At 68.4% G+C, this 54,920-nt stretch carries 55 protein-coding genes (1 of these 55 running past the window's edge); 27 read left to right on the forward strand and 28 right to left on the reverse strand.

Annotation, left to right across the window (positions count from 1 at the left end):
- The 4 genes from OCL97_RS15370 to OCL97_RS15385 form a co-directional block, all read left to right on the forward strand.
- The coding region (locus tag OCL97_RS15370) for an intermembrane phospholipid transport protein YdbH family protein (protein WP_377370776.1) at positions 1-1,687 on the forward strand (1,687 nt) is incomplete at its 5' end.
- Positions 1,688-1,697: 10 nt separating this feature from the next.
- On the forward strand, positions 1,698-1,877 hold the full coding sequence (locus tag OCL97_RS15375; protein WP_304782746.1) for a YnbE family lipoprotein: 180 nt from the start codon (positions 1,698-1,700) through the stop codon (positions 1,875-1,877).
- A 12-nt stretch (positions 1,878-1,889) separates the two neighbouring features.
- On the forward strand, positions 1,890-2,246 hold the full coding sequence (locus tag OCL97_RS15380) for a YdbL family protein (RefSeq protein WP_305338833.1): 357 nt from the start codon (positions 1,890-1,892) through the stop codon (positions 2,244-2,246).
- Positions 2,247-2,384: 138 nt separating this feature from the next.
- A complete protein-coding gene (locus tag OCL97_RS15385; RefSeq protein ID WP_377370777.1) occupies positions 2,385-3,614 on the forward strand; it encodes a TetR/AcrR family transcriptional regulator in 1,230 nt (409 codons plus the stop codon).
- Positions 3,615-3,676: 62 nt separating this feature from the next.
- On the opposite strand, the gene OCL97_RS15390 is transcribed toward OCL97_RS15385, so the two are convergent.
- From OCL97_RS15390 to OCL97_RS15400, 3 genes are all read right to left on the reverse strand, one after another.
- Positions 3,677-5,119 carry an MFS transporter gene (locus OCL97_RS15390; RefSeq protein ID WP_305338834.1) on the reverse strand — a complete coding sequence of 481 codons (1,443 nt, stop codon included), beginning with the start codon at positions 5,117-5,119 and terminating at the stop codon, positions 3,677-3,679.
- 107 nt (positions 5,120-5,226) lie between these two features.
- Positions 5,227-6,720 (reverse strand): MFS transporter, encoded by a 1,494-nt coding sequence (locus tag OCL97_RS15395; protein WP_377370778.1) that lies wholly within the window; start codon positions 6,718-6,720, stop codon positions 5,227-5,229.
- A 73-nt stretch (positions 6,721-6,793) separates the two neighbouring features.
- Positions 6,794-8,278: an MFS transporter gene (locus OCL97_RS15400; RefSeq protein WP_304782757.1), complete on the reverse strand. Its 1,485-nt coding sequence runs from the start codon at positions 8,276-8,278 to the stop codon at positions 6,794-6,796.
- A gap of 658 nt (positions 8,279-8,936) precedes the next feature.
- Between OCL97_RS15400 and OCL97_RS15405 the strand changes: the two genes are divergently transcribed.
- The 5 genes from OCL97_RS15405 (at position 8,937) to OCL97_RS15425 (ending at position 14,586) form a co-directional block, all read left to right on the forward strand.
- Positions 8,937-9,815: an SDR family NAD(P)-dependent oxidoreductase gene (locus OCL97_RS15405; RefSeq protein ID WP_377370779.1), complete on the forward strand. Its 879-nt coding sequence runs from the start codon at positions 8,937-8,939 to the stop codon at positions 9,813-9,815.
- 425 nt (positions 9,816-10,240) lie between these two features.
- A complete protein-coding gene (locus OCL97_RS15410; protein ID WP_377370780.1) occupies positions 10,241-11,608 on the forward strand; it encodes an alginate export family protein in 1,368 nt (455 codons plus the stop codon).
- Positions 11,609-11,615: 7 nt separating this feature from the next.
- Complete coding sequence (locus tag OCL97_RS15415) at positions 11,616-12,902, forward strand: CmpA/NrtA family ABC transporter substrate-binding protein (protein WP_377370819.1); 1,287 nt, start codon at positions 11,616-11,618, stop codon at positions 12,900-12,902.
- A gap of 11 nt (positions 12,903-12,913) precedes the next feature.
- Positions 12,914-13,789, forward strand: a complete 876-nt coding sequence (gene ntrB, locus OCL97_RS15420) for a nitrate ABC transporter permease (RefSeq protein ID WP_304782766.1) — start codon at positions 12,914-12,916, stop codon at positions 13,787-13,789.
- 11 nt (positions 13,790-13,800) lie between these two features.
- On the forward strand, positions 13,801-14,586 hold the full coding sequence (locus OCL97_RS15425; RefSeq protein WP_377370781.1) for an ABC transporter ATP-binding protein: 786 nt from the start codon (positions 13,801-13,803) through the stop codon (positions 14,584-14,586).
- Here the strand turns inward: OCL97_RS15425 and OCL97_RS15430 are convergent.
- Positions 14,583-15,560, reverse strand: a complete 978-nt coding sequence (locus OCL97_RS15430) for an NAD(P)H-quinone oxidoreductase (protein WP_377370782.1) — start codon at positions 15,558-15,560, stop codon at positions 14,583-14,585. The two genes, OCL97_RS15425 and OCL97_RS15430, sit on opposite strands and share 4 nt — an antisense overlap.
- 83 nt (positions 15,561-15,643) lie before the next feature.
- Between OCL97_RS15430 and OCL97_RS15435 the strand changes: the two genes are divergently transcribed.
- Both OCL97_RS15435 and rcdA read left to right on the forward strand, forming a co-directional pair.
- Entirely contained in the window at positions 15,644-15,850 is a 207-nt protein-coding gene (locus OCL97_RS15435) for a DUF1192 domain-containing protein (protein WP_304782774.1), read from the forward strand.
- A gap of 137 nt (positions 15,851-15,987) precedes the next feature.
- Positions 15,988-16,500, forward strand: a complete 513-nt coding sequence (gene rcdA, locus OCL97_RS15440) for a protease adaptor protein RcdA (RefSeq protein WP_304782777.1) — start codon at positions 15,988-15,990, stop codon at positions 16,498-16,500.
- A 108-nt stretch (positions 16,501-16,608) separates the two neighbouring features.
- Here the strand turns inward: rcdA and rpmE are convergent, their stop codons facing one another.
- Entirely contained in the window at positions 16,609-16,833 is a 225-nt protein-coding gene (gene rpmE, locus OCL97_RS15445) for a 50S ribosomal protein L31 (RefSeq protein ID WP_215343053.1), read from the reverse strand.
- 119 nt (positions 16,834-16,952) lie between these two features.
- On the opposite strand from rpmE, the gene OCL97_RS15450 reads away from it, so the two are divergent.
- On the forward strand, positions 16,953-18,803 hold the full coding sequence (locus OCL97_RS15450; protein ID WP_377370783.1) for an ABC transporter transmembrane domain-containing protein: 1,851 nt from the start codon (positions 16,953-16,955) through the stop codon (positions 18,801-18,803).
- A 20-nt stretch (positions 18,804-18,823) separates the two neighbouring features.
- Here the strand turns inward: OCL97_RS15450 and OCL97_RS15455 are convergent, their stop codons facing one another.
- The 3 genes from OCL97_RS15455 to OCL97_RS15465 form a co-directional block, all read right to left on the reverse strand.
- On the reverse strand, positions 18,824-20,476 hold the full coding sequence (locus tag OCL97_RS15455) for an MFS transporter (RefSeq protein WP_377370784.1): 1,653 nt from the start codon (positions 20,474-20,476) through the stop codon (positions 18,824-18,826).
- 81 nt (positions 20,477-20,557) lie between these two features.
- The gene (gene bfr, locus OCL97_RS15460; protein WP_377370785.1) at positions 20,558-21,049 is read right to left on the reverse strand and encodes a bacterioferritin; all 492 of its coding nucleotides are present in this window, start codon (positions 21,047-21,049) and stop codon (positions 20,558-20,560) included.
- 111 nt (positions 21,050-21,160) lie between these two features.
- A complete protein-coding gene (locus tag OCL97_RS15465; protein WP_304782791.1) occupies positions 21,161-21,346 on the reverse strand; it encodes a (2Fe-2S)-binding protein in 186 nt (61 codons plus the stop codon).
- Positions 21,347-21,554: 208 nt separating this feature from the next.
- On the opposite strand from OCL97_RS15465, the gene OCL97_RS15470 reads away from it, so the two are divergent.
- From OCL97_RS15470 to OCL97_RS15500, 7 genes are all read left to right on the forward strand, one after another.
- The gene (locus tag OCL97_RS15470; RefSeq protein ID WP_377370786.1) at positions 21,555-22,940 is read left to right on the forward strand and encodes a cytochrome ubiquinol oxidase subunit I; all 1,386 of its coding nucleotides are present in this window, start codon (positions 21,555-21,557) and stop codon (positions 22,938-22,940) included.
- On the forward strand, positions 22,937-23,959 hold the full coding sequence (gene cydB / locus OCL97_RS15475) for a cytochrome d ubiquinol oxidase subunit II (protein ID WP_377370787.1): 1,023 nt from the start codon (positions 22,937-22,939) through the stop codon (positions 23,957-23,959). Before OCL97_RS15470 ends, cydB begins: the two co-directional genes overlap by 4 nt.
- Positions 23,943-24,095 carry a DUF2474 domain-containing protein gene (locus OCL97_RS15480; protein ID WP_377370788.1) on the forward strand — a complete coding sequence of 51 codons (153 nt, stop codon included), beginning with the start codon at positions 23,943-23,945 and terminating at the stop codon, positions 24,093-24,095. The genes cydB and OCL97_RS15480 overlap by 17 nt, the downstream gene beginning before the upstream one ends.
- Positions 24,096-24,138: 43 nt before the next feature.
- Positions 24,139-24,786: a thiamine phosphate synthase gene (thiE, locus tag OCL97_RS15485; protein WP_377370789.1), complete on the forward strand. Its 648-nt coding sequence runs from the start codon at positions 24,139-24,141 to the stop codon at positions 24,784-24,786.
- 66 nt (positions 24,787-24,852) lie between these two features.
- A complete protein-coding gene (gene efp, locus OCL97_RS15490; RefSeq protein WP_377370791.1) occupies positions 24,853-25,422 on the forward strand; it encodes an elongation factor P in 570 nt (189 codons plus the stop codon).
- Entirely contained in the window at positions 25,422-26,216 is a 795-nt protein-coding gene (locus OCL97_RS15495) for an inositol monophosphatase family protein (RefSeq protein ID WP_305338845.1), read from the forward strand. The genes efp and OCL97_RS15495 overlap by 1 nt, the downstream gene beginning before the upstream one ends.
- A 34-nt stretch (positions 26,217-26,250) precedes the next feature.
- Positions 26,251-27,270, forward strand: a complete 1,020-nt coding sequence (locus OCL97_RS15500; protein WP_377370793.1) for a glycerophosphodiester phosphodiesterase — start codon at positions 26,251-26,253, stop codon at positions 27,268-27,270.
- A 16-nt stretch (positions 27,271-27,286) separates the two neighbouring features.
- On the opposite strand, the gene fba is transcribed toward OCL97_RS15500, so the two are convergent.
- From fba to tkt, 5 genes are all read right to left on the reverse strand, one after another.
- A complete protein-coding gene (fba, locus tag OCL97_RS15505) occupies positions 27,287-28,372 on the reverse strand; it encodes a class II fructose-bisphosphate aldolase (RefSeq protein ID WP_304782814.1) in 1,086 nt (361 codons plus the stop codon).
- A 31-nt stretch (positions 28,373-28,403) separates the two neighbouring features.
- Positions 28,404-29,594 (reverse strand): phosphoglycerate kinase, encoded by a 1,191-nt coding sequence (locus OCL97_RS15510; protein ID WP_377370795.1) that lies wholly within the window; start codon positions 29,592-29,594, stop codon positions 28,404-28,406.
- 10 nt (positions 29,595-29,604) lie between these two features.
- The gene (gene gap, locus OCL97_RS15515) at positions 29,605-30,612 is read right to left on the reverse strand and encodes a type I glyceraldehyde-3-phosphate dehydrogenase (protein ID WP_377370797.1); all 1,008 of its coding nucleotides are present in this window, start codon (positions 30,610-30,612) and stop codon (positions 29,605-29,607) included.
- A gap of 194 nt (positions 30,613-30,806) precedes the next feature.
- Positions 30,807-32,006 carry a formate-dependent phosphoribosylglycinamide formyltransferase gene (gene purT / locus OCL97_RS15520; protein WP_377370798.1) on the reverse strand — a complete coding sequence of 400 codons (1,200 nt, stop codon included), beginning with the start codon at positions 32,004-32,006 and terminating at the stop codon, positions 30,807-30,809.
- 11 nt (positions 32,007-32,017) lie between these two features.
- Positions 32,018-33,988: a transketolase gene (gene tkt / locus OCL97_RS15525; protein ID WP_377370799.1), complete on the reverse strand. Its 1,971-nt coding sequence runs from the start codon at positions 33,986-33,988 to the stop codon at positions 32,018-32,020.
- Between the two features lie 134 nt (positions 33,989-34,122).
- Between tkt and OCL97_RS15530 the strand changes: the two genes are divergently transcribed.
- Both OCL97_RS15530 and OCL97_RS15535 read left to right on the forward strand, forming a co-directional pair.
- Positions 34,123-34,437, forward strand: coding sequence for a DUF4164 family protein (locus tag OCL97_RS15530; protein ID WP_305704678.1), 315 nt, complete (start codon positions 34,123-34,125; stop codon positions 34,435-34,437).
- A gap of 3 nt (positions 34,438-34,440) precedes the next feature.
- The gene (locus OCL97_RS15535; RefSeq protein WP_293495474.1) at positions 34,441-34,767 is read left to right on the forward strand and encodes a cell division protein ZapA; all 327 of its coding nucleotides are present in this window, start codon (positions 34,441-34,443) and stop codon (positions 34,765-34,767) included.
- Positions 34,768-34,982: 215 nt separating this feature from the next.
- Here OCL97_RS15535 and mutL read toward each other — a convergent pair whose 3' ends face one another.
- Positions 34,983-36,827: a DNA mismatch repair endonuclease MutL gene (gene mutL / locus OCL97_RS15540; protein ID WP_377370800.1), complete on the reverse strand. Its 1,845-nt coding sequence runs from the start codon at positions 36,825-36,827 to the stop codon at positions 34,983-34,985.
- 57 nt (positions 36,828-36,884) lie between these two features.
- On the opposite strand from mutL, the gene OCL97_RS15545 reads away from it, so the two are divergent.
- Entirely contained in the window at positions 36,885-37,826 is a 942-nt protein-coding gene (locus OCL97_RS15545; protein ID WP_377370802.1) for a TraB/GumN family protein, read from the forward strand.
- Positions 37,827-37,905: 79 nt separating this feature from the next.
- On the forward strand, positions 37,906-38,277 hold the full coding sequence (locus OCL97_RS15550) for a hypothetical protein (protein WP_377370803.1): 372 nt from the start codon (positions 37,906-37,908) through the stop codon (positions 38,275-38,277).
- Here OCL97_RS15550 and OCL97_RS15555 read toward each other — a convergent pair.
- The 6 genes from OCL97_RS15555 to OCL97_RS15580 all read right to left on the reverse strand — a co-directional run bounded on the left by OCL97_RS15555 (position 38,258) and on the right by OCL97_RS15580 (position 44,995).
- Positions 38,258-38,815: a DUF3035 domain-containing protein gene (locus OCL97_RS15555; RefSeq protein WP_377370804.1), complete on the reverse strand. Its 558-nt coding sequence runs from the start codon at positions 38,813-38,815 to the stop codon at positions 38,258-38,260. The genes OCL97_RS15550 and OCL97_RS15555 overlap by 20 nt on opposite strands.
- Positions 38,816-38,895: 80 nt before the next feature.
- On the reverse strand, positions 38,896-39,381 hold the full coding sequence (gene lspA / locus OCL97_RS15560) for a signal peptidase II (RefSeq protein WP_304782845.1): 486 nt from the start codon (positions 39,379-39,381) through the stop codon (positions 38,896-38,898).
- Positions 39,382-39,383: 2 nt separating this feature from the next.
- A complete protein-coding gene (gene ileS, locus OCL97_RS15565) occupies positions 39,384-42,296 on the reverse strand; it encodes an isoleucine--tRNA ligase (RefSeq protein ID WP_377370805.1) in 2,913 nt (970 codons plus the stop codon).
- A gap of 164 nt (positions 42,297-42,460) precedes the next feature.
- Entirely contained in the window at positions 42,461-43,552 is a 1,092-nt protein-coding gene (locus OCL97_RS15570; RefSeq protein ID WP_377370806.1) for a S1C family serine protease, read from the reverse strand.
- Between the two features lie 79 nt (positions 43,553-43,631).
- Positions 43,632-44,567 (reverse strand): bifunctional riboflavin kinase/FAD synthetase, encoded by a 936-nt coding sequence (locus OCL97_RS15575; protein ID WP_377370807.1) that lies wholly within the window; start codon positions 44,565-44,567, stop codon positions 43,632-43,634.
- A gap of 5 nt (positions 44,568-44,572) precedes the next feature.
- Positions 44,573-44,995: a MaoC family dehydratase gene (locus OCL97_RS15580; protein WP_377370808.1), complete on the reverse strand. Its 423-nt coding sequence runs from the start codon at positions 44,993-44,995 to the stop codon at positions 44,573-44,575.
- Between the two features lie 111 nt (positions 44,996-45,106).
- On the opposite strand from OCL97_RS15580, the gene OCL97_RS15585 reads away from it, so the two are divergent.
- Positions 45,107-45,568 carry a copper resistance protein NlpE N-terminal domain-containing protein gene (locus tag OCL97_RS15585; protein ID WP_377370809.1) on the forward strand — a complete coding sequence of 154 codons (462 nt, stop codon included), beginning with the start codon at positions 45,107-45,109 and terminating at the stop codon, positions 45,566-45,568.
- A 9-nt stretch (positions 45,569-45,577) separates the two neighbouring features.
- Here the strand turns inward: OCL97_RS15585 and OCL97_RS15590 are convergent, their stop codons facing one another.
- From OCL97_RS15590 to OCL97_RS15615, 6 genes are all read right to left on the reverse strand, one after another.
- Positions 45,578-46,432: a TIGR01459 family HAD-type hydrolase gene (locus OCL97_RS15590; protein ID WP_377370810.1), complete on the reverse strand. Its 855-nt coding sequence runs from the start codon at positions 46,430-46,432 to the stop codon at positions 45,578-45,580.
- Between the two features lie 47 nt (positions 46,433-46,479).
- On the reverse strand, positions 46,480-47,742 hold the full coding sequence (tipF, locus tag OCL97_RS15595) for a flagella assembly cyclic-di-GMP phosphodiesterase TipF (RefSeq protein ID WP_305704671.1): 1,263 nt from the start codon (positions 47,740-47,742) through the stop codon (positions 46,480-46,482).
- 85 nt (positions 47,743-47,827) lie between these two features.
- Positions 47,828-49,486, reverse strand: a complete 1,659-nt coding sequence (locus OCL97_RS15600) for a GMC family oxidoreductase (RefSeq protein WP_377370811.1) — start codon at positions 49,484-49,486, stop codon at positions 47,828-47,830.
- A gap of 91 nt (positions 49,487-49,577) precedes the next feature.
- Complete coding sequence (locus OCL97_RS15605; RefSeq protein WP_377370812.1) at positions 49,578-50,456, reverse strand: 3-hydroxybutyryl-CoA dehydrogenase; 879 nt, start codon at positions 50,454-50,456, stop codon at positions 49,578-49,580.
- Positions 50,457-50,683: 227 nt separating this feature from the next.
- The gene (locus tag OCL97_RS15610) at positions 50,684-51,628 is read right to left on the reverse strand and encodes an electron transfer flavoprotein subunit alpha/FixB family protein (protein ID WP_304782869.1); all 945 of its coding nucleotides are present in this window, start codon (positions 51,626-51,628) and stop codon (positions 50,684-50,686) included.
- The gene (locus OCL97_RS15615) at positions 51,628-52,374 is read right to left on the reverse strand and encodes an electron transfer flavoprotein subunit beta/FixA family protein (RefSeq protein ID WP_377370814.1); all 747 of its coding nucleotides are present in this window, start codon (positions 52,372-52,374) and stop codon (positions 51,628-51,630) included. The genes OCL97_RS15610 and OCL97_RS15615 overlap by 1 nt, the downstream gene beginning before the upstream one ends.
- A 149-nt stretch (positions 52,375-52,523) precedes the next feature.
- Between OCL97_RS15615 and OCL97_RS15620 the strand changes: the two genes are divergently transcribed.
- Complete coding sequence (locus OCL97_RS15620; protein ID WP_304782875.1) at positions 52,524-52,787, forward strand: hypothetical protein; 264 nt, start codon at positions 52,524-52,526, stop codon at positions 52,785-52,787.
- Between the two features lie 8 nt (positions 52,788-52,795).
- On the opposite strand, the gene OCL97_RS15625 is transcribed toward OCL97_RS15620, so the two are convergent.
- Together OCL97_RS15625 and OCL97_RS15630 are read right to left on the reverse strand one after the other, a co-directional pair.
- Positions 52,796-53,365 carry a cob(I)yrinic acid a,c-diamide adenosyltransferase gene (locus tag OCL97_RS15625; RefSeq protein ID WP_377370815.1) on the reverse strand — a complete coding sequence of 190 codons (570 nt, stop codon included), beginning with the start codon at positions 53,363-53,365 and terminating at the stop codon, positions 52,796-52,798.
- Positions 53,366-53,367: 2 nt separating this feature from the next.
- Entirely contained in the window at positions 53,368-53,568 is a 201-nt protein-coding gene (locus OCL97_RS15630) for a twin transmembrane helix small protein (protein ID WP_304782883.1), read from the reverse strand.
- Positions 53,569-54,075: 507 nt separating this feature from the next.
- Here OCL97_RS15630 and OCL97_RS15635 point away from each other — a divergent pair.
- Both OCL97_RS15635 and OCL97_RS15640 read left to right on the forward strand, forming a co-directional pair.
- Entirely contained in the window at positions 54,076-54,729 is a 654-nt protein-coding gene (locus tag OCL97_RS15635; protein ID WP_304782889.1) for a TetR/AcrR family transcriptional regulator, read from the forward strand.
- A 117-nt stretch (positions 54,730-54,846) separates the two neighbouring features.
- A protein-coding gene (locus tag OCL97_RS15640; RefSeq protein WP_377370816.1) for a TetR/AcrR family transcriptional regulator crosses the window boundary here: on the forward strand, positions 54,847-54,920 show its 5' portion. The gene runs 532 nt beyond the window's last position; 74 of the gene's 606 nt are visible here — the first part of the coding sequence; the start codon lies at positions 54,847-54,849; its stop codon lies beyond the right edge, outside the window.

Consider the following 54,920-nt stretch of genomic DNA (forward strand, 5'->3'; position numbering starts at 1 on the left):
GGGCTCTGGTCCCATCTATGCGGGCGGCGGCGGCGCCCTGCACCTGGCCGTGGTCGGCGGCGGTCTGCCCCAGGCTGACCTGGCCGTGGATCGCTATCGCCTCGCGCCCGGCGGCCTGACCGCCCAGACCCGGATCAAGGCGAAGACCGGCATCGGGCCGGTTCGTGACGGTATGATCCAGGCTGAGGGCGAGCTGCGGGTCGCCCATGGCGCCATCGCCTTCGCCGCCGACCGTTGCGCCGCGGTCTCCGGCCGCCTGGACCTGGGCGCCAACGACGTGGAGGCGATCGCGGCCCAACTCTGCCCGACCGGCGCGCCCCTGTTCACCCTGGCCAAGGGCGACTGGCGGATCCGCGCCGGGGCCCAGGCCCTGTCGGCGACGGTTCCCTTCCTGCAGGCGGCGGTCAGCCAGGGCGCGGGCGGCCTCGACCTGGGCGCCGTCAATGGCCGCCTCACCGGCGCCCTGGCGCTCAGCGCGGGGACGGTGGCCGACACCAGTTCAGATCTCCGCTTCAATCCGGTCCGCGCCACCGCCCAGGCCCGCGTCAACGGCGAGGTCTGGACCGCTGACATCGGTGTCACCGACCCAGCCGGGCGCCCGCTCGGCCGGGGCGTCCTGCGCCACGACGGGGCGGTCGGCGGCGGGGCCCTGACCTTCGACACCGGAACCCTCACCTTCGCCGAGGACGGACTGCAGCCCGCCGCCCTCTCGCCCCGCGCCGCCCTGGCGGCCTCGCCGGCCATGGGTCAGGCCCGCTTCCAGGGCCAGGTCGCCTGGACCAAGGCCGGCGCCACCAGCGGCGGGGTGCTCGACATCCCGGGCCTCGATTTCCGCAGTCCGGCGGGCCAGGTCAGCGGCCTGGCGGGCCAGATCACCTTCACCAGTCTCGCGCCGCTCACCGCCGCGCCGGGCCAGACCCTGAAGGCGCAGCGGATCGAAGCCCTGTCCGGGCTCACCGACGCCGAGGTCACTTTCGGCATCGCCGGCGAGGCCGTGAATGTGGCCGGTCTCGACCTGGCCGTGGGCGGCGGCACGGTGCGTCTGCAGCCCTTCAGCCTGCCCTTCGCCGGCGGCCAGTCGTGGAAGGGCGTCGTGGATTTCACCAACGTCCAACTGTCGGACTTCGTGGAGGCCTCGCCCTTCGCCGATCGGGTGGACCTCACCGCCAGGGCCAGCGGGACCATCCCCTTCACGGTCACCCCCGAGGGGGTCCGCGTCGCGGGCGGGCAGCTGCACGCCACCAGTCCCGGCCGCCTGTCCATCCGCCGCGAGGCGCTTACCGGGGTCGCGGCCGAGGGCGCGGTGGTCGCCGGGCCGCTGGGGGAAAAGACCCCGCCGCCCACCACCGACACCTTCACCGACTTCGCCTATCAGGCCATGGAGAACCTGGCCTTCCAGAGCCTGGACGCCTCCATCAACAGCCTGCCCCAGGGGCGGCTCGGCATCCTGTTCCACATCAAGGGCGAGAACGCCCCGCCGACCCACCAGGAGATCCGGCTGACCCCGCAGGAGATCATCACCCGCAGCTTCCTCACCCGGAAGCTGCCCCTGCCGTCGGGGACCAAGGTCGACCTGACCCTGGACTCCTCCCTCAACCTCGATCAACTGCTGGGCGACTTCGCCGAGTATCAGAAGCTTCGCGGTTCAGACGCCATTCAGCCCAGCCCTGCGAAACCCATCCCATGAGGTGCGCCCAATGATCCCCGCCCGATCCCTCGCCGCTCTCGCGGTCGCCGCCGTCGGCTTCGGCGCCTGCGCCACCGTCCATGTGGATGTGAAGCCGATCACCATCTACGCCAAGCTCGACGCCGACGTCCGCCTGCGGCTGGACGACGACGTCAAGGCGCTGATCAAGCAGAATCCGGACCTGTTCTAAGGGGCCATGACCATGACCTTCCAAACCTATCTCATTCCTGTCGCCGCCGTCGTCGGGACCCTCGTGGCTGGACCGGCCCTCGCCGCCACCGCCAAGGCCACGGTGGACGCCGCCAAGGCCGCCGGGATCGTGGGCGAGCAGAACGACGGCTATCTGGGCTTCGTGAAGGGCGCCGGTGGCGAACCCGCCGTCGAGGCCGCCGTGGGCGAGATCAACGCCGGTCGCGCCCAGCTCTATCGCGGCGCCGCCGCCAAGAACGGCGTCACGCCTGAAGCCGCCGGCGCCGCCGCCTACCAGGGCGTGGTCCAGCTCAAGCTGCGCCCGGGAGACTACTACCAGACGCCAGCCGGCGAGTGGGTTCAGAAGTAAGGTCCCGCCGCCCTTCCACGCCTGCGTTTCGCCGGGTGACGTGCAGGGAAACTTGCCGCTTGGCGCAGCGATCGCCCGTCCGATACAGAGGGATGGTCGCGGACCGGCCAGGATCTGCCGCGCGGGGGTGGAGGGGAGATGGCGGAACGCAACGTCGCCCGGTCGACGGACCGCTTCGAGAAGAAGCGCGACGCCATCCTCGACGCCTCCACGGTCATCCTCAACACCCAAGGGGTGAAGGGCCTGACCCTGGGCGTGGCCGCCGCCGCCGTCGGCCTGTCCACCACCAGCGTCACCTACTACTTCAAGCGCAAGGACGACCTCGCCGCCGCCTGCCTGATGCGCGGCATCGACTGGCTGACCCATGCCGCCGACACCGCGCTGGAGGAGAAGACCCCCACCGAGCGCCTGCGCCGGCTGCTGGAGCTCTATCTGGAGCGGGTGCGCCAGGGCGCCATCGGCGCCGCCCCGCCGCTGCCGGAGCTGTCGGACATCCGGGCCCTGAACAACCCGCGCCGCACCGAGGTGTTCGACGCCTTCATGAAGCTGTTCCGCAAGGTGCGGAGCCTGTTCGACACGCCAGACCTGGCCTGGCTGGGCCGCGGCCGCCGGACGGCGCGGACCCATATGCTGCTGGAGCAGCTGTTCTGGGCCGGCGCCTGGCTGCCGAAATACGACCCCGAGGACTACGACCGCATCTGCGACCGGATGTTCGACATCCTCACCGGCGGCCTGGCCGTGGAGGGCGCGGAATGGGCCCCGGCCCCGGCGCCCCTCGCCGAGCTGGCGGCTTCCGACGGCGCAGAGCTGGGCCGCGAGGTCTTCCTGCTGGCCGCAACCCGCCTGATCAACAGCCGGGGCTACAAGGGCGCCTCGGTGGACAAGATTTCCGCCGAGCTGAACGTCACCAAGGGCAGCTTCTACCATCACCACGAGGCCAAGGACGACCTGGTGGTGGCCTGTTTCGACCGCACCTTCGAAGTGATGCGTCGGGTCCAGCGCCTGGCCATGAGCCTGCCGGGGGACCAGTGGAGCAAGCTTTCCAGCGCGGCGGCGGCGCTGGCCGAGTACCAGCTCTCCGAATACGGACCGCTGCTGCGCACCTCGGCGCTCTCGGCCCTGCCCGAGGCCATGCGCGATGAGCAGGTGGCCCACTCCAACCGGGTCTCCGACCGCTTCGCCTCGATGATCTCCGACGGCATCGCCGAAGGCTCGATCCGGCCGGTGGATCCCTTCATCGCCGCCCAGATGCTGAACGCCACCCTGAACGCCGGCGCCGAGCTCGGCTTCTGGGTGCCGGGCGTGACCCAGAAGGCCGCCCCCTCGGTCTTCGCCCGGCCCATGCTGATGGGAATCTTCGCCCGGTAGCTGCGCGTGACAGCCGGAAGTGGCCGCCGGTCCGGCGCCCGTCACGCGACCAGCAAAGGCCCCTAGCTGAGCTTGTCGGTCCCGCCAGCCGGTTCGCCCTCATTCACCAGGTCCGCCGCCGCCGCCAGCTTGCGCAGCGACTCCGCATGGCTCTCGCGGGTGATGCGGTAGCCGGCCATGAAGATCACGCACAGGCCGTAGAGCACCACCAGCACCGGCACATAGATCATCCCCAGGCGGGCGATGACGGCGGGGTCCACCTCGCCCGGTCTGGCGCCCTGCGGGAAGGCCGCGGCCTTCAGCAGCATGGCCGAGGTGAAGATGCCGATCCCGGTGACGGCCTTGGCCACGAAGGCCGAGGCCGCGAAGAACAGTCCCTCCGACCGGCGGCCGGTCTGCAGTTCTGAGTCCTCCACCACGTCGGCGATCATTGAGGAGGTGAGGATGTTGGAGGTGATGGTGGCCCCGGTGGAGATCACGTTCTGCAGGAAGATCAGCGGGAAGAGCAGGGCGCTGCCATTCTCGGGGAACAGGCCCATCAGGCGCAGGATGATGGGGCTCACCCCCACCGCGACACCGATCAGCAGCAGGGTCATGGCCGAGCGCTTCTTGCCGAACCTCTGCGAGAACATCGGGGCGGTGGCGAAGGCGAACACAGCGGCCGTCAGGCTGGCGAAGGTGAAGAGCGCGATCTGCGCCGAGCTGAACTCCCAGAAGAAGGTCGTGAAATAGAGGCTGATGGACAGGGTCAGCCCGCTCGCCATGGCCCCGAACAGGTTGGCGGTCAGAATGCGCAGGAACGAACGATGGGAAAGCGTGCCCACCATCTCGCGGGCCAGGGTCGGCAGGCTGAGCTTGCGGTGCGGCGCGTCGCGCAGGAATGGGATCTGGCTGTGGGTGCCCAGCGCCGACACCAGGATGGCCAACAGCATCAGCAGGGCCGCGGCCAGGCCGTAGTGGGCGTATCCCTCGACATTGAGCTGGCCGACCTTGTGGGTGGCGTCGGGGGTCAGGAAGATCTTCAGGGCCGCGAAATACATCGCCAGCCCGCCGATCCAGCCGAACAGGAAGCGGTAGCTGAGCAGCTTGGTGCGCTCGTCGTAGCCCGTGGTCAGCTCGGCGGCGAGGGCCGAGGAGGGGATTTCGTAGCAGGTGATGAAGCTGCGGATCAGGATGGCCGTGCCGATCAGGTAGAAGAACAGCCCCTGGTGATCGAGCGCCTTGGGCGGGTTCCACAGCAGCAGGTAGGAGACCGCCACCGGCAGGGCGGCGGCGTACATGAACGGGTGCCGGCGGCCCCACCTGGAGCGGTAATTGTCCGAGGCCTGGCCGACGATGGGATCGAGGAAGGCGTCGACGATCAGGGCGATCATGATCGCCAGGCCCACCGTCTCGGCCGGCAGGCCCATGACCTGGTTGTAGAAGATCAGCAGGAAGTAGGAGAAGCCGTTGTCCTTGACCCCGAAGGCCACGGATCCAAAGCCGTAGAACAGCTTGGTGGGCATGCTCAACCGGCGACCGGTTTGAGCGTCTGATGCGGCCTGGCTCACGTCGTCCCCCGAACTTGTATTGTTCTTGAGACCTTAGCTCGCCGCCTCCCGGCCGTCTTGCGTCAGGCGCCGCCGGCGCCGTCGACCACGGGGCGAGCCTCGGCGACGCGGACCCGCTCGGCCACCGCGGCGGCCTCCTCCAGGGTGGCGACATTGCTGGCGTGCAGATCCTCATCGATCTTGTAGGGCAGCAGGACGAGGATCGAGAGCAGGCTCATGCCGGTGTTGATGGGCAGGAAGATCAGCGCCAGTCGGCGCATGATCTCCGGGTCCACCGTGCCCGCCGCCGCATGGGTGGGGAAGGCCACCAGGGTCAGCAGGACGCCTGACAGAAACACGCCGATGCCGCCGGTGAACTTGGGAAGCAAGCCGTTGGCGGCCAGCAGCAGGCCCTCCGACCGCACCCCGGTCTTCACCGCGGCGTCCTCCACCACGTCGGCGATCATCGAGGAGATGATGATGAAGCCGGCGATCGCCAGGGTCGTGGCGATGAAATAGTCCACCAGCAACAGGGTCAGGACCATGGCGCTATCGGTGGGCGCGAGGTTCAGGAGTTTCAGCGACAGCGGTATGGCCGAGGTCAGGACCGAGCAGGTGAAGAGGATCAGCATCGCCCGCTTCTTGCCCAGCCTCTTCGAGGTGGGACCGGCCACGATGACGCCGGACACCGAGGCCAGGACGCCGGCCATGGAGATGTAGGAGATCGAGGCGGCGCTGACGCCCCAGAGCTCGATGTAGAAATACTGGCTGAGCGCCCCCGACAGGCCGGTGGAAACCCCCGAGCAGAGCCCGGAGATCATCACCACGATCAGCGAGCGGTTGCCGATGGTGCCGACGATTTCCTTGGCCACCTGGCGGAGCGGAACCTTGCGGACCGGGGGCTGGTACAGGTCCTTGATGTGCCGGTGCGTCCCCATGGCCGAGACCAGGATCGAGACCGCCATCACGCCGGCCGCCAGGATGCCGAAATTGGCGTACCCGGCCTTGTTCAGGATGCCGCCCGCCGCTGGCGACAGGAAGATCTGGTACAGCACAACGTTCATCCCCAGGCCGCCCACGACCCCGAAGAAGAACCGGTAGCTGAACAGGCTGGTGCGCTGGTGGTAGTCGCTGGTGAGTTCGGGCGCCAATGCCGAGGACGGGATCTCATAGAGGCTGACGCAGAGCCGCAGCAGCACCAGCATCCCGATCACGAAGATGCCCGTGGTGGTCACAGGCCAGTCGGACGGCGAGTTCCAGAAGGCGATGCAGGCCACCGCGATCAGGGGCGCCGAGGCATACATCAACGGGTGCCGACGGCCCCAGCGGGTGCGCAGCTTGTCCGACCACTGGCCGATGGCGGGGTCGATGACCGCGTCCAGCATCAGGGTCAGCATGATCGCCGTCCCGACCCAGAGGGCGGGCAGGCCGATGACCCGGTTCAGATAGGGCTGCAGCAGGGTGGCCGACAGGCCCAGCACGGAGACCCCGACGGCGATGGAGCCCACCCCGTAGGAGAGCTTGGTCGAGAGGTTGAGCCTCGGCGCGCTCGGCGCCTGCGGTTGATCTTGAGACAAGGGCGACTCTTGGGCTGAGGGCGCGGGTCCTGCCGCAAGGTGATTTGCCCGGCTTGGATGTCCGGCTCTGGATTCAGCTTCCTGGGGCTATCCGACCCTCGGCTCCGGACTGGGCGGCAAGGACAGCGGCGTCCTTCAGTTTCTCCAGATTGGACTCATGGGCGGCCTTATCGATCTTGAAGGCGAACAGGCAAAGGATCGCGACGGCGAACATCAGGACCGCCGTGGGCAGGTAGATCATGGCAAGCTCCCGGAGGATCGCCGGATCGACTTCCCCGCGCTTGGCGTTTGTCGGGAAGTTGACGTAGGCCAGCAGGCTGCCGGAGATCAGCACCCCCATGCCCGAGACGATCTTCTTGAACAGGTTGTCGGCGGAGAACAGCAGGCCCTCTGAGCGGCGACCCGTCTTGACCTCCGAATCCTCCACCACGTCGGCGATCATCGAGGACAACAGCACCCCGGTGATTGTCGCCATGGTGGTGCTGAAGAACATCTCGACCGTCAGAAAGCGGAACATGTTCTCAGATCCTGGCGCGGGCGCCAGGTGCATCAGGGACAGGGTCAGCGGCATCACGCTTGTGGTCAGGGCGCCGATGAACATCAGGATGGCGGCGTGCTTCTTGCCCAGCCAGGCGCCGGCGCGCGGCGCGAGCGCCACGCCCATGAGACTGGCGATCACCCCGACCGCGGTCAGGATCGAAAGCTGGGTCTGGGTAAGAAGGAAGAAGTAGAGGGCGAAATAGATATCCAGGGCGTTCTTCAGCCCAAAGGCGATGGCGATGAACATCCCGGCCGCCGTCGCCACCAGGAAGGAGCGATTGTTGAGGGTGCTGGCGATCTCCCGAGCCATCTGCCCAGCCCCAATCTTGCGGACCGGCGGCTGCCGCAGATAGGGAATCTGTCTGAAGGTGCCGGTGGTGGAGATCAGAATGACGCAGAAGATGACGATGGAGGCGAACAGCGAATAGCCGAAATAGCCGGCGCGTTCAGTGATGCCGCCGGTGCCATCCGGGTTCTCCTTCATGAACACCTGGTAGACCAGCAGGGTCATGCCCAGGCCCCCAAAGACCCCGAACATGCCGCGCAGGGCGATCAGGGTCGTGCGCCCGTTGTAGTCCTCCGACAGTTCCGGTGCGAGAGCTGAGGACGGCAGTTCGAAGAAGGTGTCGAACAGCCGGATAACCAGCAAGCAGACCAGCATGTAGGCGAACAGCTCGCCCTGACTCCAGCCTGAGGGCGGGTTCCAGATCAGGAAGAAGGCCACACTCACCGGTAGGGCGGCCGCATACATGAAGGGGTGGCGGCGGCCCCAGGGCGACCGGAAATTGTCGGATATCTGGCCCACCAGCGGGTCGCAGAAGGCGTCGAAGATCAGGGCGATGAAGATCGCCGTGGAGACCATCTGTGGCGGTAGGCCCACCACCTGATTGTAGAAGATCAACAGGAAGGTTGAGAGACCCCGCGCCTTGATGGCGTTGGCCACAGAGCCAAGGCCGTACAGCAACTTTGTGCTCAATCCGACCGGGGGGCGCGCCCCCACGGCGAAGGTTGCGCTCATATAGGGCTCCGGAGAGGGGCGAGGGGGAGGGGGAGGGGAGGGGCCGAAGACGTCGTCGAATATCCGCGCATCATCTGCGCGGCGGGGCCGCGATCCACCGTCTTCCTCCCGCCGCGTCGTAGATGCGCGGCATTCTGATTATGTCTTTGAGGTCAACCGTGCGGGAGGTCCGCCATGGCGTCAACGGCTTTGATCTTACAGTTCTGACACAATGCAAGTCCTTGCCAGCCAGGGGTTTGGAGCAGGCGCGCGGCGTCCTGGCGGCGTTCGCGACCTGTTCCCTCCGGCCGCCGTTCGAATATCGAGGATGGCGGCGGCGCCGCGAGAGAAACGCCGGCGCGTCCTGTCAGCGGTCCTCCAACTCCACCCCGTGCGTCCCTGGCGGGACCAGGGCATTGGTACGTGACGTCGGTGATGTTCTGGGCTGCGCCCGCCCCAATTCAGGTCGCGCCTCCCCAAGGGGAAAGCCGAAACGGTCACCGGGCGCCGCCCCAAGGCGCTGCTCCCTCTTCCCGGGGTGACCACCTGAATCTTGATGGTGTTGGCGGCCCTATGGTTTCTAGATGAGCCGGTTTGGAAGAGCAGGTTTGCGCCGAGGTTGGGCGAGGCCCATTCTCCGCCGCGAGGATCACCCTGTGGGGCCGGTGAGGAAACGCATATGGACCGCCTGAAGAACAAGATCGCCGTCATCACCGGCGGCTGCTCCGGCATCGGCCTCGGTACGGTGGAGCTCTTCGTGCGCGAGGGCGCCAGGGTCATGGTGGGCGACATCGACGACACCGCCGGCGCGGCTCTGGAGGCCCGGTTCGAGGGCCAGGTCGCCTATCGCCATTGCGACGTCATGCAGGAAAGCCAGATCGAAGGCCTGATGGCCGCCTGCGCCGAAACCTTCGGCGGGCTGGACATCCTGTTCAACAACGCCGGGGCCGGGGGCTCCCCCGCCCGGCTGGAGGATATGACCGGCGAGGCCTGGGACCTCAGCCAGAACCTGCTGCTGCGCTCGGTGGCGCTGGGCATGCGCTACGCCCTGCCGCACATGAAGGCCCGCGGCGGCGGCGCGATCGTCAATACCGCCTCGATCGCGGGAACCCAGGCCGGCGCCGGACCGATCGCCTATTCCGTGGCCAAGGCGGGCGTCATTCACCTCACCAAGGTGGCGGCCGCCGAGCTGGCCCGTGACGGGGTGCGGGTGAACGCCATCTGCCCGGGCCTGATCCTCACCAACATCTTCACCCCCAGCGCCATGATGCCGGCCGGCATGGTCACCATGATCAAGCAGGGCATGGCCCAGACCGCCCCCGACGCTCAGCCCATCGCCAAGCCGGGCCTGCCGGAAGACATCGCCAACGCCTGCCTGTTCTTCGCCAGCGAGGAGAGCGCCTTCGTCACCGGAGTCTCCATGCTGGTGGACGGCGGCATGCATGTGGGGCCCCGCAACGCCTGGGACCCGGCCATGCGCGCCGAGCGGATGGCCCAGATGGAGGCGCGCCGCGCGGCCTTCGAGACGGCGGAAGCCGAGGACGCCCAGCAGGGCTGATCCTTCGCGAGTGCAGCGAAGAATGCGGCGAACCACCCCCTTCGCGATCCCCTGTGGTCGGTGCGGGAGGGTCGCTCTCCTCACGTCAGGCGGCATGACGCGGCCCTGAAGTCCCGTCAGGACGGGGTTTCCCGTCGCGACCAAGTGTTAAAACGCGCGAATTCCGGGCAGCGGGGCGCCTGTGGCTGCTTTGCTGCTGTGCAATATGGCGTCGCTTGGCGTCTATCGTCTCAGATAGCGCCGGTTTCCGATTGCCGCGCCGCGCGGCCGGCCTCTCCCTAGGGGCGACACGCGGGGCAACGAGGTTCCGCGCAGGCCCGACAGGGCCGCCGGCGATGATCGTCGGATGGAAGGGACAACGACGTCCGGAGAGGCCGCGCCGCGGCTTCGCCGGGCGTTTTTTTTTGGCCGCGGGGGATGCAGGCATGAAAAGAACCAAGACACGGCTCGCCCTGGGATCAGGTGTCGCAGCCCTTCTCTGGGCGGGGCTGGCCCAGGCTCAGGAAGTCGATCCGGCTGCGGCCCTCGAGCCTGAGGCCGAGGCCCCCCTGGAGCCCGCGCCGCCGCCCGCGCCCGAACCGACGCTGAGCGACCAGATCGCCGCCGGCCGACTGCTGCTGGAGGTCCGCGCCCGCTACGAGGGGGTCGATCAGACCCGGACCGCGGTGCTGCGTGAGGACGGCCAGGCCTTCACGGTCCGCACCCGCCTCGGCTGGGAGACTGCCAATTTCAAGGGCTTCAAGGGCCTGATCGAGTTCGAGGACGTCCGGCAGATCGGCCCCGAACACTTCGCGGTCAATGTTCCAGGCGCCCTGACCCCGCCGCTGAACGGCGCGGACAAGGCCCGCTATCCGATCATCAACGATCCCGATGTCACCGAGCTGAACCGCGCCCACCTCACCTGGACCCCGAACGGGGCCCTGCAGGTCACGGCCGGCCGCCAGCGCATCCTGCTGGACGACCAGCGTTTCGTCGGGAATGTCGGCTGGCGCCAGGACGAGCAGACCTTCGACAGCGTGCGGGCCGACTTCGCCCTGGGCCGGGTGAAGGGGACCTACGCCTACGTCACCCATATCAACCGCATCCTTGGCGAGATGCGCGACTGGGACAGCGACAACCACCTGCTGAACGTCACCTGGTCGCCGGCCGAGGCCCTGCGCCTGCAGGGCTTCGTCTACGCGCTGGATTTCGGAAACTCGGCGATCAATTCGTCGATCACCAAGGGGGGGAAGGCCTCGGGCAAGGCTTGGCTCGGGCTCTACCAGGTGGCCTACAACGCCACCTACGCCGTGCAGAGCGAGTATCGCGGCAATACCGCGGCCTTCGACCTCGACTATGTCGCCGCCGATGTCGCCGGCACCTTCGACATCTACACCGTCAAGCTGGCCTATGAGTCCCTCGAGGGGGACGGGGTGCGGGGCTTCACCACGCCGCTGGCCACCGTGCACGCCTTCCAGGGCTGGTCGGACGCCTTCGTCTCGCCCGGCGGTAACAAGAGCTTCGCCGACGGGATCGAGGACAAGAACATCAGCTTCAACGTCAAGCCGCGCTTCCGACGGACCTGGCTGTTCAACACCGACCTGCTGGTCCGCTACCACGACTTCGACGACCAGCGGACAGGGGCGGACCTGGGGTCGGAGTGGGATGTGCAGCTTACCGCCGCCATCACCGCCAAGCTGTCGATCGCGCTGAAATATGCCGACTTCCGGCGCGAGGCCACCGTGCCCGCCGGGACCCTCGCGCCCCCGGCCTCGCGCTCCAAGGCCTGGCTCACCCTCGAATACAAGCTCTAGGCGGACCCTGATCATGACCGACAAGACCGACGCTGGCCTGACCCGCCGCAACGCCATCTTCGCCACGGCCGCCACCCTGGCGGCCGCCAAGGCCGCCTTCCCCTCCGGGGCCTTCGCCGCGGGCGCGGGGCCCGAAGTCGCCAAGGCGCGGATGGGCTTCATCGCGCTCACCGACGCCTCGCCCCTGATCATCGCCAAGGAGCGCGGCCTGTTTGCAAAACACGGCCTGCCGGATGTGGAGGTGGTGAAACAGGCTTCCTGGGCCGCCACCCGCGACAACCTGGTGCTGGGCTCCGGCGGCGGCGGCATCGATGGGGCGCACATCCTGTCGCCCATGCCTCTGCAGTTCACCCTGGGGGTCCAGACCGGGGGCAAGCCGCTGCCGATGTACATCCTGGCCCGGTTGAACACCAACGGTCAGGCCATCTCCGTGGGCAACGACCTCAAGGCCCTGAAGGTCGGCCTCAACGCCGCCGGCGCCAAGGCCAAGTTCGCCCAGCTCAAGGCCGCCAAGAACCCGGCCAAGATCGCGATGACCTTCCGGGGCGGCACCCACGACCTGTGGATCCGGTACTGGCTGGCGGCGGCCGGCATTAATCCCGAGACCGACGTCTCCACCATCGTCATTCCGCCCCCGCAGATGGTGGCCAACCTGAAGGCCGGCACCCAGGACGCCTTCTGCGTCGGCGAGCCCTGGAACGCCCAGACCGTGAACCAGAGGATCGGCTACACCGCCACCACCACCAGCGAGATCTGGATGAACCACCCGGAGAAGGCGCTCGGCATGCGCGCCGACTGGGTGGACCGCTATCCGCGCGCCGCCAGGGCGCTCACCGCCGCCGTGCTGGAGGCCCAGCTCTGGTGCGAGAAGATGAGCAACCGCCCGGCCATGTGCTCCATCGTCTCGGGCCGCCAATATATCAACGTGCCCATGGGCGACATCCTGCCGCGCCTGCAAGGGACCATCGACTATGGCGACGGACGCAAGGTCGCCAAGTCGCCCCACACCATGAAGTTCTGGGCCGACAACGCCAGCTTCCCCTTCAAGTCCCACGACCTGTGGTTCGCCACCGAGAACGTGCGCTGGGGCGTCCTGCCCAGGGCCACCAACACCAAGGCCCTGGTGAACAAGGTCAACCGCTCCGACATCTGGCGTGCGGCGGCCGCCGCCATCGGCCAACCGGCCCCAGCCGGCGACAGCCGCGGCGTGGAGCGCTTCTTCGACGGCAAGGTCTTCGACCCCGCCAACCCGGCCGCCTACCTCGCCAGCCAGCCCATCAAGAAACTGGTCTAGGGCGCGCGCCGATGAGTTTCCCCAAGCCTGAATTCACCGCCAGCCAACCGGTCGCCGTGGACCTTCCCGACCCGCCACCCCAGCCCTTCGCCGGGCTGACGCGGCGGGCCTCGGCGACGGCGGCGGCCGTCCTGCCGCCGGCCTTCACCCTGCTGATCATCATGACCGTCTGGCAGCTGGCGTGCGGCGACTCCTATGACGGCCTGCCCTCGCCCTCGCGCATCTGGCTGGAATCCCGGGAGCTGATCGTCGACCCGTTCTATGACCGCGGCGGGGTGGACAAGGGCCTCTTCTGGCATATCGCCACCAGCCTGCAACGGGTGGCCCTGGGCTTCTCCATCTCGGCCGTCTGCGGCGTGCTGCTGGGGGTGCTGATCGGCGCCAACCGCTGGGCGCACCGGGGCCTGGATCCAATCTTCCAGGTTTTGCGGACCGTGCCGCCCCTGGCCTGGCTGCCGATCTCGCTGGCCGCCTTCCACGAGGCCAACCCCTCGGCCCTGTTCGTGATCTTCGTGACCTCGATCTGGCCGATCATCATCAACACCGCGGTCGGCGTGCGGAACATTCCCGACGATTACGTCAACGTCGCCCGGGTGCTGCGCCTGTCGCCGGTGGAGTACTTCTTCAAGATCCTGCTGCCGGCCACCACCCCCTACATCTTCACCGGCCTGCGCATCGGCGTGGGCATGAGCTGGCTGGCCATCGTCGCCTCGGAGATGCTGCTGGGCGGCGTCGGCGTCGGGTTCTTCATCTGGGACCAGTACAACGCGTCGCGGATCTCCGACATCGTCGTGGCCCTGGCCTGGGTCGGTCTCACCGGCTTCTTCCTGGACCGCATCGTGGCCTTCGCCGGCCGCATCGTCTCGCGCGGCGACGCGCTGAGCTAAGGAGCCTGACCATGGCCAAGGCCTATCTCTCCATCGAAGCCGTCGGCGTCACCTTCCAGAAGGGCGCGAGCCGTTCGGAGGTGCTGCGCGACATCAACCTGCAGGTCGACCAGGGAGAGTTCGTCTCCATCATCGGCCACTCCGGCTGCGGGAAATCCACCCTGCTCAACGTGGTGGCCGGCCTGATCCCGTTGACGACCGGCGCGGTCATCCTCGACCGCGAGGCTGTGGAGGCGCCGGGGCCGGAGCGGGCGGTGGTGTTCCAGAACCACTCCCTGCTGCCCTGGCTGTCGGTGCAGGAGAATGTCCGCCTGGCGGTGGACAAGGTGTTCGCCGGCAAGAAGTCCGCCGCCGAGCGCCGCGACTGGACCCTGCATAACCTGGACCTGGTCAAGATGACCGCCGCCCGCGACAAGCGCCCCTCGGAAATCTCCGGCGGCATGAAGCAGCGGGTTGGCATCGCCCGGGCCCTGGCCATGCAGCCCAAGGTGCTGCTGCTGGACGAACCCTTCGGCGCCCTGGACGCCCTGACCCGCGCCCATCTGCAGGACAGTGTCATGGAGATTCAGACGGCGCTGAAGAACACCGTCCTGATGATCACCCACGATGTCGACGAGGCGGTGCTGCTCTCGGACCGCATCGTGATGATGACCAACGGCCCCCGCGCCGGGGTCGGCCAGATCCTTAGCGTGGACCTGGCCCGGCCGCGGGACCGGCTCGCGGTCGCCGGGAACCCGACCTATGTCCGCGCCCGGGCCTCGGTGATCGAGTTCCTCTACGCCCGCCGCGCAGCTTAGGCCGTCAACATCACCTTGCCCACGTGCGCCCCGCCCTCGAGGTGCGCGTGGGCCTTTCCCGCCTCCGCCAGGGGGAAGGTGGCGTCGATCCGGGGACGCAGCTTCCCGGCTTCGATCCAGGGCCAGACCGTGGCCTCCACCGCCGCCGCCAATCGCGCCTTCTCGTCCAGGCTGCGGGGCCGCAGGGTCGAGCCGGTCACCGTGGCCCTCTTCATCATCAACTTGCCGATCGGCAGGGCCACCTCACCGCCGCCCAGGCTGGCGATGAACACGATCCGGCCGCCGATCTTCAGGGCGTCCAGGCCCTTGGCGAAATAGTCGCCGCCGACCATGTCGAGGATCACGTCGACGCCGCCCTCACGCTTGGCGACCTCGGCGAAGTCCTCGGCCGTGGTGTCCACCACCACGTCGGCGCCGAGCGCCTTGGCCTCGGCGGCCTTGCCCGCGCCGCGCGCCGTGGCGATCACCTTGGCGCCGGCCGCCTTGGCCATCTGGATAGCCGTGGTGCCGATGCCCGAGGTGGCGCCGTGCACCAGGAAGGTCTCGCCGGCCTTCAGGCTCCCATGCTCGAAGACGTTGGCGAAGACGGTGAAGACCGTTTCCGGCAGGGCCGCGGCCTCCAGCAGAGACAGCCCCTTGGGGATCGGCAGGGCATGGCGGGCGTCCACCACGGCGTATTCCGCATAGCCGCCGCCGCCCAGCAGGGCGGTGACCTGATCGCCGGTCTTCCAGCGGCCCGCGCCGGTGACCACCTCGCCGGAGACCTCAAGGCCCATGGTGTCGGGGGAACCGGGGGGCGGGGGGTAGAAGCCCATGCGCTGGATCAGGTCAGGCCGGTTGACGCCGGCATGGGCCACCTTGATCAGGATCTGGCCAGGGCCGGCCTCCGGACGCGGCAGCTGCACAGCCTTCATGTCGGCGGCGGAGCCCTTGCCACCCTCGACGGCGATGGCGGTCATGTCCGTCTGGCTCATCTCTGGCCTCCCTGGTCTTGCGTATGGGTGTCGTTGGGGGTTCAGATAGGCGCAGAAACGGAACCGGCAAAGGGAGGTCTTCCATGGAGGAGCCCGCAGAGGTCCGGATCGGCCGTGGCCAACGGCTGACGGAAGCGGTCCGCGAGGACCTGGAGCTCTACGGCGTCGCCGAGCTCGAGGAGCGTATCGAGATGCTGCAGGCGGAGATCGCCCGCTGCCAGGCGCAGATCGAGAAGAAGAAGGCGACCCGCCAGGCGGCGGACGCTCTATTCGGTTCTCCCCCGGATTAGGGGGCGGTTAGGGCCTGGTTAGGCATAAGGGGGCGTATCTGTCGCAGACGGGGCGGGTTTGGCACGGCGGTTGCACCAGCTAGGACCAGACAGCGCATCTGGGCGCGGACGAATTTTCAGTCGGGGACTTTGTGGTCATGAGCGATGGAAACCAGCCGGCGGGGGCCTGGCGCGCGGACGTGATCCAGGACTTCGCGCGGTCCGAGCTTTTTGACCGGACCTTCCAGGAGGGCATGGACCTCGTGGAGGAGACCGCCGGCTATCTGGACGGCTCCGGGCGTCAGGAATCCAAGCTGTTGTCGCGCAACGCGGCGCTCGCCTATGCCGGCGAAAGCATGCGGCTCACCACGCGGCTGATGCAGGTGGCCTCCTGGCTGCTGGTGCAGCGCGCCGTGCGCGAGGGCGACATGCCGCCGGAAGGCGCTTGCGACGAGCGCTATCGGCTTGGAGCCGAGGACGTCTGCCGTCCGGGCCACGACACCGCCGAAGACCTGCCCAGCGGCCTGCTGCTGCTGCTGGATCGCTCCGAGCGCCTCTATGAGCGCGTCCGCCATCTGGACCGCCGCATGTACATCGAAGACACCGACGTCGAGACCCCGAACCCGGTGCAGTCCCAGTTCGACCGCCTGCGGACCGCCTTCGGGGGCTGACCCCCCGGAGGCAAAGCCTCGACATCCAGACAGCAAAAAACGCCGCGTGATCCACGCGGCGTTTTTCTTGTGCTCGAAAGTCGCGTGCGGCCACGGGGGCCGCAGCGCTTACTTGCGGGTGAAGGCGCCGAACTTGGCGTTGAAGCGCGAGACGCGGCCGCCACGGTCCAGCAGCTGCTGGTTGCCGCCGGTCCAGGCCGGGTGCGTCTTCGGATCGATATCCAGATTCAGGGTCGCGCCCTCTTTCCCGTAGGTGGAGCGCGTCTGGTAGGTGGTGCCGTCGACCATCACCACATTGATGAAGTGGTAGTCGGGGTGGGTGTCTTGTTTCATCGCGCGGGCATCCGACGTAAAGGAGCGGCCATAGAATAATCGCTCCGCCGGCTAGGCGGATCGAACGGAGCCGCGCCTATACAGGAAAAGGCGGGGCAAGAGCAAGGGCGCGGGTTTTCATGAGTGATTTTGGGTCTGGGCCGGCCGTCGATGGCCGACCGACCGCGGGTGCGTCTCTCGCCCAGGATATTTCCGAAGCCGCCGAGCGGCGCCCCAAGAGCCGCAACATCAAGCCGCTGGCCGCGCTCAACCCCTTCCTGCGGGCCCATATGGGCGATGTCGGCCTGGCCGGGCTCTTCCTGGTCACCGCCGCGCTCTCCACCCTGGCCCTGTCCGGCGCCGTGCGGCTGCTGGTGGACCACCTGACCGAGGCCCGCACCACCGGGGCCTCGGTGGACCAGTGGTTCTGGCTGATGGGGGTGGTTGCCGTCGCCTTGGCTGTCTCCTCGGCCCTGCGCTATTTCTTCGTCACCAAGCTGGGGGAGCGGATCGTCGCCGACCTGCGCAAGGCCGCCTACGCCCACATCCTCACCCTCGACCCCGCCTTCTTCCTGCACATGCGCACCGGCGAGGTGCTGTCGCGACTGACCACCGACATCCAGATCGTCGAGAGCCTGATCAGCACCTCCATCTCGGTGGCCCTGCGAAACCTGCTGATGCTGATCGGCGCCCTGATCCTGATGCTCATCGTCAGCCCGCACCTGACCGGCATGGTGGTGCTGCTGATCCCGCTGATCATTGCGCCTCTGTTCCTGTTCGGCCGTCGGGTGCGCAAGCTGACCGCCTCGACCCAGGACCAGTTCGCCCAGGCCGTGGGCCATGCCGGCGAAACCCTGGACGCGCTGGAGACCGTCCAGGCCTTCGGCCGTGAGGCGGCCGGCGCCAAGGTGTTCGGCGCCGCCGTAGAGGCCTCCTTCGCCACCTCCCTGCGGCGCATGACGGCGCGGGCCGGAATGATCGCCGCGGTGATCACCCTGGTGTTCGGAGGCGTTGTCGGCATCTTCTGGATCGGCGTCCATGCGGGCCTGCGGGGCGACATGAGCTGGGGCGCGCTGTTCCAGTTCGCCTTCCTTTCCGTCATGGCGGCGGGTTCGGTGGGGGCCTTGGGCGAGACCTGGGGTGACGTCCAGAAGGCCGCCGGCGCCATGGAGCGGGTCTCCGACCTGCTGGCAGCCAAGCCGGGGATCGCTGCGCCCGCCGTCCCCAAGCATCTGCCGGCTCCGGCCCGCGGTGAGATCGAGTTCTCCAACATCACCTTCGCCTATCCCGGACGCGCCGACCTGCCGGCTTTGCAGGGCTTCGACCTGCGGGTGGCGCCGGGCGAGCGGGTGGCCCTGGTGGGTCCCTCCGGCGCAGGCAAGAGCACGGTCTTCCGCCTGCTGCTGCGCTTCTATGATCCCCAGTTCGGCACGGTGAAGGTGGACGGCGTCGACGTCCGCGAGGCCGATCCGGCTGAGGTCCGCGCCCGCATGGCCCTGGTGGCCCAGGATTCGCCCCTGTTCTCTGGCTCAGCCCTGGACAATATCCGCTTTGGCAGGGCCAACGCCGACCTCGACGCCGTGCGCGCCGCCGCCCGCGCGGCCCAGGCCGACGATTTCCTCGACGCCCTGCCTCAGGGTTTCGACACCCCGCTCGGGGAGCGCGCCCGCAGCCTGTCTGGCGGTCAGCGCCAGCGTCTGGCCATCGCGCGGGCCCTGATCCGCGAAACCCCGATCCTGTTGCTGGACGAGGCCACCAGCGCCCTGGACGCCGAGAACGAGCGTCTGGTCCAGAAGGCCCTGGAGGAGGCCATGGTGGGGCACACCACCCTGGTGATCGCCCACCGCCTGGCCACCGTGCTGAAGGCCGACCGGATCATCGTCATGGACAAGGGCCGCGTGGTCGAACAGGGCAGCCACCATGAGCTGATCACCAAGAGCGGCCTCTATGCGCGCCTGGCGTCCCTGCAGTTCGGAGACGCGGCGGCCTAGGTTCGGCGCCCGGCTCCTCCTCAGTCGTCGATATTGGCTCCGCGCATCTCCTTCACGAAGAAGACGCCCACCACCACCGTCACCGCGGCGATGACGATAGGATACCAGAGGCCGTAGTAGATGTTGCCCGTGGCCGCGACCATGGCGAAGGCCGTGGTGGGCAGGAAGCCGCCGAACCAGCCGTTGCCGATGTGATAGGGCAGGGACATGGAAGTGTAGCGGATGCGCGCCGGGAACATCTCCACCAGGGCCGCGGCGATCGGCCCATAGACCATCGTCACATAGAACATCAGCAGGAACAGCAGGCCCACCACGGCGGGCTTGTTCACCAGGGCCGAGTCCGCCTTGGCCGGATAGCCGGCGCGGGACAGCTCGGCCGCGAGGGTCTTGGTCCAGGCGGTCTTTGCGGCGGCGAATTCCGTCTTGGACAGGCTGGCGCCGTCCAGGCTCGGGACTTCGACGTCGCCGACCTTCACCACGGCCAGGGTCCCGGCTGGCGCGGCCTGGTTGGCGTAGGAGACGCCCGCCGTCGCCAGGGCCGACTTGGCCACGTCGCAGGAGGAGGTGAAGGCGGTCTTGCCGACGGGGTCGAACTGGAAGGCGCAACCGGCGGGGTCGGCGATCACCGTTACCGGACTGCTGGCGGTGGCTGCGGCCAGGGCCGGATTGGCCGCGGCGGTCAGCGCCTTGAAGATCGGGAAATAGGTCAGCGCCGCCAGCAGGCAGCCCAGCATGATGATCGGCTTGCGGCCGATCTTGTCCGACAGCCAGCCGAACACCACGAAGAAGGGCACCCCCAGGATCAGGGCGAAGGCCACCAGGGTGTTGGCCAGGGCGCCGTCCAGCTTGAGCATCTTCTCCAGGAAGAACAGGGCGTAGAACTGGCCGGTGTACCAGACCACCGCCTGGCCAGCGGTGAGGCCGGCCAGGGCCAGGAAGACCAGCTTCAGGTTGCTCCACTGGCCGAAGGACTCGGTGAGCGGTTTCTTCGACGTGGTCCCTTCGTCGATCATCTTCTGGAAGACCGGGCTCTCATTGAGCTTCAGACGGATCCACAGGGAGACCCCCAGCAGCAGGGCCGAGACCAGGAAGGGAATGCGCCAGGCCCAGGCCCTGAAGACCTCTTCTCCCAGCAGCGTGCGCACCAGCAGGATGACCACCAGGCTGAGGAAGAGGCCAAGGGTCGCGGTGGTCTGGATCCAGCTCGTGTAGAGGCCGCGCTTTCCGGGCGGCGCATGCTCGGCGACATAGGTGGCCGCGCCGCCATACTCGCCGCCGAGCGCGAGGCCCTGGATCAGGCGCATGATGATGAGCAGCACCGGCGCCGCCACCCCGATCTGGTCATAGCCGGGCAGCAGGCCCACCGCGAAGGTCGAGAGCCCCATCAGCAGCATGGTGACCAGGAAGGTGTTCTTGCGGCCCCAGAGGTCGCCCAGGCGACCAAACACCAGGGCGCCGAAGGGTCGGACCGCGAACCCGGCGGCGAAGGCCAGCAGGGCGAAGATGTAGCCGGTGGTCTCGTTCACCCCCGAGAAGAAATGCAGGGTGATGAACCCCGCCAGCGAGCCGTAGAGGTAGAAGTCATACCACTCGAAGACGGTGCCCACCGAGGCGCCGGCGATCACCATGCCGTTGCCGCCGCGCGTCTTTTCCTGAGCCATGCCGTCAGCCATGCCGTCCCCCCGGAGCCTTATGGGGCGAGCCTAGCTCCAATTGCCCGTGAGTCGATCCTGCAGGCCGGCCGGCGGCGCCGCTTAGTGGCCCTCGCCGCCCGAGAGTTCGCCCATGGCGCTCTGCAGGTAGTTCTGCTCGCCAAGCTGGCGCACCAGGCTGATCTGGGTCTCGAGGAAGTCGATGTGCTCCTCGGTGTCGGTGAGGATTTCGCGCAGGATCTGGCGGGTGACGTAGTCGGCGGCCTCCTCGCACAGCTTGATGCCGCGGATCTGGTCGGCCCGGCCGCTGACCTCGACGGCGAGATCGGAGGTCATGCATTCCGGCACGGTCTCACCGATCCTCAGCTTGTGCAGGTCCTGCAGATTGGGCAGGCCGTCGAGGAAGAGGATGCGCTTGATCAGCTTGTCGGCGTGCTTCATCTCGCCGATCGATTCTTCGTAGGTGATGGCCCCCAGCTTCGCGAGGCCCCAGTTCTGGTACATCCGCGCATGCAGGAAGTACTGGTTCACCGCCGTCAGCTCATTGGTCAGGACCGCGTTGAGCAGTTGGATGATCGCCTTGTCGCCCTGCATGTGAGCCTCCGTCCTTCGCCGTTCAGGCGCGCAACCTCACGCCCAGGGCGGATGCTGTCAAAGCCTATGTTTGCACGTGATTCAGCCTCGCAGTCGCAGGGCTGAAGAGGGCTATTCCGCCGCGTAGCGCAGGGCCTCGCCCTGCTCCTCGACCATCTTCTTCATGTCGCAGACACAGCGGGCGCACTGGGGCCTGGACCCGCAGGCGCGGAAGATTTCGGCCGGACGCTGGGCGCCGCCTTCGATCGCGGCGCGCACGTCGCGCTCGCGGATGCCATTGCAGTTACAGACGTACAAGGGGGACTTCCCTCCGACCAATGAATCCTATGTAGCAAATGAGAACGCCGTTGCAACTCATTTGCAAATGATGCGGCCCGCGTGGGTTGCAGGACGGCCCGCGACCCTTTGTCGCTCACGCGAGAGCTTGGCGGCACACGTTCGGTGGGACGAGAGTGCCATCCCGGTCATCTGACGGTGATCGGAGGCTGAAAAGGTCCTGAACGTCATGGACGTCGACGCTCTATTGCTGTCGCGGCTGCAGTTCGCCTTCACAATCGCCTTCCACATCATCTTCCCAAGCTTCACCATTGGACTGGCCAGTTACCTGACGGTGCTCGAGGGACTGTGGCTGGGCACCCGCAACGAGGTGTTCAAGACCCTCTATCTCTTCTGGCTGAAGATCTTCGCCATCTCCTTCGGCATGGGCGTCGTCACCGGCGTCGTGCTGAGCTACGAGCTGGGCGCCAACTGGAGCGTGTTTTCCAGGGTCTCGGCCCCGGTGATCGGGCCGCTGTTCGCCTTCGAGGTGCTGACCGCCTTCTTCCTGGAGGCGAGCTTCCTGGGGATCATGCTGTTTGGCTGGAAGAAGGTGGGGCCTGGCCTGCACTTCACGGCCACGGTGCTGGTGGCCGTCGGCACGCTGATTTCAGCCTTCTGGATCATCTCGGCCAACAGCTGGATGCAGTATCCCACCGGCTTTTCCATCCTGCCCAATGGCGACCTGATCGCCACCGATTGGTTCAAGGTGGTCTTCTCCCCCAGCTTCCCGGCGCGCTTCGCCCACATGACCCTGGCGGCCTATCTCACCACGGCCTTGGTCATCGGCGCGGCCTCGGCCTGGCGGCTGTTGAAGGCCGGCGACGAGGCGGAATCGAGGATGAGCCTGCGGATGGCCATCGGCATGTTCGCCATCGTCGCGCCGCTGCAGCTGCTGGTGGGGGATATCTCCGGCAAGAGCGTGGAGCAGTTGCAGCCGGCCAAGCTGGCGGCCATCGAGGCGTTCTGGGACACCCGGACCGAGCAGCCCTTCCACATCGCCGCCTGGCCCGATCGGGAGCTCGCGGGCAACCGCTGGGAAATCTCGATCCCCAAGCTGGGCAGCCTGATCACCGGGGGCAGCGCCGATGCGGAGATTCGCGGCCTGAAGTCCTTCGAGCCGCGGGACCGGCCGCCGGTGGCCGTGGTCTTCTGGGCGTTCCGGGTGATGGTGGGGCTGGGGATCGCGATGATCGTCCTGGGCCTCTGGGGCGCCTGGCTTTGCTGGAAGTCCGCGCCGGAGCGATCCCGGCCCTATCTGATGGCCGCTGTCGCCATGGGGCCGGCGGGCTTCGTGGCGGTGATCGCCGGCTGGGTGGTGGCCGAGGTCGGCCGCCAGCCCTGGGTGATCTATGGGGTGCTGCGAACCGAGGACGCCGCCTCGCCGCTGCTGGCGGGGCAGGTCTCGCTCTCCCTGCTGGGCTTCCTCATCGTCTACGCCATCATCTTCAGTGTCGGGGTTCTCTATATCCTGCGCCTGATCGCCGAGGGGCCGGTGGCCGGATCTCATGAACTGGTGGACAAGGACCGCGCGCCGGGCACCCCGCTCGCCGCCATGCCGGAGGACCCGGGATGAGCCTCGACCTGCCGCTGATCTGGGCCGGCATCATCGCCACGGCGGTGCTGTTCTACGTGATGCTGGACGGCTTCGACCTGGGGGTCGGGATCCTGTTTCCCTTCGCTACCGAGGCCGAGCGCGATGTGATGATCGACTCGATCGCCCCGGTCTGGGACGGCAACGAGACCTGGCTGGTCCTGGGGGGCGGCGGCCTCTTCGCGGCCTTCCCCAAGGCCTATGCGGTGATCATGCCCGCCCTCTACGGCCCGATCATGCTGATGCTGCTGGGGCTGGTGATGCGCGGCGTGGCCTTCGAATTCCGGGCGCGAGGACGGGTGCGGGGGCGGGCCTTCTGGACGGCGGCCTTCGCCGGCGGATCCATCACCGCGGCAGTGGCTCAAGGGTTTGTCCTGGGCGGGTTCATCCAGGGCGTGACCTTGCGGGACGAGGCCTTCGCCGGGGGCCCCTGGGACTGGCTGACGCCCTATACCGTACTGGTGGCCGCCGGGATCGTGGCCGGCTACGCCCTGTTGGGCGCCACCTGGCTGGTCTGGCGCACCGAGACCGAGCTGCACGGCAAGGCTCGCCGCTGGGCCTGGATCGCCGGCCCCCTGGTGGCGGTCCTGCTGGCCGCCGTCAGCCTCGCCACCCTGCTGGTCCATCCGCGGATCGCCGGGCGCTGGGGCTTCACCGGGGAGACTTTCGATCCCGCCGCCTTACTGCCGCTGTCGCCGATCCCGCTGCTGGGCCTTGTGGGGCTGGTCGTCGTGGCGGTGGGTCTGATGCGCCGTTCGCACGGCTGGCCCTTCGCCGGCGCCCTGCTGGTCTTCCTGTCAGGCTACGCTGGGCTGGCGGCCGGCTTCTTCCCCAACATCGTCCCCTACGGGATGACCTTCCGCCAAGCGGCCAATGCGGACAACGCCCTGGCCTTCATGCTCTGGGTCACGGCTTTCGTGCTGCCGGCGATCCTGGCCTATTCGGTCTGGGTCTATTGGGTCTTCCGGGGCAAGGTCACCGCCGATGCCGGCTATCATTGAACCCCCGCCCGAGCCCGGGGCGCCGCTTCCGCCGCTCTGGAAACGGCTGGCCTGGTTCGCGGGGATCGCGGCGGCCAGCACCACGGTGGTGGCGGTGGTGGCCTATGCGATGAAGGCGGTCCTGCCGAGCCACTAGCTTGCCCCTCCCCATGAAGGGGAGGGAGGGGTATGCAAAACCCATGACCCCGTCCTGCCGCCTCTATCTGATCACCCCGCCCCGCATCGACGACCTGGCCGCCTTCGGCCGTACGCTGGCCGCCGCGATGGACGCTGGCGATGTCGCCGCGGTGCAGATCCGGCTGAAGGACCAGCCGGAAGCCGAAGTGGCCGCCGCGGTCGACGTGCTCGCCCCCATCATCCAGTCGCGCGGCGCCGCCGTGATCCTCAATGACGATCCGGTCCTGGCCGCCCGACTGAAGTGCGACGGCGTCCATGTGGGCCAGGACGACATGCCGCTCGCCCAGGCCCGCAAGGTCATGGGCCCGGACGCCATGATCGGGGTGACCTGCCACGACAGCCGCCACCTGGCCATGGAGGCCGCCGAGGCCGGGGCCGACTACGTGGCCTTCGGCGCCTTCTTCCCCACCACCACCAAGGACGCGCTTACCAGGGCTGAGCCGGAGATCCTGTCCATCTGGCAGGAGGTGATGGAGACCCCCTGCGTCGCCATCGGCGGGATCACGGCGGAGAACGCGCGGGGCCTGGCCGCCGCCGGCGCCGACTTCCTGGCGGTCTCAGCCGGGGTCTGGGCTCACCCTGAGGGTCCCGCCGCGGCCGTAAGGGCGATAAATGCAGAGATCGCCCTGGGTCTGGCGGAGCGCGCCTGAGGCCTCACCTTGCCTTGAAGCCCCGGTCCCACTAGGTTCCGCGCCTCAAATTTCGCAAAGAACCCCATGTCCAAAATCAACGCCGTCTCGATCAAGCCGGGAAATATCCTGCAGCATGACGGGGGATTGTGGGTGGCCGTGAAGGTCGTGCACGTGAAGCCCGGCAAGGGCGGCGCCTTCGCCCAGTGTGAGCTGAAGAACATCGAGGACGGCCGCAAGCTGAACGAACGCTTCCGGACCTCCGACACGGTCGAGCAGATCCACCTCGACCAGAAGGAATATTCCTTCCTCTACCAACAGGGCGACATGCTGGTCTTCATGGACCAGGAGACCTACGAGCAGATCGAGCTTGCCAAGGACTTTGTCGGCGACGACCAGATCCGCTTCCTGCAGGACGGCATGGTGGTCAAGCTGCAGCTGTTCGAGGAACGCCCCATCAGCATCGCCCTGCCCGAGCAGGTGGTGCTCGTCATCGTCGAGGCCGACGCCGTGGTGAAGAACCAGACGGCGTCGTCCTCCTACAAGCCGGCCAAGGCGGACAACGGCATGCGCATCCTGATCCCGCCCTATATGGAGGCCGGCGAACGCGTCCTGGTCTCCACCGAGACCGGCGAATACCTGCGCAGGGCCGACTGATGTCCACCCAAACCGCTCTTCTCAAGGTCATGTCCGACGCCGCCCGCAAGGCGGCCCGCGGCCTCAACCGCGACTTCGGCGAACTGCTGGAGCTTCAGGTCTCCAAGAAAGGCGCCGCCGACTTCGTCTCCGCCGCCGACCTCAAGGCCGAGCAGACCATCTTCGAGATGCTGTCCAAGGCCCGCCCCGGCTACAGCTTCCTCGGCGAGGAACGCGGCCTGATCGAGGGCACCGACAAGACCCACACCTGGATTGTCGACCCCCTGGACGGCACCACCAACTTCCTGCACGCCATCCCCCACTTCGCCATCAACATCGCCCTGCAGCGCGAGGGCGCGATCGTGGCGGCGGTGACCTATAATCCGGTGACCAACGAGCTGTTCTGGGCCGAGAAGGGCAAGGGCTGCTTCGTCAACGATAAGCGCCTGCGCGTCGCCGCCCGCCAGCACCTGGCCGAGAGCGTCCTGGCGACCGGCATCCCCTTCCTGGGGCACGGCCAGCACGCCACCTTCCTGAAGGAGCTGCACCAGATCAGCCAGCGCGTCGCCGGGGTCCGCCGCTTCGGGGCCGCGGCCCTGGACCTGGCCTTCGTGGCCGCGGGCCGCTTCGACGGCTACTGGGAGCGGGACCTCAAGCCCTGGGACCTGGCGGCGGGCCTGCTGCTGGTGAGCGAAGCCGGCGGCAAGGTGACGACCGTCGAGGGCGGCGATGACATATTGACCGCTGGCAGCGTCTGCGCCGCCAACCTCGAACTGCATCCGCTGATCCGGCAGCGGCTCGCCGCGGCGGCTTGACGCAACCGTCACAGGCGCCGGCTAGATCGGAGCCATGACCCTGACCCGCCGGACCTTCGCCGTCGCGACCGCCTCGCTCGCCGCCACGCCCCTGATGGCGGCCACGCCCAGGCGGCCCATCGTCATCGCCCATCGCGGCGCCAGCGGCGAACGGCCTGAGCACACACCCGCGGCCTACCGCTTGGCGGTGGACCAGGGCTGCGACTTCATCGAGCCGGACCTGGTGCTCACCAAGGACGGCGTGCTGGTGGTGCGCCACGAGAACGAGATCGCCGGTACGACGGACGTGGCGTCACGGCCCGAGTTCGCCGGCCGCAGGACCAGCAAGGTGGTGGATGGCGAGACCATCGAGGGCTGGTTCGCCGAGGACTTCACGCTTTCGGAACTGAAGACCCTGCGGACGCGCGAGCGCTTGCCCGCCCTGCGGCCCGCCAGCGCCGCCTTCGACGGCCGCGACGCCATCCCCACCTTCCAGGAGGTGATCGATCTGGCCAAGGCCGAGAGCCAGCGGGCGGGACGGGTGATCGGCGTCTATCCCGAGATGAAGCATCCGACCTATCTGGCCAGTGTCGGCCTGCAGATCGAGCCGCGCCTGGCCGATGCGCTGAAGGCCAATGGGCTGAACTCCAGGACCGCCCCGGTCTTCGTCCAGTGCTTCGAGACCGCGCCCCTCAAGACCTTCGCCAGGCTGTCGTCCGCCCGCCGCGTGCGGCTGGTGGGCGGCGACGCCAGGGAGCTGGTGACGGCGGGGGGCCTGAAGGACATCGCCACCTATGCCGACGGTGTGGGTCCCGACTGGTCCCTGGTGATCCCGACGGTGGACGGCGCCCTGGCCCCCGCCACCACCCTGGTGGCCGACGCCCACGCCCTGGGGCTGGCGGTGCATCCCTGGACCGTGCGGGCCGAGAACCGCTTCCTGCCCGAGACGCTGCGCCGCGGGACCGACCTGGCCGCCCATGGGGGCGTGGCCGCGGTGTTCGCCGCTCTCTACGCCGCCGGCGTCGACGGGGTGTTCAGCGACTTCCCGGGCCTGGCCGCTAAGGCGCGCGGGTAGAGGTCCGCCCGGCTTCCTATTCGGCGGCCTGGCGGGTGACGCCGATCTTCGGGGCCAGCTCGCCCGAGGCGTAGCGCTTGGCCATGGCCGAGAGTGGGATCGCCTTGATGCTGGAGGCGTGGCCGGCCGCGCCGAACTCCTCGAAGCGCTGGACGCAGACCTTGCGCATGGCTTCCTTGGCGGGCTTCAGGTAGCTGCGCGGGTCGAACTCGCCGGGCTTCTCGACGAACACTTGGCGGATCGCCGCGGTGATGGCCATGCGGTTGTCGGTGTCGATGTTGATCTTGCGCACGCCGTGCTTGATGCCGCGCTGGATCTCTTCCACCGGCACGCCCCAGGTCTGGGGCATCTCGCCACCGTACTGGTTGATCAGGTCCTGCAGGTCCTGCGGCACCGAGGACGAGCCGTGCATCACGAGGTGGGTGTTGGGCAGGCGGCGGTGGATTTCCTCGATCACGCCCATGGCCAGGACGTCGCCGTCCGGCTTGCGGGTGAACTTGTAGGCGCCGTGGCTGGTGCCCATGGCGATGGCCAGCGCGTCGACCTCGGTGGCCTTCACGAAGGCCACGGCCTGGTCGGGATCGGTCAGCAGCTGGTCATGGCCGAGCTTGCCCTCGAAGCCGTGGCCGTCTTCCTTCTCGCCCATGCCGGTCTCCAGGCTGCCCAGCACCCCGAGCTCGCCCTCCACCGAGGCGCCCACCCAGTGGGCCATGTCCACGACGTTGCGGGTGACCTTGACGTTGTAGTCGTAGTCGGCGGGCGACTTGCCGTCGGCCATCAGCGAGCCGTCCATCATCACCGAGGTGAAGCCGTACTGGATCGCGGTGGCGCAGGTGGCTTCGTTGTTGCCGTGGTCCTGGTGCATGCAGATCGGGATGTGCGGGTACATCTCGGCCATGGCGTCGATCAGGTGCTTGAGCACGATGTCGTTGGCGTAGGACCGGGCGCCGCGCGAGGCCTGCATGATAACCGGCGAGTCGGTGGCCTCCGCGGCCTCCATGATCGCCAGGGCCTGTTCCATATTGTTGATGTTGAAGGCCGGCACGCCGTAGCCTTGCTCAGCGGCGTGATCCAACAGTTGTCTCAGTGTGACCCGGGCCATGTGTCCCCGCGCTCCATCAAAATCGTTAGTCTTATTGGGCCAGAGCCGCCACGCCGGGCAGTTCCTTGCCTTCCATCCATTCAAGAAACGCGCCGCCCGCCGTCGAGACGAAAGTAAAGTCGTCCGCGCAGTCGGCGACATGCAGAGCCGCGACTGTATCACCCCCGCCGGCCACCGCCACAAGCTTGCCGCTCTTGGCCAGCATGCCGGCATGGCGGGCCGCGGCCACTGTGCCCCGGTCGAAGGGGGGGATTTCGAAGACCCCCAGGGGGCCGTTCCAGATCAGGGTCTTGGAATTGTCCATGGCGCGGCAGAGGCGCTCCACGGTCTCGGGGCCGGCGTCGAGGATCCGCTCGTGCTCATCGACCTCGCCTAGGCCGCGCACGCGAGCCGCGGCGCCAGGCGCCAGGGTCTCGGCGACGACGATGTCCACGGGTAGGAAGAGCTTGCAGTTGTTCTGGCCAGCCAGGCGGATGATGTCGCGCGCGGTCTCGGCCAGGTCCTTCTCGCAATAGGACAGGCCCACGTCGTGGCCCTGGGCGTAGAGGAAGGTGTTGGCCATGCCGCCGCCGATCGCGAGCTTGTCCAGCCGGGTCACCAGGTTACGCAGCAGGTCGAGCTTGCTGGAGACCTTGGAGCCGCCGACGATGCCCATTACCGGCCGCTCCGGGTGGCCCAGGGCCTTGTCCAGGGCGGTCAGCTCCAGGCGCATCTGCTCGCCCGCATAGGCCGGCAGCAGGCGGGCCAGGCCCTCCGTGGAGGCGTGCGCGCGGTGGGCGGCCGAGAAGGCGTCGTTCACATAGAGGTCGCCGTTGGCGGCCAGGGCCTGGGCGAACGCCGGATCGTTCTTTTCCTCGCCCGGATGGAAGCGGACGTTTTCCAGCAGCAGGACGCCCCCGTCCTTCGTGGCTGCGATGGCGGAGGTCGCCGCCGGACCCACGCAGTCGGGCCCGAAGGCCACGGGCGCCCCCAGCACCTTGGCCAGGGCGGGCGCGATGGGCTCCAGGCTCATGGCCGGAACCACCTTGCCCTTGGGCCGGTCAAAGTGGGCCAGCAGGATCACCTTGGCCCCGCCGGCCCGCAGCTTCTCGATGGTGGGGACCGCGGCGCGAAGGCGGGTGTCGTCGGACACCTCGCCGTCGTGCATCGGCACGTTGAAGTCCACACGGACCAGGGCGCGTCGGCCCTTCAGGTCGGCGTCGTCGAGGGTCGCGAATGTCACGGTCTGATCCCTAGATCAGTTTCGCCATGGCGATGGCGGTGTCGCTCATACGGGTCGAGAAGCCCCACTCGTTGTCGTACCAGCTCAGCACGCGGCACAGGCCGCCGTCGACGATCTGGGTCTGGGGCAGGGCCACGGTGGACGAGGCCGGCGCGTGGTTGAAGTCGATGGAGACCAGCGGGTCCTTGGTCACCGCCAGCACGCCCTTCAGGGCGCCGCCCGCGGCGGCTTCAAAGGCGGCGTTCATGGCCTCGACCGTGGTCGACCGGGTGGGCACGAAGGTCAGGTCCACCACCGAGACGTTGGGGGTGGGCACGCGGATCGAGGAGCCGTCCAGCTTGCCCTTCAGGGCCGGGATCACCAGGCCGAGCGCCTTGGCGGCGCCGGTGGAGGTGGGGATCATCGACATGGCCGCGGCGCGCCCGCGGTACAGGTCGGAGTGCATCGTATCCAGGGTCGGCTGGTCGCCGGTGTAGGAGTGGATCGTGGTCATGTAGCCACGTTCGATGCCGCACAGCTCCTGCAGCACATGGGCGACGGGCGCCAGGCAGTTGGTGGTGCACGAGGCGTTGGAGACGATCAGGTCCTCAGCGGTCAGGGTGTCGTGGTTGACGCCATAGACGATGGTCTTGTCGGCGTCGGTGCACGGCGCCGAGACCAGGACGCGCTTGGCGCCGGCGGCCAGGTGGGCGGCTGCCTTTTCCTTGGTGGTGAAGATGCCCGTGCACTCGAACGCGATGTCGATGCCCAGGTCCTTGTGCGGCAGCTCGGCCGGGTTACGGATGGCGGTGACCCTGATCTTCCCGCGGCCCAGATCGATCGTGTCGCCGTCTACGGTCACCGTGCCGGGGAACCGACCATGCACGCTGTCGTAGCGCAGCAGGTGGGCGTTGGTCTCCACCGGCCCCAGGTCATTGATCGCCACGACTTCGATGTCCGTGCGGCCATGTTCGACGATCGAGCGCAGGATGTTCCTGCCGATGCGGCCGAACCCATTGATGGCGACGCGGACGGTCATGGAGATCTCCTCTAGAGATGAGCTTCTACTTGGATTTGGGGCCGGTTTTTCGGGCTGGGGGGCGCTAAGTCAACCCCTGGACCGATCAAGTCTCGTCGCAAAGTGTACCGAGCCGCCGATTCCCCAACGTCATCGTCGAATCGTCGGCCGAAAGCTTGGAAATACGCCCCAATAATATGATTTAGAGCCGAGGCTCACCCTAGCACCACCGACACCCGGTCGGCGGCCAGCTTGGCGTTGGTCCGCGCCAGATCGGTGTCGGTGGCGCGGGCCAGGGCGACACCCATGCGGCGGCGCTCGAAGGCCTCGGGCTTGCCGAACAGGCGCAGATCCGCGCCGGGAACCTCCAGGGCGTGGGCCACGCCTTCGAAGGCCACGCCCCTGGCCTCCACCCCGCCATAGATCACCGCGCTGGCGCCCGGCTCGCGCAGGGTCACGTCGATGGGCAGGCCAAGGATGGCGCGGGCGTGCAGGGCGAACTCGCTCTGCACCTGGGTGGCCAGGGTCACCAGGCCGGTGTCATGGGGCCGGGGGCTGACCTCGGAGAACCACACCTCGTCGCCCTTCACGAACAGCTCGACCCCGAACAGCCCAAGCCCGCCCAGCGATCCGGTGACAACCTCGGCGATCTCGCGCGCGCGCGCGCGGGCGGCGGGGCTCATGGACTGGGGCTGCCAGCTCTCCACATAGTCGCCCTTCACCTGCCGGTGGCCGATGGGGTCGCAGAAGGCGGTCTCGATGGTCCCCTCGGGGCCCAGGTAGCGGACGGTGAGCTGGGTGATCTCGAAGTCGAAGTCCACCCGGCCCTCGACGATGACCCGGGGCTGCTCCACCCGGCCGCCTTCCAGGGCGTATTTCCAGGCCGCCGCGATCTGGTCGGCGCGCTCGACATAGGACTGGCCCTTGCCCGACGAGCTCATCACCGGCTTCACGAAGCAGGGGAAGCCGGTGACACCCTCGGCCGCCGCCGCCAGTTCGGCCTGGGTGGACGCGAAGGCGTAGGCGCTGGTGGGCAGGCCAAGCTCCTCGGCGGCCAGCCGGCGGATGCCCTCGCGGTTCATGGTCAGCTGGGCGGCCCGCGCCGTGGGAATGACGGTGGCCAGGCCCTCGGCCTCGATCCGCACCAGCTCGTCGGTGGCGATGGCCTCAATCTCCGGCACGATCAGGTGCGGGCGTTCCAGCTCCACCAGGGCGCGCAGGGCGGCCGCGTCGGTCATGGCGATGACGTGGGACCGGTGCGCCACCTGCATGGCCGGGGCGTCAGCGTAGCGGTCGACCCCGATCACCTCGCAGCCCAGCCGCTGCAGCTCGATCGCCACCTCCTTGCCCAGCTCCCCGCAGCCGAGCAGCATCACCTTGACGGCGGAGGGCGAGAGCGGCGTGCCGAGACGCATGATGGTGATCCCTAGAGCTTGCTCTTCGCCGCCGCCGCCACGGCCTGCGCGGTGATGCCGAATTCCTTGTAGAGGCGGTCGGCCGGGGCGCTGGCGCCGAAGCCCTGCATGCCCACGAAGACCCCGTCCTCGCCGATGAAGCGCTCCCAGCCGAAGCTGGCGGCGGCCTCGACGGCGACGCGGACGGTGTCCTTGGCCAGTACGCTCTCGCGATAGGCGGCCGGCTGGGCGGCGAACAGCTCCCAGCAGGGGGTCGAGACCACGCGGGTGGCGATCCCCTCGGCCTGGAGCAGCTCACGCGCCGCCATGGCCACGCCGACCTCGGTGCCGGAGGAGAAGATGGTCACCTTGGCGGCGCCGTCGGCGGCCGCCAGCTCATAGGCGCCCTTGGCCGACAGGTTCTCCGACGAGGCCACGGTGCGCGCCGCCGGGGTCTTCTGTCGCGACAGGGCCATCAGGGACGGACCGTCCTTGCGGGCGACCGCCAGCTTCCAGCACTCGGCGGTCTCCACCAGATCCGCGGGCCGGAAGACGTTCAGGCCCGGCATGGCGCGCAGGGAGGCCAGGTGCTCGATCGGCTGGTGGGTCGGGCCATCTTCGCCGACCCCGATGGAGTCGTGGGTCATGACGTGGATCACCCGGGCGCCCATGATCGCGCCCAGCCGGATGGCGGGCCGGCTGTAGTCGGAGAACACCATGAAGGTGCCGGCATAGGGGATGACCCCGCCGTGCAGGGCCATGCCGTTCATGGCCGCCGCCATGCCGAACTCGCGGATGCCGAAGTTGATGTAGCGGCCCTCATAGGCCGGCGCGTCGAAGGTCGGCGTGCCCTTCACCAGGGTGTTGTTGGAGCCGGTGAGGTCGGCCGAGCCGCCCACCATCTCCGGGATGTTGGGGAAGAGGGCGGTGAGCGCCGCGCCGGAATGCTGGCGGGTGGCGGCGCCCGGCTTGGTCTCGACCGCCTCGGCGATCAGGGCGTCGATCTTCTCGAAGGCGTCGGCGGGCAGGTCGCCACGCACCGCGCGGGCGAACTCGTCGCGGTAGTTGGACGCCGCCAGGGTTTGCTCCCACTTGCGGCGCTGCTTGCCACCACGGCGGCCGGCGGCGCGCCAGGGCTTGTAGACGTCCTCGGGCACCACGAAGGGCTCGTGCGGCCAGCCCAGCTTCTCGCGGGTGGCGGCCACCTCGTCCTTGCCCAGAGCATTGCCGTGGGTCGAGTGGCTGCCCTCAAGGGTGCCGGCGCCCTTGCCGATCTTGGTGGCGCAGGCGATCAGGCTCGGCCTGTCCTGCTTGATCGCCCAGGCCATGGCCCGGCGGATCTGGCCCATGTCATGGCCGTCGATGGCCTTCACCGCCCAGCCGGCGGCCTTGAATCGGGCGATCTGGTCGGTGGTGTCCGACAGCGAGACGTCGCCGTCGATGGTGATGGAGTTGTTGTCCCAGAGCACGGTCAGCTTCGACAGCTTCAGCCGGCCGGCGATGCCGATGGCCTCATGGCTGACGCCCTCCATCAGGTCGCCGTCGCCGCACTCGACCCAGGTGCGGTGGTCCACCAGGTCGGCGCCGAAGCGGGCGGCCATGCGGCGCTCGGCGATGGCCATGCCGACGGCGGTGGCCAGGCCCTGGCCCAGCGGGCCCGTGGTGGTCTCGACGCCGGGCGTGTGGCCCACTTCGGGGTGACCCGGGGTCTTGGAGCCCCATTGGCGCAGGGTGCGCAGCTCATCCATGCTGACCGCCTTGAACCCCGACAGGTGCAGCAGGCTGTAGAGCAGCATCGATCCGTGCCCGCCCGACAGCACGAAGCGGTCGCGGTCGGCCCAGTCAGGCTTGGTGGCGTCGTATTTCAGGAACTTGGTCCAGAGCACCGTGGCCACGTCGGCCATGCCCATCGGCATGCCCGGGTGCCCGTTGGAGGCCTGTTCGACGGCGTCCATGGAAAGGACGCGGATCGCGTCGGCCATGGTCTGGAGCGGTGCGGGCATGGGGCTTCCGGTGAGTCTGAACGGGAATTGCGGGCGGGGTCGCACGCACACAACATCGGGTCAAGGAACGTGACGGGTTCCGGCGCGAGCCTACCCCGGTCTATAGATTAACAGTCACACCTTCGGAGCGTCGAATGAACCGGGAGTCTGCGGGCGACAGCGCCCTCGACCAAGCCGCCAAGCGGCTGGATCGCGCGGTCGCCCAGCTGGAACAGCGCCTGGCCGCGCGCGCGCCGCAGGCCGGCGAGGAGCCGGGCGGCCTGTTCGACCAGGACCGCGCCAAGCTCGCCGACGAACTGGACAAGGCCCGCGCCCGCGAGCGCGCCCTGGAGGAGGCCGGGGCCGAGGCCTCCGCGGCGCTTGGCCGCGCCATCGCCGAGATCCAGGCGGCCCTGGCCGACCATGACGCGCCGGCCGAAGAGCCCGTCGACGAAAGCGAAGAGGTCTAGGCCATGGCCCAGATGATCATCGAGGTGAACGGCCGCCCCTACACCGTCGGCTGCGAGGACGGCCAGGAACAGCACCTGATCGAGCTCGCCCGCATCTTCGACCGCCAGGTTCGCCAGGTCTCCCAGGACATGGGGCAGCTCGGCGACACCCGCCTGTTCCTGATGGGCGCCCTGCTGCTGGCCGACGAACTGGCCGACGCCAAGGCTCGGCTCGGCACGGTTCAGGCCGAACTGGCCCGCATGCAGTCCGACCAGGCCCGCATCGAGGTCCGCGCCACCCTAGCCCTCGACAACGCCGCCAAGCGCATCGAGAAGCTGGCGGCGGAGTAACACCGCTCATCCCGGTGAAGGCCGGGACCCAAGTCGGAGGTCGGGCTTCCTATCAGGATTCCGTTTGTGTGGTTCGTGAGGTTCGTGGTTCCAAGTCTTCCGGCCGCGACGCCGCAGAGGCCCACCCGATTTTCCACGAACCACACGAACGGGCGCTCTTAGCGTCAGTGGATGTATCTGGGGCCCGGCCTTCGCCGAGGTGAGCGGTGGGTTTGCTACCGCCGCCCGAACAGCCGCTCGATATCGGCCAGCTTCAGCTCCACATAGGTGGGCCGCCCGTGGTTGCACTGGCCGGAGTGAGGCGTGGCCTCCATCTGGCGCAGCAGGGCGTTCATCTCGGGCGCCGACAAGCGTCGTCCCGCCCGCACCGAGCCGTGGCAGGCCATGGTGGAGCAGACCTCCTCCAGCCGTTCCTTCAGCGCCAGGGCCTGGCCGTTCTCCGACAGGTCATCGGCGATGTCGCGCACCAGGCCGGCCACGTCGGTCTCGCCCAGCAGGGCGGGGGTCTCGCGCACCAGAACCGCGCCGGGGCCGAAGGCCTCGACGGCGAGGCCAAGCGCCATCAGTTCGTCGGCCTTGGCCACGACCCGCTCGGCCTCGGCGGGATCCAGCTCCACCACCTCGGGCAGGAGCAGGGCCTGGCGGGAAACCCCGCCGCCGGCCATCTCCACCTTCATCCGCTCATAGACCAGCCGCTCATGGGCGGCGTGCTGGTCGACGATCACCACCCCATCGCGGGTCTGGGCGACGATATAGGTCTCGTGCACCTGGGCCCGGGCCGCCCCCAGGGGGAAGTCCACCGGATCAAACACCACTGAGGCGGCGGGCGCCTCGTGCAGGCCGGGGCCGGGGGTGTAACTATTGGGCTCGTAGTGGGTCTCCGACCTCGCCGAGATCTCTGTGAGACCCGGGATCGCCTGGGCCGCCGCCTGCGCCCAGCCGCCCATCCGCCAGGCCGAGAAGCCCTCCGCCGAGGGTTGCGGGACGTAGCCGGGCCGGAAGCCGCTCAGCGCCTCGCTGGCCACCGAGGTCGACGCCCGGTGCCCGGCGCCGGCCAGGACGTGGCGCAGGCCGCTGACGATCAGGCCGCGCACCATGGCCGGGTCGCGGAACCGCACCTCGGCCTTGGCGGGGTGGACGTTCACATCCACCTGGCTGGGGTCGAGCTCCAGATAAAGCGCCACCAGGGGATGGCGGTCGCGGGCCAGGAAGTCGGCATAGGCCCCGCGCAGGGCGCCCTGCAGCAGGCGGTCGCGAACCGGGCGGCCGTTGACGAACAGGTACTGGTGGGCCGAGTTGCCGCGATTGTAGGTGGGCAGTCCGGCGAAGCCCGAGAGGCGGATATTGTCCCGCTCCTGGTCGATGGCGAGCGCATTGTCCTGGAACTCCCGGCCCATGATCGAGGCCAGGCGCGCCAGGCGGCCGTCCGGCCCCTTGCTCTCGGCCGGCAGGCGCAGGGTGCGGCGGCCGTCCAGGTCCAGGGCGAAGGAGACGGCCTCATGGGCCATGGCCTGGCGCTTGATCTCCTCGGCGATGGCCATGGCTTCCGAACGCTCGGACTTCATGAACTTCAGCCGGGCGGGGGTGGCGTAGAACAGGTCACGCACCTCCACCCGCGCGCCGTGCGGGCCGGGGAAGCCGGAGGGGGACACCGCCCCCATGGCGCCGCCCTCCACCAGGATCGAATGCGCTTCGGTGACTCCGCGGGCGCGGGACGAGATGGACAGGCGCGCCACCGAGCCGATCGAGGGCAGGGCCTCGCCCCGGAAGCCCAGGGTGTGGATGTGCAGCAGGTCATAGTCCCCGGCGTCGTCGGGGCTGAGCTTGGAGGTGGCGTGACGCTCGATGGCGAGCGGCAGCTGGTCGGCCGCCAGGCCATCGCCGTCGTCGGCCACCAGGATACGGGTCAGGCCGCCGCCGTCGGCCTGCACCTCGACGCTGCGCGCCCCGGCGTCGAGCGCGTTCTCCACCAGCTCCTTGACCGCGCTGGCAGGCCGTTCCACCACCTCGCCGGCGGCGATGCGGTTCACGGTCTCGGGCGGCAGTCTGCGGATGGTCATTTTAGGGCCCAGGTCCTCGGACTGGATATATAGGACGATTCCAGGGAGGCGCCGCAGATGAGGTTCGCAAGGTCGCTGGTCCTGGCCGCAGCCCTGCTGGCGACCTCCGCCGCGGCCCAGGCTCCGGCCATCGATCCCGACGCGGTGCTGGTGGAGGAGCTGGTGGTCACCGCCCTGCTGCCGGGGCCGGCCTGGTGGCGGGTCTCCGACGCCGACACCGTGGTCTATGTCCTGGGGGCCCCTTCGATCATGCCCAAGTCCCTGGACTGGGACCAGAGCGTGCTCACCCGCCGCCTGCAGGGCGCGAACCGGGTGATCCTGCCCTTCAACCAGGTCAGCGTCGGTCTGTTCAGCGCGCCCGGCGCGGCGATCAATCTGCTCCGCCTGCGATCCAAGACGCCCTATGAGGCGACCCTGCCGGCGGCGCTGAAGGCCCGCTTCGTCGCGGTCCGCACCGGCAGCGGCAAGCCGCCCGAACGCTATGCGACGAAGAACGGCCTCGCGGCGGGCCTGATCCTGGTGGACGACTATCGCCAGGCCAGCCAGCTCACCGCCGCCGATCCCGCCAAGACCGTGCGGCGCCTGGCCAAGGGGCGAAGGATCAGGGTCGAGGAGAAGAGCTACGACGCGGGCGGTCTGCTGGGTCAGGTCGTGCGCACGCCCGCAGCCGCCCAGCAGGCCTGTCTGGAAGACGCCCTGGATGAGGCCGAGGCCGGTCCCGCCGCCGCCCGCCGCGCCGCCGAGGCCTGGGCCCAGGGTGACGTGCGCGGCGCGCTTACCGCCGAGCGCGGCTTCGAGAAATGCCTGGCCTCGGCGCCCGGAGCCCTGGCGCTGGACCGCCGCTTCAAGGCCGACCAGGCCGCCGCCATCGCCAGAGCGCTCAAGACCCCAGGCCACGCCGTGGCCGTCGTGCCTCTACGTCCCCTGCTGGCCCAGGGCGGCGTGCTGGATCAGCTCCAGTCCCAAGGGTTCGAGGTGAAGACGCCGGGCGAAGACTAGGGCCGCTTGATCGGCGTCAAGGTGACGCGTCCCGTGCGCCAGTCACATGGGCCTCAATCCTAGGTCCAAGGGCGACGACATGGCCGATCCGAGACACATCGCCGGGCTGGCGGGGCCGACCCTGATGGCGGTCACCACCTCCGAGGCCTTGAACCTGGACATCTGGAGCCCGGCCGGCCCCACCCTGGTCTATCTGAACGGGGTGCTGCTGTTCGTGGCGGGCCTGGCGATCATCCGGACCCACAATGTCTGGCGGCTGAGGTGGACGCTGGTGGTGACCGTGCTGGGCTGGGCGGCCCTGACCGCCGGCCTGGTACGCATGTTCTCGCCGCACAGCCCGCAGTTGGGCGAGGCCGGAACGACCTATGCGGTCATCTTCCTGCTTTTCCTGGTGGGCGCCTTCCTGACGCTCCAGGCGATCCGTCCGGGACCTAGAGACCCGGCAGCTTGATCCGGGTGCTCTTCTCGCGCGCGATGACCACGGGCTTGTCACCGGTGACTTCGCGGATCTTGGCGGCTTCGGAGGCCGGATCGATGGGAGCGGCGATGTTGTCGCCCGCCGCCGCGGTCGCCGCGGCGCTGGCCTTGCCGTCCTTCCAGAACATCACCCGGTCGGCGAAGCTCTTTTCCTTGTGGGCCAGGTCGCCGCCCTCGTCGTCGACGACGTAGCGGATCAGCGGATCAGCCTTGTCAGCGCCGGCCTTGGCCACCAGCAGCTTTTCACCTTCGGTGCGGGCCTCGGCGTCGCGGCGGCCCAGCAGGGCGTTGCGCGCGGCGCTCTCGGGCTGCAGTTCCTGCGGGCGGGGTTCACCCGGGGCCGGCGGACGCAGGGAATAGTCGGGCGGCACCACCAGGGGGGCTTTGGACACCACGCGGAACTCGTCGGGGGTCACCTTGGTCATGCCCAGCGCCTTGCGGGACGAGGCGCAGCCGGTGAGACCCACCATCCCGATCAGGGCGGTCGCGACGATCACTCGGTTCAAGCTCATGAACTACAGGCTCCGATAGGCCGCCCCCGGCCGAAGATGGACATGTCAGATAGCGCAAACGGCAATCGCCGCCAACGCGTTTAGGCGGCCGCCTCTTTGCGGGTGGAATCAAGCAAAAGGAAGACCACCCCGATGGTGATGGCCGCGTCGGCCACATTGAACACCCAGGGGAAGAAACCCAGCCGCTGGAAGTCCAGAAAATCCACCACGGCCCCGAAGCGCACCCGGTCGATGGCGTTGCCGATCGCGCCCCCCATGACCAGGCCCAGGCCCAGGGCCATCGACCAGCGCAGGGCCGTGCGCGCCCAGTTGGCGAGGAAGATGGCGACGATCAGCGAAAAGGCGGTGAGCGCCCAGCGCACCACGTCATGCTCGGCGCTGAACAGGCCAAAGCTCACCCCCTGGTTCCAGACCAGGGTCAGGCTGAAGGGCCCGCCCACCGGCACGCTGGAGCCCGCCTGGGTTCCCAGCAGGCCAAGGATCAGGTGCTTGGAGACCTGATCCAGGACGATGACCGTCATCGCCAGTATGTAGGCCGACCAGCCGTATTTGGTGATGGCTTTCATGCTCAGGCCCTCTCAGCGTCCCAGGCGGCGACGGCTTCGGCGTCCCGCAGCGACAGTTCCGGATAGCGCGGGTCGGAGCCCACCTCCGGCAGGATACGCCAGGAGCGGGCGCACTTCCGACCGTCGGCCTTGATCGGCTCAACCGCCACGCCGGGCGTCTCGGCCAGACGGAAGGCGCTGGCCGGGCCTTCGCCAGGGACAAGGGTCGCCTGGCTGGTGCGGAACAGTTCGGCGGCGTCCAGGCTCTCGAAGGCGGCGAGCAGCCCTGCGTCGGCGATGTGCACCACCGGGGCGGCTTCCAGGGCGGCCCCCATCCGCTTCTCGCGGCGCTCGACCTCCAGGGCGCCGGTGACCACCGAGGTGACCGACTGGATCTTCGCCCAGCGTTCCGCCTCGGCCGGATTGGCCCAGGCGGCGGGCGTCTCCGGGAACACCCGCAGGCAGTTGGACGGGGCGTCGGGGAACCGGGTGGTCCAGGCCTCTTCCATGGTGAAGGGGATCAGGGGCGAAAGCCACACCGTCAGGCGCTCGAACACCGCGTCCATCACCGTGCGCGCGGCCCGGCGGCGTAAGGAGCCGGGCTGGTCGCAGTAGAGGGCGTCGCGGCGGATGTCGAAGAACAGCTGCGACAGCTCCACCTGGCAGAACTCGGTGATCGGCCGGCTGACGTCCTGGAACAGATAGGCGTCATAGGCGGCGCGGACCTGGCCATCCAGTTCGTGCAGGCGGTGCAGGATGAACCGCTCCAGGGGCGGCATGTCCTCCAGCGCCACCCGCTCGCTCTCGTCGAAGCCGGCCAGGGCGCCCAGCAGATAGCGGACGGTGTTGCGCAGCTTGCGATAGGCGTCGGTGGTGGTGGCCAGGATCGTCTTGCCGATCCGGCTGTCGTCGGAATAGTCGATCATCGACGCCCAGAGCCGGATGATCTCGGCGCCGGACTCGCGGATCACCACCTCGGGATCGACGGTGTTGCCCTTGGACTTGCTCATCTTCTCGCCGTTCTCGTCCATGGTGAACCCATGGGTGAGGATGGCGTCGTAGGGCGCGCGGCCCCGCGTGCCGGAGCTCTCCAGCAGCGAGGACTGGAACCAGCCGCGGTGCTGGTCGGAGCCCTCGAGATAGAGGTCGGCGGGCCAGCGGGTATGCTCGCGGTTCTCCAGGGTGAAGGCGTGGGTCGAGCCGGAATCGAACCAGACGTCGAGGATGTCCTCAACCTTCTCGTAGCGCTCGGGGTCGTGGTTCCCCAGGAAGTCGCTCACCGGCCGGGTGAACCAGGCGTCGGCGCCCTCGGCGGCGATCAGGTCGACGATGCGCTTGTTGAGCTCGGGGTCCACCAGGGGCTGGCTGGTCTCCTTGTCCACGAACATGGCCAGCGGCGCGCCCCAGGCCCGTTGGCGGCTGATCAGCCAGTCGGGGCGGCTTTCCACCATGGCGCGGATGCGGTTCTTGCCGCCGGCCGGGTGGAAGGTGGTCGCCTCGATGGCGTTCAGCGCCGTCTCGCGCAGGGTCTTGCCGTCGTGGAGCTTGTCCTCGATGGCGGTGTCCATGCGGATGAACCACTGGGGCGTGTTGCGGAAGATCACCGGCGCCTTGGAACGCCAGGAGTGGGGATAGGAGTGCTCCACCCGGCCGCGCGCCAGCAGGCGTCCGGCCTCGATCAGCTTTTCCTGCACCGCGCCGTTGGCCGGGCCGAACTTGCCGACCTTCTTGCCCTCGGTCTCCAGCACCTTCAGGCCGGCGAACAGGGCCACGTGCTCATAATAGGCGCCGTCCGGATCGACGGTCTCGGGGATCTCGCGATGGCCGTGGGCCAGCCAGACCAGATAGTCGTCAGCCCCGTGGCCCGGCGCGGTGTGGACAAAGCCCGTACCGGCGTCATCGGTCACATGGTCGCCGTCCAGCAGCGGCACGGCGAACTGGTAGTAGCTGTCCAGTCCCGCTAGCGGATGCTCGGCGGTGACGCCCTGCGGGTCGAAGGTCTCGATCCGACGGGTGGCGGTGATCTTGGCGGCTTTGAAGACGTCGTCGGCCAGCTTGTCGGCCACGATCAGCCGGTCGCCGGCCTTGGCCCAGGGCTCGAACTCCAGGCCCTCTTCCATCGCCTCGACCTGGTAGATCCCGTAGGCGATGTCGTTGTTGTAGCTGATCGCCCGGTTGGCGGGGATGGTCCACGGCGTGGTCGTCCAGATGACGATGCTGGCCCCGCGGGCGGCTTCGCTGCCCTCCACCACCGGGAACTTCACCCAGATGGTGGGGGAGTTCACATCGGCATACTCCACCTCGGCATCGGCCAGGGCCGTGCGTTCCACGGGGCTCCACATCACCGGCTTGGAGCCGCGGTAGAGCTGGCCCGAGGTGACGAACTTGTGGAACTCCGCGACGATGGCGGCCTCCGAGGAATAATCCATCGTGGCGTAGCGGTTCTCCCAGTCGCCGACGACGCCCAGGCGCTTGAAGCCGTCGCGCTGCACGTCGATCCACTTGGCGGCGTAGGTGCGGCAGCGCTCGCGGAACTCGGCCTTGGAGACCTCGTCCTTGCGGCGGCCCTGGCCGCGCAGCTCTTCCTCGATCTTCCACTCGATGGGCAGGCCGTGGCAGTCCCAGCCGGGCACGTAGTCGACGTCGAAGCCCATCGCGAACCGCGAGCGGACCACGAAGTCCTTCAGGGTCTTCTGCAGGGCGTGGCCGATGTGGATGGCGCCGTTGGCGTAGGGCGGGCCGTCGTGCAGCACGAACAGCGGGGCGTTTGCCGCCTGCCGTTCCGCACGCACGGTGTTGTAGAGATCGAGTTTCGCCCAGCGGGCCAGGATCTCGGGCTCCTTGACCGGCAGGCCCGCCCGCATCGGGAACGGGGTGTCGGGAAGGAAGACGGTTTCGCGATAGTCGCGCGCGGGCTTGTCAGCGTCGTCGGCCATGGGGCTTTCCAGCGGTGTTCGGAACGAGTGTGCGGGTGATCCCGGCGCGCGCTGGAGCTTCGTCCGGCGGCGTCACGCCGGGCGGGTAATTCGCGACAATGTCCGAACCAAGGTCATAGCGCGCCGAGATAGCAGAGGGCGCCGCGTCGGGCGAGCCCTTTGGTTCAGCGCCGGCGTTCGCGCGGGGTGACGGCGAGGGTCAGGCGCCGGCCCTGCCGGATCACCTCGAAGTCCATGGGCCGGCCAAGCGTGTCGGTCCCCAGCGCCCGCATCAGGTCGTCCAGTCCGGTCAGGGGCGCCCCTTCCGCCGCCACCAGCAGGTCCCCGGGCAGCAGGCCGGCCCGGGCGGCGGGCCCGTTCACCTCGCAGGTGGCGATCCAGACCCCGAAGGGCTGGTCCACGCCGACGGCGCGAGCCAGGTCGCGGGGGATGGGCGCCTGCTGGGCGATGATCCCGATGGAGCCCCGCCGAACCCTGCCGTGCTTGATCAACTCGCCCACCACCAGGGCTGCGGTGTTGGCCGCAACCGCGAAGCAAAGGCCCTGGGCCCCGGCGATCACCGCCGTGGCGATTCCCACCACCTCGCCGGCCGAATTGACCAGGGGCCCGCCGGAGGAGCCGGGATTGAGCGAGGCGTCGGTCTGGATCAGGTCCTCGATCAGCCGGCCCCGCTCACCTCGCAGGGAGCGGCCGAGAGCCGAAACGACCCCGGCCGTGACCGTGGCCTCGAACCCCAGGGGCGCGCCGATGGCGATCACCAGCTGGCCTCGGCGCATGGCCTTGGAGTCGCCCAGGCGGGCGTAGGGCAGGGTGACCCCGCCCTCGATCCGCAGCAGAGCGAGGTCGGTGTCGGGGTCGTCGCCGATCAGCCGGGCGCGGAACACCCGGCCGTCGAGGCCGATGATCTCGGCGGCGGCCGCGCCTCGCACCACATGGCTGTTGGTGAGGATCAGGCCGTCCGGCGCGATGACGACGCCCGAGCCCACGCCCTCAGGCCCCTCCGGTCCGCGCCAGGGGTGGACGCTGACCACAGCCGGCCCCACCCGCTCCACCGCGCTCACCACGGCGTGGGAATAGGCGTCGAGCAGGCCCGCATCGCCGCCGGGGCTCGCCGGCGGGGTCGGCGGCTGCGGCGGCCGCTCGGAATAGGCGAAGGTGGCGCCCGGGGCGAAGGCGTAGGACGGCGGCCGCTTGCGGCGGGGGCGGCGCGCCGCGGCGAAGGCGGCGTACTTCAATCCCTTGATCTGGGTCGGCATCGGCCCCTCGCAGTCCGGCCGCCAAGAAAAACCATCTGTTAACCAAGAGTCCAGGGGTGTCGCGCCTGGGGGGAGGCCGTCAGATCTCCGGCAGCAGCAGCGCGCGCGCCTGGGCGGCGTCAGTGCGGATCTGGGCGACCATGGGGTCGAGCCCGTCGAACCTGGCCTCGTCGCGGAGGAAGGCCACCAGGTCGGTCTCGATCACCTGGTCGTAGATGTCCTCGTCGAAGTCGAACAGCCAGACCTCCAGGCGTGGCGCGATCTCCCCGTCGATGGTGGGATTGACCCCGATATTGGCCACGCCGGCGATCTCGCGGCCGTCGGGCAGGCGGGTGCGGGTGGCGTAGACCCCGAAGCGTGGCAGGACGTAGTCCCTCAGGTCCACATTGGCCGTCGGAAAGCCCAGGGTGCGGCCCAGCTGGCGGCCGTGCTCCACCATGCCCTCGATGGCGAAGGGGCGGCCCAGGATCGACGCGGCGATCTCAGGATGGCCGTCCCGCAAGACTTCGCGAACGGCGGTGGAGGAGAACTTGGAGTTCCCTTCGCCGACCGCCTGGGCCACGGAGACACCAAAGCCCAGCTCCTCGCCGTAACGGGCCATGGTCTCCGGGCTGCCGGTGCGGCCCTTGCCGAAGGAGATGTCGAAACCGACCGCGACATCGCGCACCCCCAGGCCCTTGTGCAGCACCTCGACCACGAACTCGCGGTCGGTCATCTCGGCGAATTCCTGGGTGAAGGGTAGGACATAGGAGATATCCACCCCCAGTCCCGCCAGGGCGCGGGCCTGCTGATCGGGCTGCATCAGCCGGAAGGACGGCGAATCGGGCTGGAAGATGCGGCGCGGGTGCGGATCGAAGCTGATCACCCCAAGGGGCGCCTTGAGCTGGCCCGCGGCCTTGGCGGCGAGCGCGATCACCTGCTGGTGGCCACGGTGGACGCCGTCAAAATTGCCCAGGGCCACAGCCGCGCCGCGGTCGATATCGGCCAGGCCCTTCCAGTCGTGGACGATACGCATGGAGGTCAGGCGCCCTTCCGCGGGACCATGATCACCGCCTCGCCGTCCACCACCGTCTTGCCGTCCACCTGGCAGACGGTGGCGAGCGTCGCATGGCCGCGCTTGTCGTCCAGGGCCTGGACCGTCACCCGCGTCACCACGGCGTCGCCCAGCTTCACCGGCCGGCGGAACCGCATGGACTGCGAGAGATAGATGGCGCCCGGCCCCGGCAACTTCGTGCCGATCACCGCCGAGATGTAGGCGCCCGACAGCATGCCGTGGGCGATGCGGGTCTGGAAGGTGGTGGTCTTGGCGTAGTCCTCGTCCAGATGGACGGGGTTGGTGTCGCCGGAGACGGCGGCGAAGGCCTCGACGTCGTTGGCGGTGACGACCTTGGTGGTCTCGGCCGACTGGCCGACACTCAGATCTTCGAAGAACAGTCCCTGCACGTGCGCGTCCCCTGCCGTTGGCCTTCCTTAGCGGCCTTGCGTCCACAAGCGAAGCCCTGGACGCGATCGCCTGTGACGACCAAGCTTGCTTAGACTGTCGGAGAGATCGCGATGAAATACCTCGCCCTGGCCTTGGCGCTGTTGATGACCGCCTGTTCTCCCCAGGCGGCGAAGGCTCCCGAGGCGCCGCCTGCGCCCGTGGCCGCCGCGGCGCCGTCGCCGGACGCCCTGTCGATGACCTTCGCCGGCGACCTGCCCTGCGCCGACTGTCCCGGCCTCCGCACCGAGCTGACCCTGACCCGCGACGCTCCCTATTCGGGCGACGGCACATACAAGCTGGTGGAGACCTATCTGGAGCGTGGCGCGCCCATCACCACCACCGGCATCTGGGGCACGCTGCGCGGTGACGCCGTCGACCCCGACGCCACGGTCTACGAACTCAACCCCGAAAAACCCGAACCTGCGCGCCGCCACTTCCGCCGGGTCGGGGATGATGAGGCGTTGAAGGTGCTCGGCGGTGACAGGACGCCCCTGCCTGACAGCCTTCCCAGCACGCTGAAGCGGGCGAAGTAAGGGGCGCCGCTACCAGACCAGATCGGCGATCGCGTAGGTGGCTGTCAGGCCGTCGGCGGCCAGCAACTCCTCCACCGCCCTTGCGTTCAGCCCATCAGGCCCGATGGTCTCAGCCCCGTGGATGCCGCTGGCCACGAACAGCACGTCGAGCCCCTGGTCGTTGGCGCCCTTCACGTCGGTGGGCAGGCCGTCGCCGATGCAGAGCACGCGGGCGCGGTCCACGGGCCGACCCAGCAGCCGCTGCGCCTCCACCAGGCAAAGGTCGTAGATCGGCGCGTAGGGCTTGCCCGCCATCAACACCTTGCCGCCCAGCTGGGCGTAGAGTTGGGCCAGCGCCCCGCCGCAATAGATCAGCCGGTCGCCGCGCTGCACGACGATGTCGGGATTGGCGCAGGTCATCACTAGGCCGCGGGCGGCGCAGGCCTCGAAGCGGTCCTGGTAGTCGCCGGGACCCTCGACCTCGTCGTCATAGGGACCGGTCACCGAGATGAAGGCGGCCTTGTCGTAGTCGGCATAGTCCAGGCCCAGCCCCTCATAGAGCGGGGCGTCGCGCTCGGGGCCGACCCGCCAGGCGGGGCCGGGGGCCAGTTCGCTCAGCAGCACCCGGGTGGCGTCGCCGGAGGTGACAAAGGCCTGCCAGGCGGCGCGCTGCACGCCGAGCTCATCCAGCTGCGGGATCACCGAGTGCGAGGGGCGCGGCGAGTTGGAGATCAGCACCACCGGCTTTTCTTCGCCCCACTTGGCGAGCGCCCCGCAGGCGGCGGGGAAGCTCTCACGGCCATTGTGGATCACGCCCCAGACGTCTGAGAGGATCACGTCGTAGCGGTCGGCGAGGTCGGAGAGTCCGGAGATCAGTGCGGTCATGGGGTCGGGCGGTAACGGCCCAAGCCCGCCCGGTCAATCAGCTTGGGCTAGTGCCGCCCGCCGGCGCGGCGGCGCATGTTGGTGCGCAGGAACTCGGCGGGGGGATCGGTCTCGGCCAGCACCGCATCCTTGATCGGTCGCGGCTCGCCGAACAGGTGGCCCTGGCCATAGGCGATGTCGAGCTCGAGGATGTCGACGATCTGCCGCTCCTCCTCGACCTTCTCGGCGATGATCTCCACCCCGTAGCGGCGGGTCAGCGTCGAGAAGTCCTGGGCGGCCAGGTCGGGCATCGACTTCAGCACCAAGCCTTCGTCGGTCTCCACCAGCTGGTTCAGCAGGAACTGGGCGCCGATCTTCAGGAACTTCACGTCCGAGCGCGCCAGGTCCTGGAAGTCGAGATCCAGGTCGACGACCTTGTCCAGGCTGAAGCGGAAGCCGAGGTCGGCCAGCTTTCCCATGTTGCGGGCCTCGGTCGCGCCGCGCGCGTCGAAGGCGGCCTGGCCCAGTTCGAAGATCAGGGCGCCCGCCAGGTCGCGGTTCGCGGCCAGCAGGTCGAGGAACTGCGGGAAGAAGCTCTCGTCGGCCAGGCTGGAGGTGGAGATGTTGCAGAAGATGCCGATCTTCTTGTCGGTCTTGGCCAGACGCCGGACGATCTGCACGCAGCGGAACAACAGCAGGTTGTCGATGGAGGTGACGAGGCCCTCGGGCTCGGCCACGGCCAGGTACTCGGCAGGCATCATCACCCGGCCGGTCTCGTCGCGCAGGCGCGAGAAGCTTTCGTAGAAGACCGTCCGGCGCTGCGGCAGGCCGACGACCGGCTGCAGATAGAGGTCGACCCGGTTCTCGGCCAGCGCCTCGCGGATCGTTTCCAGCAGCGCGGCCGACTGGCGGTGCTGCGGGGTGTGGCGGGCGCTGACGGGCGGCGCCTGGACCATGCGCTCCTCCAGCCGCTGGCCCATGCGCTGGACCAGGTCCTCCAGCATGTGGACCTCGCCGGTCAGCTCTTCCGAGCGGCGGGCCGCGTCATTGGTGACGGTGTCCACCACCTCGACGACGCGGGCGTCCATGCGCTCCATCTGGTCGATGAGGATGCGCTGCGCCTCGCGGATGTTCTCCAGCTCGCGGCGCAGGGCGGCGTTCTCCAGGCTGTGCATGATCAGCCCATGGAAGGTGTAGCAAAGGGCGAATCCAGCCGCGAGCATGGCCAGGCCCGCCGCCCAGCCTCCCCCGTTACGCCACAGGAGGAGGGCGAAGATCAGAGCAACACAGAGATAGGCGCCCGAAAGCAGCGCCAATGTGAGCCGTCGCATGGTCCCGCCTGGCCGAATCGCCTTGAGTATCGGCTGCGCCGCCGGTGCAAGTCGAACAGATTAACGTTTGCGCGAGGCGCTCGCGCTAATTGGACGCGGCGACCTTGCCCAGCATCATGTCGGCGGCCTTCTCGGCGATCATGATGGTCGGCGCATTGGTGTTGCCCGACACCAGGCGCGGCATCACCGAGGCGTCCACCACCCGCAGGCCCTCGACGCCGCGCACCCGCAGCTGGGCGTCCACCACCGCCATGGGGCCCGAGCCCATCTGGCAGGTGCCGACCGGGTGATAGATGGTCGATCCGGCCATGCGGGCATAGCCCAGCAGGGCCTCGTCATTGCTGAAGTCCGGGCCCGGCAGCATCTCGTGGTCGATATAGGGGGCCAGCGCCGGCTGGGCGGCGATCTTGCGGCCCCATTTCAGGCCGGCCACCGCCACCTCCTGGTCGAGGGGATCGGAGAGGTAGTTGGGCGCGATGGCGGGATAAACAGTCGGGTCGGCGGACTTGATGTGGATGGTCCCTCGGCTCTCGGGCCGTACCTGGCAGGGCGCGATGGTCAGGCCCGGCGCGCCGTCCAGCTCCATCTTGCCGCTCATGGCCTTCTCCAGGTTCTGCGACGCTGGCAGGATGTGGAACTGGATGTCCGGTCCGGCCAGATCGGGCCGCGACTTGCAGAACGCCGCCACGTGGGCAGCCGACAGGGTGAGCAGGCCCTTGCGCTGGAAGGCGTACTTCAGAACCTCGCCCAGGAAGCGTGGCCCCTTGGTCAGTTCGTTGACCGACACGGTTCCCGCCTTCAGGCGGTAGGTGACCGCCATCACATAGTGATCCTGCAGGTTCTCGCCGACGCCGGGCAGGTCGGCGACCACCTCGATCCCGTGGTCGCGCAGCAACTCGCCAGGGCCGACCCCCGACAGTTGCAGCAGTTGCGGCGAGTTGATCGCCCCGCCGGCCAGGATGACCTCGCGACGGGCCTTGGCGATCTTGCGGACGCCGTTCTGGAGGTACTCGACCCCGACGGCGCGCTTGCCCTCGAAGATCACCCGGGTGGTGAGAGCCCGGGTCTCGACCTTGAGATTCGCCCGGCCCATGGCCGGGTGCAGATAGGCCACCGCCGCCGAGTGCCGCTGCCCGTTCTTGACGGTCAGCTGGTAGTAGCTGACCCCCTCCTGGTTCTCGCCGTTGACGTCTTCGTTGCGCGGGATGCCGGCCTCGACGCAGGCCTCCACCACGGCGTCGGACACCGGGTGCTTGGTGGTGACGTCGGAGATGTTGAGCGGCCCGCCGACGGCATGGTGCGCATTGGCCCCGCGTTCCTGGTGCTGGGAGCGCTTGAAATAGGGGGCGACGTCGTCCCAGCCCCAGCCCTCGCACCCCAGTTGGCGCCAGCCGTCATAGTCGGCTTGCTGGCCACGGATGTAGAGCAGGCCGTTGATCGAGGACGAGCCCCCCAGGACCTTGCCGCGCGGCCAGGTATGAACGCGCCCGCCCGTGCCCGGATCGGGCTCGGTGGGATAGAGCCAGTTGACCTTGGGATCCTTCAGCGTCTGGGCGTAGCCCACCGGGACGTGGATCATGACGTTGGAGAGGAACTGCCCCGGTTCCTTGGTGGGCCGGTCGTCGCCGCCGGCCTCCAGCAAAAGGACGGTGTTGGCCACATCGGCGCTCAGGCGATTGGCCAGCACGCAACCGGCCGAACCCGCGCCGACGATGATGTAGTCCACGGTCGCGATGTCGGACATCGGGGGGCTCCTGACTGGTTTCAGGCCCCGTTGTGTCGGTTCGAAGCGTCGCCGTAAACGGTGGAATGCGCGCCTGGCGGAGGATCTGGCCTTAGCGGGTGGGGACCGGGACGTCGCCACGGTAGTCGTAGAAGCCGCGGTCGGTCTTGCGGCCCAGCCAGCCGGCCTCGACGTACTTCACCAGCAGCGGGCAGGGCCGATACTTGGAGTCGGCCAGGCCCTCGTACAGCACGTTCATGATCGACAGCACCGTATCCAGACCGATGAAGTCGCCCAGTTCCAGCGGGCCCATGGGATGGTTGGCGCCCAGCTTCAGGGCGGTGTCGATGGCGTCCACCGTGCCGACGCCTTCATACAGGGTGTAGATCGCCTCGTTGATCATCGGCACCAGCACGCGGTTGACGATGAAGGCCGGGAAGTCCTCGGCGTTGGCGGTGGTCTTGCCCAGGGACTTGGCGAAGTTGACCGCGGTCTCGTAGGTCGGGGCGTCGGTGGCGATGCCGCGGATGATCTCCACGAGGTTCATCAGCGGCACCGGGTTCATGAAGTGCAGGCCGATGAACCGGCCGGGCCGGTCAGAGGCCGCCCCCAGGCGGGTGATGGAGATGGACGAGGTGTTGGAGGCCAGCAGGGTGTTGGGCCCGAGGTGCGGGGTGAGCGCCTTGAAGATCGACTTCTTGACCTCCTCGTTCTCGGTAGCCGCCTCGATGGCCAGGTCCGTGCCGCCGATGGTCTGCAGTTCCGGAGCGGCCTTGATGCGGGCGATGCCCACGTCCATGGCCTCCTGGGTGATGATGCCGCGCACGACCTGCCGGGTCATGTTCTTGCGGATCTGGGCCAGGCCCGTCTCGATCCGCTCGGCGCTCACGTCGTGCAGCAGCACGTCATAGCCGCCCAGGGCGACCACGTGGGCGATGCCCGAACCCATCTGACCTGCGCCAATGACGCCGACCGACTTGATATCCACCATGTCGACTAAGCCTCGATCATGCCGGGCGGTATCCCCTGTCCGCCACGGCTTGTGACGAGTTTCTAACATGCCGATGTGCGGCGCCGCCAAGGCTTTTGCTGCGGCGCAGCGCGAGGAGGCCCGGGGACTGTGGCGCGGACGCCGCGATCAGGCCCGCCAAAGCGCAACGAAAAGGGGCGGTTCCTCGCGGAACCGCCCCCGGTCGTATCGGCCTTGATCGGTCGGGATTACTTCCCGGCGGCGGCCAGGGCGTCCATCAGTTCCGGCACGGCGGTCTTGTAGTCGGAGACCAGGCCGAAGTCGGCGACCTGGAAGATCGGCGCGTCGGCGTCCTTGTTGATCGCCACGATGATCTTGGAGTCCTTCATCCCGGCGAGGTGCTGGATGGCGCCGGAGATGCCGATGGCGACATACAGTTCCGGGGCCACGACCTTGCCGGTCTGACCGACCTGATAGTCGTTGGGGGCGTAGCCCGCATCGACCGCGGCGCGCGAGGCGCCGATGGCGGCTCCGAGCTTGTCGGCCAGGGGGTCGATGACCCGCTGGAACTCCTCGGCCGAACCCATGGCCCGACCGCCGGAGACGACGATCTTGGCGCCGGCGAGTTCGGGACGGGCCGACTTCACCAACTGCTGGTCCACGAACTTGGTCTTGGGCGCGCCGTCGCCGGCGCCCGTGCTCTCAACCGAGGCCGAGCCGCCCTCACCGGCCGCCTTGAAGGCGGTGGCGCGGACGGTGATCACCTTCTTGGCGTCGGAGGACTGAACGGTCTCCAGCGCGTTGCCGGCATAGATCGGCCGCACGAAGGTGGAGGCGTCGACCACTTCGACGATTTCCGAGATCTGGGCGACGTCCAGCTTGGCCGCGATGCGGGGGCTGAAGTTCTTGCCCTGCGAGGTGGCCGGCGTCAGGACGGCGTCGTAGCCGCTCATCAAGGGGACGACGACCGCGGTGACGGCCTCGGCCAGGCCCTGACCCAGGGCGTCGCTCTCGGCCAGCAGCACCTTGCGGACGCCGGCGATCTTGCCGGCGGCCTCGGCGACGGCCTTGGCGCCGGAACCGGCCACCAGGATGTCGACGTCGGACGACAGCGCGAGCGCCGCGGTCACGGTCTTGTGGGTGCTGTCCTTCAGGGACGCGTTGTCATGATCGGCGATAACGAGAACGGCCATTAGAGCACCCCCGCGGTCTTGAGGTTGGTGACCAGGTCAGCGGCGTTTTCCACCTTGATCCCGCCGCCGCGCTTCGGCGGTTCGGTGACCTTGACGACCTTGAGGCGCGGAGCGGTGTCGACGCCGAGCGAGGCGGCTTCCTTCGTGTCCAGCGGCTTCTTCTTGGCCTTCATGATGTTGGGCAGCGAGGCGTAGCGCGGCTCGTTGAGACGCAGGTCGGCGGTGATGATCGCCGGCAGGGTCACGTCGATGGTCTGGATGCCGCCGTCGACCTCGCGGCCCACCTTGGCGTTTCCGGCCGAGAGCTCGACCGAGTTGGCGAAGGTCGCCTGGGGCCAGTCCAGCAGCGCCGCCAGCATCTGGCCGGTGGCGTTGTTGTCGCCGTCGATGGCCTGCTTGCCCATGATCACGATGTCGGGGCTCTCTTCGCCGATGATGGCGGCGAGCAGCTTGGCGACGGCCAGGGGCTCAGGGTCCTGGTCGGTCTGGATCAGGATCGCGCGGTCGGCGCCCATGGCCAGGGCCGTGCGCAGGGTTTCCTGCGCCTGGGCCGGACCGATGGACACGGCCACAACTTCCGTGGCGACGCCCTTTTCCTTCTGGCGCACGGCCTCTTCGACCGCGATCTCGCAGAAGGGGTTCATGGACATCTTCACATTGGCAAGGTCCACACCGGTCTGGTCGGCTTTGACCCGGGCCTTGACGTTGTAGTCGATCACCCGCTTTACGGGGACGAGCACCTTCATGGCTTCGCTAACGCCTCAAATTGCTAAAAATTGAACGGTTGGGGCATAACGGTTCCGACGCGCAATGCAAGCCGACGCCTGACACACTGCGCCGCAATTTTGACGGAGCGGCCCCCCAGCCTGCTCGAAACTCCTGCAAGACGAAGATCATGAACCGAACGATCAAGCGCCTGATGTTGATTTTCGTGGGGGTGTTCGCCCTCTCCCTCGTGGCGGTCACGGTCTATCAGGTGGGGTGGGTGATGCCCGGCCAGGCCTGCGAGGCCCGTGGCGACTGGTGGGACTGGCGCGGCCGGACCTGCGCGCGCCCCGTGCTGATCTCCGACATCACCGGCCGGGTGATCGACACGCCCGAACAGCGCAAGGCCGCCAAGGCGCACGCCGCCAAGGTGAGGGCCGCCGCGGCTCAATAGTCCCGCGATCAGCGCGTGGCGCCTGATTTCCAGAAGACATCGGCCTTGCCGCCGTCGTTGGCGTGGCGGGCCGCGACGAACAGCAGGTCCGAAAGGCGGTTGAGGTAGCGGAAGGCGGGACCGGACACCTCTTCCCCTGACTCCATCAGCGCCACGGCGACTCGCTCGGCGCGCCGCGCCACCGTCCGGGCCTGGTGCAGGGCCGCCGCCGCCGGGGTCCCGCCAGGCAGGACGAAGGAGGCGAGCGCCGGGAGGTCGGCGTTCAGACCGTCGATCTCGCTCTCGATCCGCGCCACCTGGCTGTCGAGGATGCGCAGCATCTGGCCCGGAGCCTCGTCGGCCTTGGCCGGTGTGGAGAGATCGGCGCCCAGGTCGAACAGCTCGTTCTGGATGCGCTCCAGCATGAGGTCGAACTCACCTGTGGTGTGCAGGCGGGCCAGGCCGATACAGGCGTTGGTCTCGTCCACCGCCCCATAGGTCTCCACCCGCAGGGAGGCCTTGCTCACGGTCGCGCCGGTCGCCAGCCGGGTCGCGCCCTTGTCGCCGGTCCGCGTGTAGATTCTGTTGAGCGTGACCATCCCTAGCCCTGGCGCCGCCACCAGACCGCGGCCACCAGCAGGGCCACCGCGATCGCCTGCAGCAGCACCCTCAGCCGCATCAGCCTGTTTGAATAGGTCCGGCCGAATTCGCCGCCGCGAAACAGGGCGAAGAGGCCGATGAATAGAGTGACCGTCACCGCCAGCAGGGCGAGAGGGATGAGGATGTCGAATGCGCGTTCCATGGGCCGCAATCTAAGTCGGGCCGTCCCGTGAAACCACCCGCCGAATCGCGCGTTGGAACGTCGTTACACGAGCGCGCTCACTGATCGGGGATATGTCGTCCCGCCGTATTTCTGATCTGCAATGATAACAATCGCCCCAAAATGGGCGCGTGCGACGCTGCGCCACACCGCCTTGCTTCAACCTATGAGCTAAATGCAGCTCGACTCTCGTATCGCGGAACGAGTTAGCTGAACTTGATCAAAATTGACCCTTTCGCTTGGACGCGCCGCGGCGATCGGGTTAGAGAACGATGAAACGCCATATGACCCAACCGGGCTCATGGCCTGGACGCCTCCCCGCGTCCGATTTCTGCAGTTGTAGTGCGGGCTGACGGCTCATCAGCGCGACATTTCCAGGCGGGCGTCAGCCCGTGCGGAACCATGTCGGGCTGGAGCGGTCAGGTCGAAGAGTTTGCGTACGGATTGAACAACACGCGAAGGCGGCCCTCCCCAGGCTGAACGCACAATATGAAACACGACACCGTCACCCTCCAGGGCGCCCAGGAAGCCGAAGTCCGCGTCCCGACGCGGCGTGCCCTGGCTAAGCAGCAGACTCGCGCCAAGGTGCTGGCCGCCGCGCGCCGCCTGTTCTCGGAACAAGGCTATGAGGGCGCCACCATCCGCGACATCGCCGCGGCCGCCGGCATGTCCACCGGCGCTGTGTTCGCCAACTTCGCCGACAAGTCGGACCTGTTCCGCGAGATCATGCTCGTCGACATGGCGTCGCTGGCCGAGGTCATGCGCGAGGCCGCCCACCGGGGCCGCGCCGTGGACGACTGCCTGCTGAAGGCCTTCTGCGCCGGCTACGCCTTCTATAAGAGCCAGCTGCCCCTGGCCCGCGCCGCCTTCTCGATCTCCTGGAGCCCGGACCAGGGCCCGGAGTTGCGCAACATGGCGCCGGTTCTGGCCCTGCACGACCTGATCAGCGAGCAGCTGCTGGCCGGCGTGGAGCGCGGCGAACTCAGTCAGGAGGCCGAGGTCAAGCTGCGCACCCAGATGCTGTTCGACTGCTACCTCGCCAACTACCCGGAGGCGATCTTCCTGGGCTGGAGCATCGATGCGCTGCAGGCCAAGGCGAAGGACCAGATTCGCGTGATCCTCGCCGGCGCCCGTCGGGGTTGACCGAGTTCGGGTGCGACGTATTGTCGCGCCCGGTTGAGAGGGGCGTTGCGGCGCGGGGTTTCACCCTAACCTTGGGTCAAGCCGCGCGTTTACGACGCGGCGTCGGGGGGAAACCGTTTGAGCGTCAGACAGTCTCAGAAGGAGGCCACGCGGAAACGTGTGCTCGACGCGGCGCGCGATCTCTTCGAGAC

Origin of the sequence: Phenylobacterium ferrooxidans (genome assembly GCF_042714595.1) — a bacterium.
In the GTDB taxonomy this organism is placed as follows: Bacteria; Pseudomonadota; Alphaproteobacteria; order Caulobacterales; family Caulobacteraceae; genus Phenylobacterium; species Phenylobacterium ferrooxidans.

Coding starts and splice junctions, on each gene's coding strand:
- OCL97_RS15375 (WP_304782746.1), top strand. CDS start 1,698: ATGATCCCCGCCCGATCCCTCGCCGCTCTCGCGGTCGCCGCCGTCGGC.
- OCL97_RS15380 (WP_305338833.1), top strand. CDS start 1,890: ATGACCTTCCAAACCTATCTCATTCCTGTCGCCGCCGTCGTCGGGACC.
- OCL97_RS15385 (WP_377370777.1), top strand. CDS start 2,385: ATGGCGGAACGCAACGTCGCCCGGTCGACGGACCGCTTCGAGAAGAAG.
- OCL97_RS15390 (WP_305338834.1), bottom strand. CDS start 5,119: ATGCCCACCAAGCTGTTCTACGGCTTTGGATCCGTGGCCTTCGGGGTC.
- OCL97_RS15400 (WP_304782757.1), bottom strand. CDS start 8,278: ATGAGCGCAACCTTCGCCGTGGGGGCGCGCCCCCCGGTCGGATTGAGC.
- OCL97_RS15405 (WP_377370779.1), top strand. CDS start 8,937: ATGGACCGCCTGAAGAACAAGATCGCCGTCATCACCGGCGGCTGCTCC.
- OCL97_RS15410 (WP_377370780.1), top strand. CDS start 10,241: ATGAAAAGAACCAAGACACGGCTCGCCCTGGGATCAGGTGTCGCAGCC.
- ntrB (WP_304782766.1), top strand. CDS start 12,914: ATGAGTTTCCCCAAGCCTGAATTCACCGCCAGCCAACCGGTCGCCGTG.
- OCL97_RS15425 (WP_377370781.1), top strand. CDS start 13,801: ATGGCCAAGGCCTATCTCTCCATCGAAGCCGTCGGCGTCACCTTCCAG.
- OCL97_RS15430 (WP_377370782.1), bottom strand. CDS start 15,560: ATGAGCCAGACGGACATGACCGCCATCGCCGTCGAGGGTGGCAAGGGC.
- OCL97_RS15435 (WP_304782774.1), top strand. CDS start 15,644: ATGGAGGAGCCCGCAGAGGTCCGGATCGGCCGTGGCCAACGGCTGACG.
- rcdA (WP_304782777.1), top strand. CDS start 15,988: ATGAGCGATGGAAACCAGCCGGCGGGGGCCTGGCGCGCGGACGTGATC.
- rpmE (WP_215343053.1), bottom strand. CDS start 16,833: ATGAAACAAGACACCCACCCCGACTACCACTTCATCAATGTGGTGATG.
- OCL97_RS15450 (WP_377370783.1), top strand. CDS start 16,953: ATGAGTGATTTTGGGTCTGGGCCGGCCGTCGATGGCCGACCGACCGCG.
- OCL97_RS15455 (WP_377370784.1), bottom strand. CDS start 20,476: ATGGCTGACGGCATGGCTCAGGAAAAGACGCGCGGCGGCAACGGCATG.
- bfr (WP_377370785.1), bottom strand. CDS start 21,049: ATGCAGGGCGACAAGGCGATCATCCAACTGCTCAACGCGGTCCTGACC.
- OCL97_RS15470 (WP_377370786.1), top strand. CDS start 21,555: ATGGACGTCGACGCTCTATTGCTGTCGCGGCTGCAGTTCGCCTTCACA.
- cydB (WP_377370787.1), top strand. CDS start 22,937: ATGAGCCTCGACCTGCCGCTGATCTGGGCCGGCATCATCGCCACGGCG.
- OCL97_RS15480 (WP_377370788.1), top strand. CDS start 23,943: ATGCCGGCTATCATTGAACCCCCGCCCGAGCCCGGGGCGCCGCTTCCG.
- thiE (WP_377370789.1), top strand. CDS start 24,139: ATGACCCCGTCCTGCCGCCTCTATCTGATCACCCCGCCCCGCATCGAC.
- efp (WP_377370791.1), top strand. CDS start 24,853: ATGTCCAAAATCAACGCCGTCTCGATCAAGCCGGGAAATATCCTGCAG.
- OCL97_RS15495 (WP_305338845.1), top strand. CDS start 25,422: ATGTCCACCCAAACCGCTCTTCTCAAGGTCATGTCCGACGCCGCCCGC.
- OCL97_RS15500 (WP_377370793.1), top strand. CDS start 26,251: ATGACCCTGACCCGCCGGACCTTCGCCGTCGCGACCGCCTCGCTCGCC.
- fba (WP_304782814.1), bottom strand. CDS start 28,372: ATGGCCCGGGTCACACTGAGACAACTGTTGGATCACGCCGCTGAGCAA.
- gap (WP_377370797.1), bottom strand. CDS start 30,612: ATGACCGTCCGCGTCGCCATCAATGGGTTCGGCCGCATCGGCAGGAAC.
- purT (WP_377370798.1), bottom strand. CDS start 32,006: ATGCGTCTCGGCACGCCGCTCTCGCCCTCCGCCGTCAAGGTGATGCTG.
- tkt (WP_377370799.1), bottom strand. CDS start 33,988: ATGCCCGCACCGCTCCAGACCATGGCCGACGCGATCCGCGTCCTTTCC.
- OCL97_RS15530 (WP_305704678.1), top strand. CDS start 34,123: ATGAACCGGGAGTCTGCGGGCGACAGCGCCCTCGACCAAGCCGCCAAG.
- OCL97_RS15535 (WP_293495474.1), top strand. CDS start 34,441: ATGGCCCAGATGATCATCGAGGTGAACGGCCGCCCCTACACCGTCGGC.
- mutL (WP_377370800.1), bottom strand. CDS start 36,827: ATGACCATCCGCAGACTGCCGCCCGAGACCGTGAACCGCATCGCCGCC.
- OCL97_RS15545 (WP_377370802.1), top strand. CDS start 36,885: ATGAGGTTCGCAAGGTCGCTGGTCCTGGCCGCAGCCCTGCTGGCGACC.
- OCL97_RS15550 (WP_377370803.1), top strand. CDS start 37,906: ATGGCCGATCCGAGACACATCGCCGGGCTGGCGGGGCCGACCCTGATG.
- OCL97_RS15555 (WP_377370804.1), bottom strand. CDS start 38,815: ATGAGCTTGAACCGAGTGATCGTCGCGACCGCCCTGATCGGGATGGTG.
- lspA (WP_304782845.1), bottom strand. CDS start 39,381: ATGAAAGCCATCACCAAATACGGCTGGTCGGCCTACATACTGGCGATG.
- ileS (WP_377370805.1), bottom strand. CDS start 42,296: ATGGCCGACGACGCTGACAAGCCCGCGCGCGACTATCGCGAAACCGTC.
- OCL97_RS15570 (WP_377370806.1), bottom strand. CDS start 43,552: ATGCCGACCCAGATCAAGGGATTGAAGTACGCCGCCTTCGCCGCGGCG.
- OCL97_RS15575 (WP_377370807.1), bottom strand. CDS start 44,567: ATGCGTATCGTCCACGACTGGAAGGGCCTGGCCGATATCGACCGCGGC.
- OCL97_RS15585 (WP_377370809.1), top strand. CDS start 45,107: ATGAAATACCTCGCCCTGGCCTTGGCGCTGTTGATGACCGCCTGTTCT.
- OCL97_RS15590 (WP_377370810.1), bottom strand. CDS start 46,432: ATGACCGCACTGATCTCCGGACTCTCCGACCTCGCCGACCGCTACGAC.
- tipF (WP_305704671.1), bottom strand. CDS start 47,742: ATGCGACGGCTCACATTGGCGCTGCTTTCGGGCGCCTATCTCTGTGTT.
- OCL97_RS15600 (WP_377370811.1), bottom strand. CDS start 49,486: ATGTCCGACATCGCGACCGTGGACTACATCATCGTCGGCGCGGGTTCG.
- OCL97_RS15605 (WP_377370812.1), bottom strand. CDS start 50,456: ATGGTGGATATCAAGTCGGTCGGCGTCATTGGCGCAGGTCAGATGGGT.
- OCL97_RS15610 (WP_304782869.1), bottom strand. CDS start 51,628: ATGGCCGTTCTCGTTATCGCCGATCATGACAACGCGTCCCTGAAGGAC.
- OCL97_RS15615 (WP_377370814.1), bottom strand. CDS start 52,374: ATGAAGGTGCTCGTCCCCGTAAAGCGGGTGATCGACTACAACGTCAAG.
- OCL97_RS15620 (WP_304782875.1), top strand. CDS start 52,524: ATGAACCGAACGATCAAGCGCCTGATGTTGATTTTCGTGGGGGTGTTC.
- OCL97_RS15625 (WP_377370815.1), bottom strand. CDS start 53,365: ATGGTCACGCTCAACAGAATCTACACGCGGACCGGCGACAAGGGCGCG.
- OCL97_RS15630 (WP_304782883.1), bottom strand. CDS start 53,568: ATGGAACGCGCATTCGACATCCTCATCCCTCTCGCCCTGCTGGCGGTG.
- OCL97_RS15635 (WP_304782889.1), top strand. CDS start 54,076: ATGAAACACGACACCGTCACCCTCCAGGGCGCCCAGGAAGCCGAAGTC.